Annotated in this window: 54 protein-coding genes, 1 other RNA gene and 1 pseudogene (2 of these 56 only partly in view); 31 read left to right on the plus strand and 25 right to left on the minus strand. The window is 56.4% G+C overall.

Annotated features, from left to right (window positions below; translation table 11 throughout):
• Positions 1–287, minus strand: the start of a protein-coding gene (gene panE / locus CYR55_RS07955) for a 2-dehydropantoate 2-reductase (protein WP_101815623.1). It extends 625 nt beyond the left edge of the window; only the first 287 of its 912 coding nucleotides appear in the window; it begins with the start codon at positions 285–287; its stop codon lies off the left edge, out of view.
• Between the two features lie 213 nt (positions 288–500).
• Between panE and CYR55_RS07960 the strand changes: the two genes are divergently transcribed.
• Positions 501–992 (plus strand): YajQ family cyclic di-GMP-binding protein, encoded by a 492-nt coding sequence (locus tag CYR55_RS07960; RefSeq protein WP_101815624.1) that lies wholly within the window; start codon positions 501–503, stop codon positions 990–992.
• Positions 993–1,053: 61 nt separating this feature from the next.
• On the opposite strand, the gene CYR55_RS07965 is transcribed toward CYR55_RS07960, so the two are convergent.
• The 8 genes from CYR55_RS07965 to CYR55_RS08000 all read right to left on the minus strand — a co-directional run bounded on the left by CYR55_RS07965 (position 1,054) and on the right by CYR55_RS08000 (position 10,139).
• Positions 1,054–2,421 (minus strand): MFS transporter, encoded by a 1,368-nt coding sequence (locus tag CYR55_RS07965; RefSeq protein WP_165699547.1) that lies wholly within the window; start codon positions 2,419–2,421, stop codon positions 1,054–1,056.
• A gap of 218 nt (positions 2,422–2,639) precedes the next feature.
• Positions 2,640–3,527, minus strand: a complete 888-nt coding sequence (cyoE, locus tag CYR55_RS07970) for a heme o synthase (RefSeq protein WP_101815626.1) — start codon at positions 3,525–3,527, stop codon at positions 2,640–2,642.
• 16 nt (positions 3,528–3,543) lie between these two features.
• On the minus strand, positions 3,544–3,876 hold the full coding sequence (locus CYR55_RS07975; RefSeq protein ID WP_101815627.1) for a cytochrome o ubiquinol oxidase subunit IV: 333 nt from the start codon (positions 3,874–3,876) through the stop codon (positions 3,544–3,546).
• A complete protein-coding gene (locus CYR55_RS07980; RefSeq protein WP_101815628.1) occupies positions 3,876–4,490 on the minus strand; it encodes a cytochrome o ubiquinol oxidase subunit III in 615 nt (204 codons plus the stop codon). Before CYR55_RS07980 ends, CYR55_RS07975 begins: the two co-directional genes overlap by 1 nt.
• Entirely contained in the window at positions 4,480–6,471 is a 1,992-nt protein-coding gene (gene cyoB / locus CYR55_RS07985) for a cytochrome o ubiquinol oxidase subunit I (protein ID WP_101815629.1), read from the minus strand. The genes CYR55_RS07980 and cyoB overlap by 11 nt, the downstream gene beginning before the upstream one ends.
• 3 nt (positions 6,472–6,474) lie before the next feature.
• Entirely contained in the window at positions 6,475–7,425 is a 951-nt protein-coding gene (gene cyoA / locus CYR55_RS07990; protein WP_101815630.1) for a cytochrome o ubiquinol oxidase subunit II, read from the minus strand.
• 500 nt (positions 7,426–7,925) lie between these two features.
• Positions 7,926–9,407: a muropeptide MFS transporter AmpG gene (ampG, locus tag CYR55_RS07995; protein ID WP_101815631.1), complete on the minus strand. Its 1,482-nt coding sequence runs from the start codon at positions 9,405–9,407 to the stop codon at positions 7,926–7,928.
• A gap of 153 nt (positions 9,408–9,560) precedes the next feature.
• Complete coding sequence (locus CYR55_RS08000) at positions 9,561–10,139, minus strand: lipoprotein (RefSeq protein WP_101815632.1); 579 nt, start codon at positions 10,137–10,139, stop codon at positions 9,561–9,563.
• A 330-nt stretch (positions 10,140–10,469) separates the two neighbouring features.
• Here CYR55_RS08000 and bolA point away from each other — a divergent pair, with 330 nt between their 5' ends.
• From bolA to CYR55_RS08050, 9 genes and pseudogenes are all read left to right on the plus strand, one after another.
• Complete coding sequence (bolA, locus tag CYR55_RS08005; protein ID WP_101815633.1) at positions 10,470–10,784, plus strand: transcriptional regulator BolA; 315 nt, start codon at positions 10,470–10,472, stop codon at positions 10,782–10,784.
• Positions 10,785–11,220: 436 nt separating this feature from the next.
• Positions 11,221–12,522, plus strand: a complete 1,302-nt coding sequence (gene tig, locus CYR55_RS08015; protein WP_101815634.1) for a trigger factor — start codon at positions 11,221–11,223, stop codon at positions 12,520–12,522.
• Between the two features lie 416 nt (positions 12,523–12,938).
• Positions 12,939–13,562, plus strand: a complete 624-nt coding sequence (clpP, locus tag CYR55_RS08020; RefSeq protein ID WP_101815635.1) for an ATP-dependent Clp endopeptidase proteolytic subunit ClpP — start codon at positions 12,939–12,941, stop codon at positions 13,560–13,562.
• Between the two features lie 153 nt (positions 13,563–13,715).
• Complete coding sequence (clpX, locus tag CYR55_RS08025) at positions 13,716–14,990, plus strand: ATP-dependent protease ATP-binding subunit ClpX (RefSeq protein WP_072926501.1); 1,275 nt, start codon at positions 13,716–13,718, stop codon at positions 14,988–14,990.
• A gap of 192 nt (positions 14,991–15,182) precedes the next feature.
• Positions 15,183–17,537, plus strand: coding sequence for an endopeptidase La (gene lon, locus CYR55_RS08030; RefSeq protein WP_101815636.1), 2,355 nt, complete (start codon positions 15,183–15,185; stop codon positions 17,535–17,537).
• A 209-nt stretch (positions 17,538–17,746) separates the two neighbouring features.
• Complete coding sequence (gene hupB / locus CYR55_RS08035; RefSeq protein ID WP_101815637.1) at positions 17,747–18,019, plus strand: nucleoid-associated protein HU-beta; 273 nt, start codon at positions 17,747–17,749, stop codon at positions 18,017–18,019.
• A 251-nt stretch (positions 18,020–18,270) separates the two neighbouring features.
• Positions 18,271–20,151 (plus strand): peptidylprolyl isomerase, encoded by a 1,881-nt coding sequence (ppiD, locus tag CYR55_RS08040; RefSeq protein WP_101815638.1) that lies wholly within the window; start codon positions 18,271–18,273, stop codon positions 20,149–20,151.
• Positions 20,152–20,288: 137 nt separating this feature from the next.
• A complete protein-coding gene (locus CYR55_RS08045; protein ID WP_101815639.1) occupies positions 20,289–20,663 on the plus strand; it encodes a ComEA family DNA-binding protein in 375 nt (124 codons plus the stop codon).
• 142 nt (positions 20,664–20,805) lie between these two features.
• A pseudogene (locus tag CYR55_RS08050) lies at positions 20,806–21,228 on the plus strand (acyl-CoA thioesterase); the annotation flags it as partial.
• Positions 21,229–21,371: 143 nt separating this feature from the next.
• On the opposite strand, the gene queC reads toward CYR55_RS08050, so the two are convergent.
• Together queC and CYR55_RS08060 are read right to left on the minus strand one after the other, a co-directional pair.
• The gene (queC, locus tag CYR55_RS08055) at positions 21,372–22,070 is read right to left on the minus strand and encodes a 7-cyano-7-deazaguanine synthase QueC (RefSeq protein ID WP_101815641.1); all 699 of its coding nucleotides are present in this window, start codon (positions 22,068–22,070) and stop codon (positions 21,372–21,374) included.
• Positions 22,071–22,180: 110 nt separating this feature from the next.
• Positions 22,181–23,233: a PLP-dependent cysteine synthase family protein gene (locus CYR55_RS08060; RefSeq protein ID WP_101815642.1), complete on the minus strand. Its 1,053-nt coding sequence runs from the start codon at positions 23,231–23,233 to the stop codon at positions 22,181–22,183.
• 124 nt (positions 23,234–23,357) lie between these two features.
• Here CYR55_RS08060 and CYR55_RS08065 point away from each other — a divergent pair, with 124 nt between their 5' ends.
• From CYR55_RS08065 to amtB, 5 genes are all read left to right on the plus strand, one after another.
• Complete coding sequence (locus CYR55_RS08065; RefSeq protein WP_101815643.1) at positions 23,358–23,819, plus strand: Lrp/AsnC family transcriptional regulator; 462 nt, start codon at positions 23,358–23,360, stop codon at positions 23,817–23,819.
• Positions 23,820–23,914: 95 nt separating this feature from the next.
• Positions 23,915–25,693 (plus strand): SmdA family multidrug ABC transporter permease/ATP-binding protein, encoded by a 1,779-nt coding sequence (locus CYR55_RS08070; protein ID WP_101815644.1) that lies wholly within the window; start codon positions 23,915–23,917, stop codon positions 25,691–25,693.
• Positions 25,686–27,488, plus strand: coding sequence for a SmdB family multidrug efflux ABC transporter permease/ATP-binding protein (locus tag CYR55_RS08075; protein WP_101815645.1), 1,803 nt, complete (start codon positions 25,686–25,688; stop codon positions 27,486–27,488). The genes CYR55_RS08070 and CYR55_RS08075 overlap by 8 nt, the downstream gene beginning before the upstream one ends.
• Before the next feature lie 341 nt (positions 27,489–27,829).
• On the plus strand, positions 27,830–28,168 hold the full coding sequence (gene glnK, locus CYR55_RS08080; protein ID WP_002208627.1) for a P-II family nitrogen regulator: 339 nt from the start codon (positions 27,830–27,832) through the stop codon (positions 28,166–28,168).
• Positions 28,169–28,206: 38 nt separating this feature from the next.
• Positions 28,207–29,496 carry an ammonium transporter AmtB gene (gene amtB, locus CYR55_RS08085; RefSeq protein ID WP_101815646.1) on the plus strand — a complete coding sequence of 430 codons (1,290 nt, stop codon included), beginning with the start codon at positions 28,207–28,209 and terminating at the stop codon, positions 29,494–29,496.
• 213 nt (positions 29,497–29,709) lie between these two features.
• On the opposite strand, the gene tesB is transcribed toward amtB, so the two are convergent.
• Entirely contained in the window at positions 29,710–30,570 is an 861-nt protein-coding gene (tesB, locus tag CYR55_RS08090) for an acyl-CoA thioesterase II (protein ID WP_101815647.1), read from the minus strand.
• Between the two features lie 272 nt (positions 30,571–30,842).
• Between tesB and CYR55_RS08095 the strand changes: the two genes are divergently transcribed.
• Positions 30,843–31,403, plus strand: a complete 561-nt coding sequence (locus CYR55_RS08095; RefSeq protein WP_101815648.1) for a YbaY family lipoprotein — start codon at positions 30,843–30,845, stop codon at positions 31,401–31,403.
• Positions 31,404–31,433: 30 nt separating this feature from the next.
• On the opposite strand, the gene CYR55_RS08100 is transcribed toward CYR55_RS08095, so the two are convergent.
• A complete protein-coding gene (locus CYR55_RS08100) occupies positions 31,434–31,745 on the minus strand; it encodes an MGMT family protein (protein ID WP_101815649.1) in 312 nt (103 codons plus the stop codon).
• Positions 31,746–32,003: 258 nt separating this feature from the next.
• On the opposite strand from CYR55_RS08100, the gene ffs reads away from it, so the two are divergent.
• Positions 32,004–32,100, plus strand: an RNA gene (ffs, locus tag CYR55_RS08105) — signal recognition particle sRNA small type.
• 454 nt (positions 32,101–32,554) lie between these two features.
• On the opposite strand, the gene CYR55_RS08110 is transcribed toward ffs, so the two are convergent.
• The 3 genes from CYR55_RS08110 to CYR55_RS23315 form a co-directional block, all read right to left on the minus strand.
• On the minus strand, positions 32,555–32,758 hold the full coding sequence (locus CYR55_RS08110; protein WP_072926899.1) for an HHA domain-containing protein: 204 nt from the start codon (positions 32,756–32,758) through the stop codon (positions 32,555–32,557).
• Positions 32,759–32,809: 51 nt separating this feature from the next.
• A complete protein-coding gene (tomB, locus tag CYR55_RS08115) occupies positions 32,810–33,178 on the minus strand; it encodes an Hha toxicity modulator TomB (protein WP_101815650.1) in 369 nt (122 codons plus the stop codon).
• A 157-nt stretch (positions 33,179–33,335) separates the two neighbouring features.
• On the minus strand, positions 33,336–33,689 hold the full coding sequence (locus CYR55_RS23315; RefSeq protein ID WP_146000966.1) for a hypothetical protein: 354 nt from the start codon (positions 33,687–33,689) through the stop codon (positions 33,336–33,338).
• Positions 33,690–34,017: 328 nt separating this feature from the next.
• Between CYR55_RS23315 and CYR55_RS08120 the strand changes: the two genes are divergently transcribed.
• From CYR55_RS08120 to CYR55_RS08130, 3 genes are read left to right on the plus strand one after another with little or no spacing between them, the layout of a single operon-like run.
• Positions 34,018–34,854, plus strand: coding sequence for a metal ABC transporter ATP-binding protein (locus tag CYR55_RS08120; RefSeq protein ID WP_420912726.1), 837 nt, complete (start codon positions 34,018–34,020; stop codon positions 34,852–34,854).
• Positions 34,851–35,708 (plus strand): metal ABC transporter permease, encoded by an 858-nt coding sequence (locus CYR55_RS08125; protein ID WP_101815651.1) that lies wholly within the window; start codon positions 34,851–34,853, stop codon positions 35,706–35,708. The genes CYR55_RS08120 and CYR55_RS08125 overlap by 4 nt, the downstream gene beginning before the upstream one ends.
• Before the next feature lie 21 nt (positions 35,709–35,729).
• On the plus strand, positions 35,730–36,608 hold the full coding sequence (locus CYR55_RS08130; protein WP_101815652.1) for a metal ABC transporter substrate-binding protein: 879 nt from the start codon (positions 35,730–35,732) through the stop codon (positions 36,606–36,608).
• A gap of 142 nt (positions 36,609–36,750) precedes the next feature.
• Here CYR55_RS08130 and ykgO read toward each other — a convergent pair whose 3' ends face one another.
• The 4 genes from ykgO to CYR55_RS08150 all read right to left on the minus strand — a co-directional run bounded on the left by ykgO (position 36,751) and on the right by CYR55_RS08150 (position 41,703).
• Positions 36,751–36,894, minus strand: a complete 144-nt coding sequence (ykgO, locus tag CYR55_RS08135) for a type B 50S ribosomal protein L36 (protein ID WP_101815653.1) — start codon at positions 36,892–36,894, stop codon at positions 36,751–36,753.
• A gap of 10 nt (positions 36,895–36,904) precedes the next feature.
• Positions 36,905–37,165, minus strand: coding sequence for a type B 50S ribosomal protein L31 (locus CYR55_RS08140; RefSeq protein ID WP_101815654.1), 261 nt, complete (start codon positions 37,163–37,165; stop codon positions 36,905–36,907).
• Between the two features lie 151 nt (positions 37,166–37,316).
• Positions 37,317–40,475 carry a multidrug efflux RND transporter permease subunit AcrB gene (gene acrB / locus CYR55_RS08145; RefSeq protein ID WP_101815655.1) on the minus strand — a complete coding sequence of 1,053 codons (3,159 nt, stop codon included), beginning with the start codon at positions 40,473–40,475 and terminating at the stop codon, positions 37,317–37,319.
• A 16-nt stretch (positions 40,476–40,491) separates the two neighbouring features.
• On the minus strand, positions 40,492–41,703 hold the full coding sequence (locus CYR55_RS08150) for an efflux RND transporter periplasmic adaptor subunit (protein ID WP_101815656.1): 1,212 nt from the start codon (positions 41,701–41,703) through the stop codon (positions 40,492–40,494).
• A gap of 142 nt (positions 41,704–41,845) precedes the next feature.
• Here CYR55_RS08150 and acrR point away from each other — a divergent pair, with 142 nt between their 5' ends.
• Positions 41,846–42,529: a multidrug efflux transporter transcriptional repressor AcrR gene (acrR, locus tag CYR55_RS08155; RefSeq protein WP_101815657.1), complete on the plus strand. Its 684-nt coding sequence runs from the start codon at positions 41,846–41,848 to the stop codon at positions 42,527–42,529.
• Positions 42,530–42,670: 141 nt separating this feature from the next.
• Here acrR and rsmS read toward each other — a convergent pair whose 3' ends face one another.
• The 3 genes from rsmS to priC all read right to left on the minus strand — a co-directional run bounded on the left by rsmS (position 42,671) and on the right by priC (position 43,721).
• Positions 42,671–42,838 carry a pleiotropic regulatory protein RsmS gene (rsmS, locus tag CYR55_RS08160; protein WP_072926458.1) on the minus strand — a complete coding sequence of 56 codons (168 nt, stop codon included), beginning with the start codon at positions 42,836–42,838 and terminating at the stop codon, positions 42,671–42,673.
• Between the two features lie 9 nt (positions 42,839–42,847).
• On the minus strand, positions 42,848–43,096 hold the full coding sequence (locus CYR55_RS08165) for a GlsB/YeaQ/YmgE family stress response membrane protein (protein ID WP_101815658.1): 249 nt from the start codon (positions 43,094–43,096) through the stop codon (positions 42,848–42,850).
• Positions 43,097–43,181: 85 nt separating this feature from the next.
• Positions 43,182–43,721: a primosomal replication protein PriC gene (gene priC, locus CYR55_RS08170; RefSeq protein ID WP_101815659.1), complete on the minus strand. Its 540-nt coding sequence runs from the start codon at positions 43,719–43,721 to the stop codon at positions 43,182–43,184.
• 173 nt (positions 43,722–43,894) lie between these two features.
• On the opposite strand from priC, the gene CYR55_RS08175 reads away from it, so the two are divergent.
• The 9 genes from CYR55_RS08175 to CYR55_RS08215 all read left to right on the plus strand — a co-directional run bounded on the left by CYR55_RS08175 (position 43,895) and on the right by CYR55_RS08215 (position 53,619).
• A complete protein-coding gene (locus tag CYR55_RS08175; protein ID WP_101815788.1) occupies positions 43,895–44,263 on the plus strand; it encodes a DUF454 family protein in 369 nt (122 codons plus the stop codon).
• A gap of 198 nt (positions 44,264–44,461) precedes the next feature.
• Positions 44,462–45,013 (plus strand): adenine phosphoribosyltransferase, encoded by a 552-nt coding sequence (gene apt, locus CYR55_RS08180; protein WP_101815660.1) that lies wholly within the window; start codon positions 44,462–44,464, stop codon positions 45,011–45,013.
• Positions 45,014–45,090: 77 nt separating this feature from the next.
• Positions 45,091–47,136: a DNA polymerase III subunit gamma/tau gene (dnaX, locus tag CYR55_RS08185; RefSeq protein WP_101815661.1), complete on the plus strand. Its 2,046-nt coding sequence runs from the start codon at positions 45,091–45,093 to the stop codon at positions 47,134–47,136.
• A 50-nt stretch (positions 47,137–47,186) separates the two neighbouring features.
• Positions 47,187–47,516: a YbaB/EbfC family nucleoid-associated protein gene (locus CYR55_RS08190; protein ID WP_101815662.1), complete on the plus strand. Its 330-nt coding sequence runs from the start codon at positions 47,187–47,189 to the stop codon at positions 47,514–47,516.
• Entirely contained in the window at positions 47,516–48,121 is a 606-nt protein-coding gene (recR, locus tag CYR55_RS08195; RefSeq protein ID WP_101815663.1) for a recombination mediator RecR, read from the plus strand. Before CYR55_RS08190 ends, recR begins: the two co-directional genes overlap by 1 nt.
• A 176-nt stretch (positions 48,122–48,297) precedes the next feature.
• A complete protein-coding gene (gene htpG, locus CYR55_RS08200; RefSeq protein WP_175580790.1) occupies positions 48,298–50,178 on the plus strand; it encodes a molecular chaperone HtpG in 1,881 nt (626 codons plus the stop codon).
• A gap of 189 nt (positions 50,179–50,367) precedes the next feature.
• Positions 50,368–51,012, plus strand: a complete 645-nt coding sequence (gene adk, locus CYR55_RS08205; protein WP_101815665.1) for an adenylate kinase — start codon at positions 50,368–50,370, stop codon at positions 51,010–51,012.
• Positions 51,013–51,212: 200 nt separating this feature from the next.
• Positions 51,213–52,175, plus strand: a complete 963-nt coding sequence (gene hemH / locus CYR55_RS08210) for a ferrochelatase (RefSeq protein WP_101815666.1) — start codon at positions 51,213–51,215, stop codon at positions 52,173–52,175.
• A 139-nt stretch (positions 52,176–52,314) separates the two neighbouring features.
• Positions 52,315–53,619 (plus strand): inosine/guanosine kinase, encoded by a 1,305-nt coding sequence (locus CYR55_RS08215; protein ID WP_101815667.1) that lies wholly within the window; start codon positions 52,315–52,317, stop codon positions 53,617–53,619.
• 74 nt (positions 53,620–53,693) lie between these two features.
• On the opposite strand, the gene ybaL is transcribed toward CYR55_RS08215, so the two are convergent.
• Positions 53,694–55,385 carry a YbaL family putative K(+) efflux transporter gene (gene ybaL, locus CYR55_RS08220; protein ID WP_101815668.1) on the minus strand — a complete coding sequence of 564 codons (1,692 nt, stop codon included), beginning with the start codon at positions 55,383–55,385 and terminating at the stop codon, positions 53,694–53,696.
• A 208-nt stretch (positions 55,386–55,593) separates the two neighbouring features.
• Entirely contained in the window at positions 55,594–56,808 is a 1,215-nt protein-coding gene (locus CYR55_RS08225) for an MFS transporter (protein WP_101815669.1), read from the minus strand.
• A 252-nt stretch (positions 56,809–57,060) separates the two neighbouring features.
• Here CYR55_RS08225 and ushA point away from each other — a divergent pair, with 252 nt between their 5' ends.
• Positions 57,061–57,085 carry the start of a bifunctional UDP-sugar hydrolase/5'-nucleotidase UshA gene (gene ushA / locus CYR55_RS08230; RefSeq protein WP_101815670.1) on the plus strand. 1,628 nt of this gene lie beyond the right edge of the window, so only the first 25 of its 1,653 coding nucleotides appear in the window; the start codon lies at positions 57,061–57,063; the stop codon falls past the right edge of the window.

Here is a 57,085-nt window from a genome sequence, read left to right on the forward strand (position 1 = left end):
AGCAACAGCAGGGTACAGTCAGGGTGGAGCTGCGGCAGCAGCGGGATCAGCGCGCCGGACACCTGCCATGCCTTGAGCGTGACCAGCAACAGTTCGCTCTGTGCCAGATGCGCCGGGTCATTGGTGGGTAGAGTGTGGTTATAGGCGGTGCCGTTTTCATCGATGACATTGACCGAGCAGAAAGGCTGGGGCACCCGCAGCCAGCCCTGCACCTCATGCCCCTGCCGGTGAAGCGCAGAAAGCCAGACCTGCCCCAGCGCGCCGCAACCAAGCACTGTTATTTTCATGTTTCCTCCCTTGGCCATGAGCGGCAAACCGTGCCCCTCTCCCGGCAGGCCGCCCGTCCCGGATGTGCATATCCGCAGAGTATAGACTTTCCTGCCATTGGCGCGGGCAGTATGCCGCCTGCCGTGCCGCCATGCCAGAGGGCAGGCGCGATTTTGCATCCGGCGGGGAAGCGGTTATCATGCTCGCCATGTCGGGTTAAGGGAGAAATGACAATGCCATCTTTCGATATTGTGTCTGAAATTGATATGCAGGAAGTCCGCAATGCGGTGGAGAATGCCAGCCGTGAGCTGACCAACCGCTGGGATTTCCGTAATGTGCCGGCCAGCTTCGAGCTGAACGAGAAAAATGAGTCCATCAAAGTGGCCAGCGAGTCTGACTTCCAGGTCAACCAGCTGATTGATATTCTGCGTGAAAAGCTGAGCAAACGCGGGATTGAAGGCGGCGCGCTGGAGATCCCGGAGCAGATGGATCACAGCGGCAAAACCTACAGCGTGGAAGCGAAACTCCACTCCGGGATTGAAGCGGCACTGGCGAAAAAGATCGTGAAGCTGATCAAAGACAGCAAGCTGAAAGTCCAGGTGCAGGTGCAGGGTGAAGAAGTGCGGGTCACCGGCAAGGCGCGTGATGATTTGCAGAGCGTGATGCAACTGGTGCGCGGCTCAGATTTGGGCCAGCCGTTCCAGTTTAAGAATTTCCGCGACTGATCGCGGCACGTTAATTAAAAAGAGCCGCATTTGCGGCTCTTTTTTATGGCGGCGGGGTGGGTCAGGCTACCTCGACCAGCTGTTCCAGCGTTTGCCGGTTGGTGATTTTGCTGTCGATTTTAATGTAAGCGCTGCGCTCTTCCGGCACCACCACCACATCGGCCACTCCCGGCTGCGCACGCAACCGCGACGCCAGCGCGGCGTCTTGTACCGCCTGCTCAGACAGGGTGATGCGCAGGCTGCTGACATACGGCGGCTCCTGCATCGTCGCGCTGACCAGGAACCACACCACGGCAATCACCGCACACGCCATAAACACCGCACCGGCTCCGGCCAGGCCGAAGATCCAGCCGCCCAGGCTGCCGCCGATGGCCACCCCGATAAACTGGCTGGTGGAGTAGACGCCCATTGCCGTGCCTTTGTAACCCGCCGGGGATTCCTTGCTGATTAATGAGGGCAGGATCGCTTCCATCAGGTTAAAGGCGAGGAAGAACAGCTGGATACCGGCAATGATCACCCACAGGTGATGGCCGCCGGCAGACCAGAGTACCAGCTCCGCCAGCAGCAGCACTGCCACACAGCTCATAAAGACCTGCTTCATGCGGCGTTTCTTCTCGGCATAAATGATGAACGGGATCACCGCGACAAAGGAGGTCAGCATCGTGACCAGGTAAACCTTCCAGTGCTCGCTGGGCGGGAAACCGGCCTGTTCCATGACCCGCGGCAACACCACAAAGCTGGACATCAGCAAAATATGCAGGCACATGATGCCGAAGTTAAGCTTCAGTAACTTGCTGTTGCCCAGCACCTTAGTGAAGCTGCCTTTGACCATGCTGGATTCGCGGTTAAGCACATGGCGGGAGGCATTCGGGACGACCGCCAGCGTAATGGCAATGCCGCACAGCGCCAGCAGGGCGATCATCCAGAACAGCGCATGCAGGCCCAGCGCATGGGTAATGATTGGCCCGAGCACCATCGCAATCGCAAAGGTAATGCCGAAGCTGATGCCGATAAACGCCATCGCCTTGGTGCGGTTCTGTTCACGCGTCAGGTCAGAGAGCAGCGCCATCACCGCCGCGGCAATCGCCCCGGAGCCCTGCAACGCACGGCCAAGGATGACGCCCCAGATGGAGTCCGTCATGGCGGCAATCACGCTGCCGAAAGCAAAAATGCCTAAGCCAAACACAATCAGCGGCTTGCGGCCGATGCGATCCGAGAGCAGGCCGAACGGGATCTGGAAAATTGCCTGGGCCAGCCCATAAATACCGATCGCGATACCGATCAGCGTTTCACTGGCACCGGAGAGCGCCATGCCGTACGTCGTCAGCACCGGCAGCACCATAAACATGCCGAGCATCCGTAAGGAGAAAACTGTCCCTAATCCCCATGTCGCCCGGCTTTCCTGCGGGGTCATTTGGTTATCTTTCATTACCACCTCAAAATGACAAACTGCGTCATTGTAGTGTTGTTAAGGCATTGCGGTAAATCGCCGGATGTTTAGCAGATATTACCGTCAGGTTGCACCTGTGGCCGCAGCGGCGGGCAGGCAGAAAAAGGCAGAGAAAAAGAAGCGGAGAGGGCAGGGGAGGGGCAAAAAAAAAGTGAAGTGCCGGAGCACTTCACTTGATCAGATGCGCGACGCGCAAGTTACCAGACGTAAGTCAGCAGCGAGCCGGACGCCGGGACATTGAAGTCAACGGACATCATGACGCTCAGTGAGGTAATCGCCACGATAGAGAAGACGAACAGTTTGCGCGCCCACACTTTATCGTTGGAGGTTTTATACCCACGCAGGGCCATACCCAGCCACCAGACACTCACCGCCGCTGCGACCACCAGGTATTTGTACCCGGCATAGCCACCCAGCGAGAGCATCACGGTTGCCACCATAAACGCCAGGATATAGAGCGTAATATGGTTCTTCGCGACCGAGATGCCTTTCACCACCGGCAGAACCGGGATGTTGGCAGCCTGATAATCCTTGAAGCGGAAAATCGCGATCGCATAAGAGTGCGGCATCTGCCAGAGGCTGAAAATCAACAGCAGAATCAGCGCCCCGGCATCAAACTCGTTGCTCACTGCGCAGTAACCAATCACCGGTGGTGCTGCCCCGGAAAGGCTGCCAATCAGCGTGCCGTACACAGAGTTACGCTTCATGTAGAGGCTGTACACCCCGACATAAATAATAAACCCTGCCAGCGCCAGCCACATGGCCAGCGCATTGGCTGCGAAATAGAGCAACGCGCCGCCGGCAATACCCAACAAGGTCGCATACACCAGGGTGCTTTTCGGCTGAATAAGGCCCTTTACCAGAACCCGGTTCTTCGTTCTCTCCATTTTCTTGTCGATGTCGCGGTCAATGTAGTTGTTAAATACACAGCCCGAAGCGACAACCAACGAGACGCCCACCAGGGTAGCGAGGAAGAGGGGGTAATCAATGTTCCCTTTGGAAGCAAGGAGGAACCCCCCGACGACAGAAATTAAATTACCGAAAATAATTCCTGGTTTTGTTACTTGCAGGTATTGCTTAATCATCGTGCAACTCGGCTCGTTAACGGACCATCATATTGAGGTTGAGGTTGTACATAATCCAGAGTGAGCCCACAACGACGATAAGAATGATCATAGCGGTGAACAGGAACGCCACCAGGTTCCAGCGCTCTTCCGACGACGTATTCATGTGCAGGAAGTACACCAGGTGCACCACAATCTGAATCACCGCCATCGCGACAACCGTGCCGAGGATGGTCGCATGAGAGGCAGTGCCGTTCATCACCATCCAGAACGGAATAATCGTCAGGATCACAGAGAGGACGAACCCAATCAGGTAGCTTTTCATGCTGCCGTGGCTGGCGCCGCCATGCCCTGTAGAAGAATGACTCATTACATGGCCCCCATCAGATAGACAACGGTAAATACACAGATCCAGACCACGTCCAGGAAGTGCCAGAACAGGCTCAGGCACATCAGGCGGGTTTTGTTCACGGAGGTCAGGCCACGGTTTTTCACCTGAATCATCATGGTGATAATCCAGATAAGACCGGTGGTCACGTGCAGGCCGTGCGTCCCTACCAGCGTAAAGAAGGCAGAGAGGAAGGCACTGCGACCAGGCCCGAAGCCTTCGGTGATCAGGTGATGGAATTCATAGATTTCCATACAGATGAAGCCGAGGCCGAACAGGAAGGTCAGGAATAACCAGGTATTGACGCCGCTCTTGTTGCCTTTGTTCATGGCCAGCATGGCCATGCCGTAGGTAATACTACTGAACAGCAGGCAGAAGGTTTCTACCAGAACAAACGGCAGTTCAAAGATGTCTTTACCGGAGGGACCGCCGGCGGTCCCATTTACCAGGACTGCGTAAGTTGCGAACAAGCTCGCAAACAGCACGCAGTCGCTCATCAGGTAGATCCAGAAGCCAAAGACTTTGGTCTCACCTGCATCGTGGTGCCCATGCTCCGCATGGGCTACGTTGTGGTTAGTCAGAGTATCAGTTGACATGTTTCACGCCTGCTTTGCTGATTTGTTCAAAATGTTGGTTCTCAATACGCTCGATTTCGGCAACCGGCACATAGTAGTCAACATCGTTGTCGAAGCTTTTCGCGATCCAGGTCACAATCATCACCAGGAAGCCCACAATCGCCAGCCACCAGATGTCCCAGATTGCGGCGAAACCAAAGATCAGGCTTCCCAGGGCGATGATGATACCGGCGCCGGAGTTTCTCGGCATATGGATCTCTTCATACTTCGCCGGCTTCTTATACGCTTCGCCTTTCTCTTTCATGTCCCAGAAGGCGTCACGGTCATGCACTTCAGGTACCACAGCAAAGTTATAGAACGGCGGCGGAGAAGAGGTTGCCCACTCCAGGGTACGCGCACCCCACGGGTCACCGGTCAGGTCGCGGTTCTGGTCACGGTCACGTACAGAGACGAAGATCATGATCAGCTGGCACAGGATGCCGCAGGCAATCAGCGCCGCGCCGACCGCAGCCACCATCAGCATCGGGTGGAATTCCGGGTCGATGTTCTGGCTCAGACGACGGGTCATGCCCATGAAGCCCAGCACGTACAGCGGCATAAAGGCCACGAAGAAACCGATGATCCAGAACCAGAAGGAGCGGACCGCCCATTTCTCATTCAGCATGAAGCCGAAGGATTTCGGGAACCAGTAAGTCAGGCCGGCGAAGCAACCGAACACCACACCACCGATGATAACGTTGTGGAAGTGAGCGATCAGGAACAGGCTGTTGTGCAGCACGAAGTCCGCGCCCGGTACGGCCAGCAGTACGCCGGTCATCCCACCGATGGAGAAGGTGATGATGAAGCCAACGGTCCACAGCATCGCGGAGTTGAACTGAATACGGCCCTGATACATGGTGAACAGCCAGTTGAAGATTTTCACCCCGGTCGGGATGGAAATGATCATGGTGGCGATACCGAAGAAGGCGTTAACGTTCGCGCCGGACCCCATGGTGAAGAAGTGGTGCAGCCAGACGATAAACGACAGAACGGTAATCGCGATGGTTGCCCACACCAGGGAGGTGTAACCGAACAGACGCTTCTTGGAGAAGGTCGCCGTTACTTCCGAGAACACACCAAACACCGGCAAGACCAGGATGTACACTTCCGGGTGGCCCCATGCCCAAATCAGGTTGACATACATCATCATGTTGCCGCCCATATCATTGGTGAAGAAATGGGTGCCCAGATAACGGTCCATCGTCAACAGCGCGATGGTCACAGTCAGGATCGGGAAGGAGACAATGATCAGGATGTTGGTGCAGAGTGCCGCCCAGGTAAAGACCGGCATCTTCATCAGTGGCATACCTGGTGCACGCATCTTCAGGATAGTCGCGAAGAAGTTAACACCGGTCAGCAGGGTACCAATACCGGAAATCTGCAGGCTCCAGATCCAGTAGTCGACACCCACGCCAGGGCTGAATTCCTTACCGGACAATGGCGGATAGGCCAGCCAGCCAGTCTGCGCGAACTCACCCACACCCAGAGAGATGTTGATCAGAACCACAGCAGCGGCGGTGAACCAGAAGCTGACATTGTTCAGGAACGGGAAGGCCACGTCACGTGCACCAATCTGCAACGGTACGACGATGTTCATCAGACCAATAACGAACGGCATTGCCATGAAGAAGATCATGATCACGCCGTGCGCGGTAAAGATTTGGTCAAAGTGATGAGGCGGCAGGAAACCCGCTTCCCCGGCAGAGGAGAGGGCCTGCTGGCCACGCATCATAATGGCATCGGCGAAACCACGCAGCAGCATGACAAATGCCACGATGATGTACATGATGCCCAGTTTCTTGTGGTCAACGGAGGTTAACCATTCAGTCCACAGATACTTCCATTTGCCGAAGTACGTCACGGCACCGACAATGCCGGCCCCGAGTACAGCAACAACGGCAAGGGTAATCATAATGATGGGTTCGTGGTACGGAACCGCATCAAGCGTTAATTTTCCGAACATCTTTTATTCCTCGGCTCCGGCTTTTGCGTGCTCACCCATGTCCATGCCTTTGCTCATGTCCATACCGTCCGGCATGGCATCGATATCTTTGTGCGATTTCATCTCGCCCATAAATTTACCAATGACTTCCTGGAACAGGCCTGATTTCACACTGGAGAAGTACTCAACCGGATGTGCTTCGCTCGGCGCAGCCAGTTTGTTGAACTCATCGGTGCTGTTCAGGGTGTTAGGCGCCTGCTTCACTTTTGCCACCCAGTTATCAAACTCTTGCTGGTTTGGCGTAGCGATAGCATTGAACTTCATCCCGGAGAAACCGCGACCGCTGAAGTTGGAGGAGATCCCTTTATAGGTTCCTGCTTCATTAGCGATCAGATGCAGCTGAGTCTGCATACCGGCCATCGCGTAGATTTGTCCGCCCAGTTGGGGAATAAAGAATGAGTTCATTACCGTGTCAGACGTGACCTTAAACTGCACCGGCACGTTTTTCGGGATAGCGATCTCATTGACGGTGGCGATACCTTGTTCCGGATAGATAAACAGCCATTTCCAGTCCAGGGCGACCACTTCAATTGTCAGCGGTTTTTGGTCGCTGGCGATAGGCTTGAAGGGGTCCAAAGCGTGGGTGGTTTTCCAGGTTATCGTTGCCAGAATGGCAATGATAATGATTGGAACGGTCCAGACCACAGCTTCGATCTTGTTGGAGTGGGACCAGTTTGGACTGTACTTAGCGTCTTTGTTGGAAGCGCGATACTTCCAGGCAAAGGCGAAAGCCATAATGATCACTGGAATAACCACGATCAGCATTAAGCCGATAGCAGTCAGAATCAGTGTTCGTTGCTCGTGTCCAATTGCTCCCTTGGGATCCATTAATGCCGTATTGCAACCACTGAGCATTACCGTGGAAGCAAATAAAGACAACATCCCAATACTTTTATTGTATTTCTTAAGTCTCATCTAACGACCTCAATTACAAGGGCTCTATTGTCGTTTCATGTGTGCGGGCATTTTACGGGAAGGTTGCAGTACTGTAAACACGCTTAAGAGTGTGTCAGCAGCGTGTTGACACTTTATGTTAACATGGTCACACCTGTAACAGTAGGTGATGATTTCCTAATGGCAACAACGCGTTGTGACAACTAAGCTGCGGATTTTTAGCCTATTTGCTGAAAAAATAACTACTAAAGGGCACGATTATTTCGCCAACCAGAAATGTTTAGAAATTCGAAGTTTAAAATATGTAAACAACTTGTGTAATTAAAGTGAAAAATAAAATAAATCTGCTACCGAAAAAAAGGAACAACTGGAAACAGAGTGTTAATTAAAAAGGGACGATACCGGGGGATTTTCTACAATACGCAGCAAAAATAGTGGGCGGCCCTCTCCTTAAGAGGTAGGGTTGTTCATTTTTTAAACAATTTTGTTGTTTGTTTTTTGATTAATCGGGTGCCGCAGGGTTAAATAACCGGCGAAGGACGCCGCTGAGCGGCATAGTCCAGCCCCGCTCCCCACAAAATACCGCCAATCCCCAGTGCCATTCCTGCTTCAAATAAGGGGGTGAGCAGCCCGCCCAACGTTGCGCCGGTCAGCGCGGAAAACGCCAGCCCAACCAGCCACACCAATAACAGAGCACAACCCAGGGTAAACAGGCGGAATGCCCAGCGATAGGCCTGGGGAAAATGGATGCGCGGCAGGGTGTCTTCATGGTGTTGCGCATACTCCAGCGTGCTGCGGCAAGCCACAAGCAGCAGCAACCCCGGCACGGCCGCCACAATCGAGAAGAGATAAAACAGCGGCCAGCCGTGTGCTTCCACAAACCAGCCGGCCACCGGGCCGACATAGACACGGCCCACGGCAGAGAGCGCTGAAAGCAGGGCAAACTGGGTGGCGGAAAAGGACTTGTTACACAACGCCATCAGCAGCGCCACAAAGGCCGCGGTGCCCATGCCGCCGCAAAGGTTCTCAAAGAAAATCGCCACGCCCATGCTGAGCAGGTGCTTATCGGTAATCGCCAGCAGCCAGTAACCGGCATTCGAGACCGCCTGCAACACGCCAAAGATCAGCAGGGCGCGGAACAGCGACAGCCGCTGCATCACCGCGCCGCCATACAGTGCGCCGACGATGGTAGCCGCCAGCCCCAGAGTTTTGTTGACCAGCCCCACTTCGCCAGCCTCAAACCCGACACCGCGGATTAAAAACGTGGTGCTGAGGCTGCCGGCAAAGGCGTCGCCCATCTTGTAGAGCACAATCAGGCAGAGGATCAGCCAGGCATTATTACGCCCGAAGAAATCACGCAGCGGGGCCATGATCGCCTGCTCCAGCGTGCGCGGCACGGCGGCGTGGGTATCCGGCTCTGGTGCAAACAAGGCTGTTATCACGCCCACCAGCATCAGGGCAGCCATCAGCCAGTAGGTGGCCTGCCAGCCGAGATAGCGGTCCGCCAGCCACAGCGCCAGCCCGCCGGAAATCAGCATCGCCAGCCGGTAACCCAGCACCGAAACAGCTGCACCCGCCCCCCGCTGTTCCGCATTGAGCAGATCGGTTTTATAGGCGTCGAATACAATATCCTGGGAGGCCGACAGAAACGCCACCGCGACCGCCAGCGCCGCCAGCCACCAGAGATCCCGCGCCGGCTGCATAAAGCCCATGGCGAAAATGGCCCCGATCAGCAATAGCTGGGTCAGCAGCAGCCAGCCGCGCCGCCGGCCAAGGAAAGGCGGCGTGTAGCGATCCATCAGCGGTGACCAGAGGAACTTAAAGACATAGGCCTGTCCAACCAGCGAAAAGAAACCGATGGTTTTGAGGTCAACATTCTCAACGGTCATCCACGCCTGCAACGTACCAGAGGTTAGCGCCAGCGGCAGCCCGGACGCAAAGCCGAGCAGCAGCATGACCACACTGTTGCGTTGGGTAAAAAGGCTGAGGGTTCGGCTAAGCATGGCAGGGTTCCGCAGGCTGGTGCCAGCACGCTGGCAGATAAAGGAAAGAGGTGACGGTGGGTCATCCGCAGGGACAAGGGGCAGGGTGCATCCTGTTCCCTGGATAACACAGCAACCCGGTGGCCCGCAGAAGGGCCACCGGGCAGAGGGGGATCAGCGGGCGTTCTGTTTGATGAACTCGCTGACGCTGGTGTCCTGTGCCATATCCGAAATCACATCACCCAGCACGGTGTTAACGGCATTGGTGATTTTGTCATTGGTGGCGGTGAAAGCGCCCTGGACGTTATAAGTCGAGCGGTAATTTTTCACCTGCTTGCTGCCGTTTTTCGCTGTGGCGATGATGGAGATGTCCGCTTTGGTAGTGATGTTGTAGCGCAGATTACCTTCCTGGACATCGGCAAACAGGTTGTTGACCACGATCTGCAGGTCGACCGCGCCGTCAGCGCCGATCATATAGCCGCGCGCACCCATCTGTTTCTCCAGCACTTCCTGCAGCAGGAAACGCAGATCGCGGGACGGGGTCAGCGTCACCAGCTGGCCTTCACGGTTAACCTTCGCCAGGGCCTGATCCTGGCGCTGGTCTGCACCGTTGATACTCACGGTCACGCCCATCAGGGTCGGGTCTTGCGTCGGCAAGACCATTTTCGGGGTGACATTCAGGGTATTACTGCTGGTGGCACAGCCGGCCAGCATCAGGGCTGCCAGCAAAGGGAAGATCATCTTTTTTAACATGGTCACATCTCTTTCATTATTGTGAATGGGCAATGCGCAATGGCCGACATCATAACATTGCCGTCCGGCGGGGGAAGATCCCGGTGTGCAGATTTGCACCTCTCCGCGTTTTTTTTACGCATTCCAGTCGCTCAGGCTGCCAATTTATGCCTTTTCAACCGGATAACGGTTTATGCTTTGCCCTGTCCGGCCTGCCGTCGCAGGAGAGACATGGGCTTTTTCAGCGCGCTCGCCGACAAATTTATACAAGCGGCACGCTAACAGTTTAAAAACGACTAATATTGAAACAGATAGGGCGCAGCTCTCTGCGGGTATAATAAGGAGATCTTTATGATTCGCGAGCAAATTGAAGCAAAATTAAGGGCGGCGTTTGAACCTGTGCATCTGGAAGTGGTGGATGAAAGCTATCGCCATAACGTGCCGGCCGGTTCAGAGAGCCATTTCAAAGTGATAATGGTCTCCGATCGGTTTGTGGGCGAACGTTTTCTGACCCGGCATCGCGCGATTTACGGCGTCTTGTCAGAAGAGCTTTCAGATGGGGTACACGCCCTGGCGCTCCATACTTATACGCTGAAAGAGTGGGAAGGATTACAGGATACCGTACCGGCCTCTCCTCCCTGCCGCGGGGCCGGCACGCTGGCCTGACGGCAGAACGCCCGGTTCACCGGTGCGTTGCCATACCCTGATGCGTTGCAGGTGGAACTTTTCACCGCAAATAGGGTATTAATAAAGACGAATCGATAAAACGGCCTGCGGGCCGTTTTTGTTTCATGACTTATTGCGTGGAGAACAGGTCAGCAGCACGGCAAAAGCCAGTTTGGTGAGTAAAACGCCGGAAGTGTGAGATTTAGCGCGTCATGGGCACCGTCACCTCCTCGACTCGCACGGCTTGCGCCGCTATAATGCTGCGTCTTATTTTCCGGAATGGTTTCGGGACGCTTCTGAAAACAGGGAATGGGTTCTGGTAAAGCGGCCGTCCTGGTTCTTAGAAGCCGTTTTCAAAGTAAGCAGTCCCTGGGCTCTCATTTTGAGAACGGCTTCTGGAGTTGACCGAGCACTTTGATTTTTTTGAGGTAACAAGATGCAAGTTTCAGTAGAAACCACTCAAGGCCTTGGGCGCCGTCTCTCTATTACTGTACCGGCTGATGTTATCAATCAGGCAGTAAAAAAAGAGCTGATCAACGCAGCGAAAAACGTCCGTATCGACGGTTTCCGCAAAGGCAAAGTGCCGATGAATATCGTGGAACAGCGCTATGGCGCCTCTGTCCGTCAGGACGTGCTGGGCGATCTGATGCAGCGCAATTTTGTTGACGCGATCATCAAAGAGAAAATTAACCCGGCCGGCGCACCGAACTACGTGCCGGGCGAGTACAAAGAAGGTGAAGATTTCACCTTCGCGGTAGAGTTTGAAGTCTACCCGGAAGTGGAACTGAAAGATCTGGAAGGCATTGAAGTTGAGAAGCCGGTTGTTGAAGTTAACGAAACCGACGTGGATGCCATGCTGGAAACTCTGCGTAAGCAACAGGCTGAGTGGAAAGAGACTGACGCTGCTGCCCAGGCAGAAGACCGCGTCACCGTTGACTTCAACGGTTCTATCGACGGTGAAGAGTTTGATGGCGGCAAAGCCTCTGACTTCGTGCTGGCAATGGGCCAGGGCCGCATGATCCCGGGCTTCGAAGAAGGTCTGGTTGGTCATAAAGCCGGTGAAGAGTTCACCATCGACGTTAACTTCCCGGAAGATTACCACGCTGAAAACCTGAAAGGGAAAGCCGCGCAGTTCGCTATCGTGCTGAAAAAAGTTGAACAGCGTGAACTGCCGGAGCTGACTGAAGATTTCATCAAACGTTTCGGCGTGGCTGATGGCTCTCTGGAAGGCCTGCGTGCTGAAGTGCGTAAAAACATGGAGCGCGAGCTGAAAGGCGCCGTGCGTAACCGTGTGAAAACTCAGGCAATCGACGGCCTGGTTAACGCCAACCCGATCGACGTGCCGGCAGCCCTGATCGACGGCGAAATCGACGTTCTGCGCCGTCAGGCGGCTCAGCGTTTCGGCGGCAACGAGAAGCAAGCGCTGGAACTGCCGCGCGAGCTGTTTGAAGAACAAGCCAAACGCCGTGTGGTTGTTGGCCTGCTGCTGGGCGAAGTGATCAGCAAAAACGAACTTCAGGCTGATGAAGATCGTGTGAAAGCCCTGATCGAAGAGATGGCCTCCGCGTACGAAGATCCGCAGGAAGTGATTGAGTTCTACAGCAAGAATAAAGAACTGATGAACAACATGCGTAACGTCGCACTGGAAGAGCAGGCGGTTGAAACCCTGCTGGCCAAAGCGAAAGTCACTGAAAAAGAGACCTCTTTCACTGACCTGATGAACCAGGCGTCTGCCTGAGTTGATCGCTGAACCGGGTTCTGCCCGGTTCTCTCTGCCAGGCCCACGGGATCCCGTGGGCTTTCTTTTTTACCCAGGCCATTCCGGCTAAAATTCTCATTTCTTTTGCCCTGATTTACACTATATTCAATATGTTGGTCTCTCTGGTTGCGTACATGGCCTGCGCTGACGGCCGGTGAGTGAACAGATTATCACCAACAGGCAGGGGGATGGGCAACGGGCAAATTTCATGGGCGCGCTTGAAAAGCGCAGAGGGCGCCCCCACTGCTTAGGGGTACGGTTTCCATCGATCTGCATGAGGGGACGACCACCGTTTTCGGCAGGGGTGGCCGGGCGCTTGAGCATGGTCTTCAGCGGCCAACTCAAGTAGAATCGGTTTTAATGGCGCCAAAGTGAATTATTTCTAGGAGACGGTGATGTCATACAGTGGCGAACGAGATCAATTAGCACCTAACATGGCTCTGGTACCAATGGTGGTAGAGCAGACTTCCCGCGGTGAGCGTTCATACGATATCTATTCCCGCCTGTTGAAGGAGCGCGTCATCTTCCTGACCGGCCAGGTTGAAGATCACATGGCTAACCTAATTGTGGCGCAGATGCTGTTCCTGGAAGCGGAAAACCCGGAAAAAGACATCTTCCTGTACATCAACTCCCCTGGTGGGGTGATCACGGCCGGCATGTCAATTTATGACACCATGCAGTTTATCAAACCGGACGTGAGTACTATCTGTATGGGCCAGGCATGCTCCATGGGCTCATTCCTGCTGGCAGCGGGTGCCAAGGGCAAACGTTTCTGCCTGCCGAACTCGCGGGTGATGATTCACCAGCCGCTGGGCGGCTTCCAGGGCCAGGCGTCAGACATCGAAATCCATGCCAAAGAGATCCTGAAAGTGAAAGCCCGCATGAACGAGCTGATGGCTAAACATACGGGACAGTCTCTTGAAGTGATAGAGCGTGACACTGAGCGTGACCGTTTCATGTCTGCAGAACAATCTGTAGAGTATGGCCTGGTCGATTCGGTATTAACCCATCGCGTCTGACACTAATGAGTACGGACCGATGCGCTATACTGGGTGAAGCTACTGTGTTTTTCGCAGTTAACGCATCGGCGGCCAGCAGCGGAAAGGTTCGTTAACTGGTCATGCTTCTGCCGTGTGTTGCGGCAGAACAGATACTAGAGAAGAGGTTTACTGATGACAGATAAGCGCAAAGACGGTTCAGGAAAGCTGCTGTACTGCTCTTTTTGCGGCAAAAGCCAGCATGAAGTGCGTAAGCTGATTGCCGGGCCGTCAGTGTATATCTGCGATGAATGTGTTGATCTGTGTAACGACATTATTCGCGAAGAGATTAAAGAAGTTGCGCCCCACCGTGAGCGCAGCGCACTCCCGACCCCGCACGAAATCCGAAACCACCTGGATGACTACGTCATTGGCCAGGAACAGGCGAAGAAAGTGTTGGCGGTGGCGGTATACAACCACTACAAACGCCTGCGCAACGGCGATTCCAGCAATGGGATTGAGCTGGGCAAAAGCAACATTCTGCTGATTGGCCCGACCGGTAGCGGTAAAACCCTGCTGGCTGAAACCCTGGCCCGTTTCCTGGATGTGCCGTTCACCATGGCGGACGCCACCACCCTGACCGAGGCCGGTTATGTGGGTGAGGATGTGGAAAACATCATCCAGAAACTGTTGCAGAAGTGCGATTACGATGTGCAGAAAGCACAGCGCGGCATTGTCTATATCGATGAGATTGACAAGATCTCCCGTAAGTCAGACAACCCGTCGATTACTCGTGACGTGTCCGGTGAAGGCGTCCAGCAGGCGCTGCTGAAACTGATCGAAGGTACCGTGGCTGCGGTTCCGCCACAGGGCGGCCGCAAACATCCGCAGCAGGAATTCCTGCAGGTTGATACCTCGAAAATCCTGTTTATCTGCGGCGGCGCTTTTGCCGGCCTGGATAAGGTGATCGGTCAGCGTATCAATACCGGTACCGGCATTGGCTTCGGTGCGGAAGTGAAGGGTAAATCTGAAAAAGCCACTGAAGGTGAGCTGCTGGCGCAGGCTGAACCAGAAGATTTGATTAAGTTTGGTCTGATCCCTGAGTTTATTGGCCGTCTGCCGGTTGTGGCGACCCTGAGCGAGCTGAGTGAAGACGCGCTGATTCAGATCCTGAAAGAGCCGAAAAACGCCCTGACCAAACAGTATCAGGCGTTGTTCAACCTGGAAGGCGTGGAGCTGGAGTTCCGGGATGAAGCCCTGAACGCGATTGCCAAGAAAGCCATGGCACGTAAAACTGGTGCCCGCGGTCTGCGCTCTATCGTTGAAGGCGCACTGCTGGACACCATGTACGACCTGCCTTCCATGGACAGCGTGGATAAAGTGGTGATTGATGAGTCAGTGATTGCCGGCCAGTCTGAGCCGATGCTGATTTATGGCAAGCATGAGGCCCAACAGGCTTCCGGCGAATAATTAGCCAACCATTCCAGCACGTTAAAGATCAAATGGGGGAAATCATCCCCCATTTTTTTTTCCTCGCATTCTTGTCGTTGAATGTAAGATATTCATCCCCATATACTCAGTATCCTACTTGCTGAAACCCGGAAATCTGGTGTTTCACGAGATTTCTTTAACCTGGCGGAAGCTAAACTAAGAGAGAGCTCTATGAATCCTGAGCGTTCCGAACGCATAGAAATCCCCGTATTGCCTCTGCGCGATGTGGTGGTTTATCCGCACATGGTGATCCCGTTGTTTGTTGGCCGGGAAAAATCAATACGGTGCCTTGAAGCCGCAATGGATCACGATAAAAAGATCATGCTGGTGGCGCAAAAAGAGGCCTCAACGGATGAACCGGGCGTCAACGATCTGTTTTCTGTTGGTACGGTAGCGTCGATTCTGCAGATGCTGAAGCTGCCGGACGGCACGGTAAAAGTCCTGGTTGAAGGGTTACAGCGTGCGCGTATTACCACGTTGTCCGATAACGGCGAGCACTTTGCCGCTGAAGCAGAATACCTGGACTCACCGGCCATTGATGAGCGCGAGCAGGAAGTGCTGGTCCGTACCGCCATCAACCAGTTTGAAGGCTACATCAAGCTCAATAAAAAAATTCCGCCGGAAGTGCTGACTTCCCTGAACAGCATTGACGATGCCGCCCGCCTGGCGGACACCATCGCTGCGCATATGCCGCTGAAGCTGGCTGATAAGCAATCCGTACTGGAGATGTTCGATATTACTGAACGTCTGGAGTACCTGATGGCGATGATGGAGTCTGAAATCGACCTGTTACAGGTTGAAAAACGCATCCGTAACCGCGTCAAAAAGCAGATGGAAAAGAGCCAGCGTGAGTACTACCTGAATGAGCAGATGAAGGCCATTCAGAAAGAGCTTGGCGAGATGGATGACGCGCCGGATGAAAATGAAGCGCTGAAACGTAAAATCGACGCGGCAAAAATGCCGAAAGAGGCCAAGGAAAAAACCGAGGCCGAACTGCAGAAGCTGAAGATGATGTCACCGATGTCTGCCGAAGCCACCGTGGTACGCAGCTACATCGACTGGATGTTGCAGGTGCCGTGGAACAGCCGCAGCAAGGTGAAGAAAGATCTGGTCAAGGCGCAGGAAGTGCTCGATACCGATCACTACGGCCTGGAGCGGGTCAAAGACCGCATTCTTGAGTACCTCGCCGTACAGAGCCGCGTCAGCAAAATCAAAGGCCCGATCCTCTGCCTGGTAGGGCCGCCGGGGGTGGGTAAAACCTCCCTGGGCCAGTCCATTGCGCGGGCGACCGGTCGCCAGTATGTGCGCATGGCGTTGGGTGGCGTGCGGGATGAAGCGGAAATCCGTGGGCACCGCCGTACCTATATCGGCTCCATGCCGGGTAAACTGATCCAGAAAATGGCCAAAGTTGGGGTGCGTAACCCGCTGTTCCTGCTGGATGAGATTGATAAGATGTCGTCGGACATGCGCGGCGATCCGGCCTCTGCCTTGCTGGAAGTGCTGGACCCGGAGCAGAACGTGGCGTTTAACGACCACTATCTGGAAGTCGATTACGACCTGTCCGATGTGATGTTCGTGGCGACCTCGAACTCCATGAACATTCCGGCCCCGCTGCTGGACCGTATGGAAGTGATCCGCCTTTCCGGTTATACCGAAGACGAGAAACTCAATATTGCCAAACAGCACCTGTTGCCGAAGCAAATCGAGCGTAACGCGCTGAAAAAAGGGGAACTCACGGTTGAGGACAGTGCCATCGTCGGCATTATCCGTTACTACACCCGTGAAGCCGGTGTGCGTAGCCTGGAGCGTGAAATCTCCAAACTGTGCCGTAAGGCGGTGAAACAGCTGCTGATGGATAAAACCATTAAGCACATCACCATCTCCGGTGACAACCTGAAAGATTACCTCGGCGTGCAGCGGGTCGATTATGGCCGTGCCGATACTGAAAACCGCATCGGTCAGGTGACCGGTCTGGCCTGGACGGAAGTGGGCGGCGATCTGCTGACCATCGAAACCGCCTGTGTGCCGGGTAAAGGTAAACTGACCTACACCGGCTCCCTGGGTGAGGTGATGCAGGAGTCGATTCAGGCGGCGTTGACGGTGGTACGTGCTCGTGCGGACAAGCTGGGCATTAACCCGGACTTCTACGAAAAACGCGACATCCATGTGCATGTGCCGGAAGGCGCAACACCGAAAGATGGCCCAAGCGCTGGTATCGCGATGTGTACGGCCCTGGTTTCCTGCCTGACCGGTAACCCGGTGCGTGCCGATGTGGCCATGACCGGCGAGATCACGCTGCGTGGTCAGGTACTGCCGATTGGCGGCCTGAAAGAGAAACTGCTGGCGGCGCATCGCGGCGGCATCAAAGTGGTGCTGATTCCGGATGAGAACCGCCGCGATCTGGAAGAGATTCCGGATAACGTGATTGCGGATCTGGAGATCCACCCGGTTAAACGCATCGATGAAGTGCTGAACTTTGCGTTGCAAAACCCGGCCTTTGGTGCTCAGCCGGTCGCCGCTAAATAATCCCTGAACATCAGGTGGTCTAATCAGAAGCTGGCAGGTCAATTGTGACTTGCCAGTTTTTTTTTGTGCCGTTAACGTAGGGCGGCCGGCTATGCCTGGGCTGCCCGGCGGCGGCTTGCATAGGCCCGGCAGGCTTGATATAAAAGCAGCGCAGCCGCGCACCAAGGACTTTTGCCGCGCGGGCAAAGATTTCAAAAGGGGATGACTACGTGAATAAATCACAACTGATCGACAACATTGCCGCAGGGGCTGACATTTCAAAAGCCGCAGCCGGCCGTGTTCTGGACACCATTATTGAGTCAGTCACTGATGCACTGAAACAGGGTGAGGAAGTAGCGCTGGTGGGGTTCGGGACGTTTACCGTCCGTGAGCGCGCTGCCCGTACCGGCCGTAACCCGCAAACCGGCGAAGAAATCGCGATTCCGGCGGCGAAAGTACCGGGTTTCCGCGCAGGTAAGGCTTTGAAAGATTCAGTAAACTAAGCACTGTTGGGCAGTTCGTGTGACAAGCACCCTTTGTCTCAAACTATCACCTGACGTCACTTGCCTGGTAAGGTAAGATACAAGGCGCATCAAAAACGATGCGCTTTTTTTATTTTCAGCACAGGCAGGATGCGGGCGTGATGCCCGGTTTACCTGACCTTTCGCGCTACCGCGCAGCGGCGCAGGACGCGCCGGGCACTAATGCCTGCGCAGGGTTGTTAATCTCTACTACAGCGGAGTGTTGTCACACTATGATGGACAATTTACGCGCGGCCTCTAACCATGTCGTGCTCAAGATCATCCTGGCTCTCATTATCCTCTCTTTCGTTCTGACCGGGGTGGGCAACTACCTGATCGGCGGCTCCGGCGATTATGCCGCTAAGGTGAACGGCCAGGAGATTAACCGCGCCCAGTTCGAACAGGCCTTCCAGAATGAACGCGCCCGGATGCAGCAGCAATTGGGTGAGCAGTTTTCAGTGCTGGCCGGTAATGAGCAATATATGCAGCAGTTACGTCAGCAGGTGCTGAACCAGCTGATCGATGTCACCCTGATTGACCAGTATGCCAAAAAACTGGGTATCGCCATCAGTGACGAGCAGGTCAAGCAAAGCATCCTGAAGACCCCGGCCTTCCAGACCAATAATCAATTCGATAATGATAAGTATCTGGCGATGGTACGCGGCAGCGGTTACTCGCCGGACAGCTATGCGCAAGTGGTTCGCCGCCAGTTGCAGGCACAACAGCTAAACCAGGTCTTTGGCGGCAGCGAGTTTGTCTTGCCGGCCGAAGCTGACAGCCTCGCCGCGCTGGTGCTGCAGGAGCGTGATGTGCGGGTTGCCGCATTCGATACGGATGCGCTGGCAGCCAAACAGACGGCCACCGAAGATGAGCTGAAAGGCTATTACGACCAGCATCAAAACGAATTTATTGCGCCACAGCAGCTGAAAGTCAGCTATCTGGAAATGGACGCCGCCGCCCTGCAGGACAAGATCACCGTCAGTGATGCTGAGGTGGCCGCCTACTACGATCAGCACAAAAACACCTTCGGCCAGCCGGAGCGCAAGAAATTTGCGGTGATTGTGCTGAAGTCGCAGGCAGACGCCGACGCGGTACTGGCTGAACTGAAAAAGGGCGCCGATTTCGCTGAACTGGCCAAAACCAAATCCACCGATACCTTCACCGGCAAACGTGGCGGTGAGCTGGAGTGGATGGAGCCGGAAACCACTTTGGACGATTTCAAAAACGCTAACCTGACTGAAAAAGGGCAGGTCTCCGGCGTGATTAAATCCTCATCGGGTTACCTGGTTCTGCGTCTTAATGATGTGGAGCCGGCAAAGCTGAAGCCGTTAGATGACGTACGTAATGACGTGCTGGCCAAGCTGAAGCAGGAAAAAGCGCTGGACGCCTACTATGCGCTGCAACAGAAAGTCAGCGAAGCGGCAACCAATGATAATGAGTCGCTGGCCTCTGCCGAAGAAGTTTCCGGCATCAAAGCTGTTCACACTGACTGGTTCACCCAGCAGACCCTGCCACAGGCACTGAGCGCCAAGCCGGTAGCCGATGCCCTGTTTGATGGTTCGCTGTTGGGTGAGGGCGGTTCTCCGGGCAGCAACTCTAATGTCATCACTGCCGATGGCGATCGCGCCTTCGTGGTACGTGTGGATGCGCATAAACCGCAGGGCGTGAAGCCGTTTGCCGAGGTGCGGGATGCGGTGCTGGCCCAGGTCAAACACCAGAAAGCGCAGGCGCAGGCACAGGCTGACGCGCAAAAAGTCCTGGCTGCCCTGAAACAAGGGAAAGGGGATGAGGCGCTGAAAACCGCTGGTCTGAGCTTTGGCACCACGCAGAAAGTGCAGCGTTCCCAGCAGCCTTCCGCGTTTGAGCAGAGCGTGTATGCCTTGCCGCAACCGCAGGCCGGTAAACCGAACTATGGCGTCACCCAGGATGAGAAAGGCAATGTGGTTATCGTCGCCCTGGATGCGGTCAACCCAGGCAAACTGCCGGCCGATGAAGTGGCTAATTTCTCCGGCCAGATTAAAGAGGGTGCCACCAATATTACCTTCGATGCATTGATTGCCGGCCTGCGTCAGTCCGGCAAAATCAAACTGGGCAGCGCCGCACAGGTGGAATAACGCTTCCAGTAAAATGTAATCCGTTGCAACACACAAAGGCCGCTTTCGCGGCCTTTTCCACATTTAACATCTGGTCTTTGCGTCTGTTTTTGCTTTTCGGCATGGTGTGCGTGCTGAACAACACAAGGAGAAACAGCATGAAAAAATTAGGCATTACCTCACTCTCACTCGCCCTGGCATTAGGCCTTTCTACCCTGCCGGTGATGCTCCATGCCGCCCCAAATGGTGAAGTGGCAACCGCCAGCGCCGTCCCGGCTAAAAAAGCGGAAAAAGCCCCGTTGACGCCGGAGGCCAAAGCCGGGGTCACCTCACCGTTGGAAAAGGTGAATATCAATACCGCGGATGCGCAGACGCTGTCGGACGGCTTAAACGGCGTGGGGCTTAAAAAAGCGGAGGCGATTATTCGTTACCGCGAAGAGTCGGGGCAGTTCACCGCCGTGGAACAGTTACAGGAGGTGCCCGGCATCGGCCCGTCACTGATTGAACGCAACCGCGACCGGATGGTTTTGTGAGCCGCTTCGCGTTGCCTTACGCTTTTTCTCAGCGCCTCAGGGAATCTGCTACGCTCAGAAAGTGATCCGACCAGTGCGCCTGCGGGCGCACTTCAGCGTGTAGACCTGAACCCTATCCACCTGTTACGAGAGAGAAAGCGCCGCTATGCAGACTTTTATAAACGTCCGGGGATTTCATATTGATGTCTACCAACACGTCAATAACGCCCGTTATCTTGAGTTTCTTGAAGAGGCCCGCTGGGAGTGGTTGTCCGCCCTGGAGGGGTTTCAATGGATGAAGGATCGCCACATCGCCTTTATTGTGGTGAACATTAATATCAACTATCGCACCCCGGCGGTGTTGGGTGACCGGCTGCGGATCGACAGTCGGCTGGAGCGCCTTAATGGGCGCAGCGGGGTCGTCAGCCAGGTGGTAACGCGGGACAGGGACGGCGAAACCGTCGCCGATGCCGCGCTGACCTTTGTTTGTATTGATTTAAAAAGCCAGAAAGCGTTGCCGCTGGAAGGGGAGTTACTGGAGAAATTACGTCAGCTTGAACAGCAGGATAACGTGCTGCCCTCCTGACGCAGGGGGAACCTGCTGCGGGCCGGGGTAGCCGGGCCCGATCTTTCCACGGGTAAAACGAGCGTGGCAGGAGGCGGGTATTGCCGGAAACATCATGCCCCAGCGGGGCATGATCATCAGGATCTTAAGGGAAATACCGGGGATTATTGCAGGCCGCTTTTCTGCTTCAGGCTGGCCATCACACCGGCACGGTCCTGCTGATAGACCGCCAGGCCGTTTGCCCGCAGGTGACAGGCCGCACATTCACCGCACCCGTCGCCCTGAATGCCGTTGTAACAGGTCAACGTATCGCGGCGAACCCGTTCCAGTTGCCCGTAGTAGTCCGCCAGCGCCCAGGTTTCCGCTTTGTTCAGCCACATCAGCGGTGTTTCAAACCGGACATCGCGCGCCAGCCCCAGCGAAACCGCCTGGTTCAGCGCTTTCACAAACTCATCCCGGCAATCAGGGTAGCCGGAGAAGTCAGTTTCACAGACGCCGGTGATCACAGCCTCCGCCTCAATCTGGTAGGCGTAAATCGACGCCAGCGTCAGGAACAGAATATTGCGCCCCGGCACGAAGGTGCTCGGCAACTGGCCGGCCGCTTCACTGCCGTAATTGGGAACCGGAATGTTATCCCGCGTCAGGCTGCTGATGGCCAGTTCGTTCAACAGGCCAACATCCAGCACTTTATGCGCCCGCGCACCCAATTCGGCCGAGAGCTTTTGCGCCACCTCGATCTCTGCCCGGTGCCGTTGACCATAATCAAAGGTGATGCAGTGTACTTCATCATATTGCGCCAGCGCCTGGATCAGGCAGGTGGTTGAATCCTGGCCGCCACTGAACACCACTACTGCTCGTTTCATCTCATGCTTACCTTTTTAACGTGCAAACCCGGCCAGCGCTCAGCCGGGCACAATTACTATAGGGTACTTTCCCCGGCGCAGTTTGAACAGCTGCGCGGCGGCGGGGAAGATTAACTGCCGGAAAACCCGGACATGAGGCGCTGTAAATAGGGCGACGTGTCACCGATATGCCGGCTCACCCACTGCTCGTTATAGTAGGTATCAGGGTAACGCTCACCGCTGTCACACAGCAGTGTCACAATGGACCCTTGCTCACCCCGCGCCCGCATCTCGGCTGCCAGCAGCAGCGCGCCATAAATATTGGTGCCGGTTGACGCACCGGCACGGCGCCCCAGTACCCGCGTCAGCCAGGTCAGCGCGGCGAGGCTGGCGGCGTCCGGCACCTGAATCATCCGGTCAATGACATCGGGAATGAAAGAGGGCTCCACGCGCGGCCTGCCGATGCCTTCAATCCGGCTGCCGCAGGCGGCCGTGAGAAGCGGGTTACGCTGATGGTAGTAGTCGTAAAACACGGAGTGCTCCGGGTCAACTACCACCAGTTGCGTGTCGTGGCCCTGATAGCGGATATAGCGGCCCAGCGTAGCGGAAGTGCCGCCGGTGCCGGCCCCCATCACCACATAACGCGGGATGGGAAACGGTTCCCGCGACATCTGGCGATAAATGCTGTCGGCAATATTGTTATTTCCGCGCCAGTCGGTCGCCCGTTCAGCATAGGTAAACTGATCCATATAGTGCCCGCCCAGATCGTGGGCCAGGTGTTCAGAGGCTGCATAAATTTGCCCGGTTTGCTCCACAAAGTGGCAGCGGCCGCCATAAAACTCAATCTGTTCAATTTTGCGGCGGGCAGTGCTGGCCGGCATCACCGCAATAAACGGCAGGCCCAGCAGGCGGGAAAAGTATGCTTCGGAGATAGCAGTGCTGCCGGATGACGCCTCAATCACAGGGGTGTTTTCTCGCAGCCAGCCATTGCAGAGGGCATAGAGAAACAGCGAACGCGCCAGCCGGTGTTTCAGGCTGCCGCTGGGGTGGGTGCTCTCATCTTTCAGATAGAGAGCGATCCCCGGAAAGTCCGGCAGCGGCAGGCGAATCAAATGAGTATCGGCAGAGCGCTGGAAATCAGCGTCGATTTCATGGATGGCGCGTCTGACCCAGGAGGCAGTCATAACATCTCTCGGCAAGGGCAGTAAAGTCAGGGTAGCTAAGGGTACGCGGTTGGCCGGAAAAAAGGGTTGCTATCTTGCTTTTGAAATGGCGACATAGGAGAAAATTTTTCTCAGGAAAGCCCGTATGCTGGATAAAATCGATCGTACGTTGTTGCGCCTGCTGCAACAGGACTGCACGTTATCGCTTCAGGCGTTGGCTGAGTCGGTAAACCTGACCTCAACGCCCTGTTGGAAACGGCTGAAAAGGCTGGAGGATAACGGGTATATTCGCGGCCGGGTTGCCCTGCTCGACGGGGACAAGCTGGGCCTGGGCCTCACCGCCTTTATGCTGGTCAAAACCCAGCAGCATAACCGCGAATGGTACCAGCATTTCGTCAGCCAGACCGAGCAGATGCCCGAGGTGCTGGCCTTCTACCGGATGGCGGGGGAGTATGATTATCTGCTGCAAATTCAGGTGGCTGACATGAAAAGCTACGACATTTTCTATAAAAAACTGGTAAATGGGGTGCCTGGCCTGATCGAAGTGACCTCCAGTTTTGCGATGGAAAGGATTAAATACACCACGGCCCTGCCGCTGCCGGAATAACCGGCACCTCATCGCTTTTTCTCCGGCTTCTTCTATGCTGCTTGAGCGGAAAGAGTCCGATACAGGGACGCTTCATTTTTTGGGAATAAAATCTTGTGAGATTGTTTGCACAATTAAGCTGGTATTTTCGCCGGGAATGGCGCCGCTATCTCGGCGCCATTGCTTTGCTGATCATTATCGCCATCCTGCAACTGCTGCCGCCAAAACTGGTCGGCGTGATTGTGGACGGCATCACCCAGAAGCGGCTCTCCACCGCAGCGGTGCTCGGGTGGATTGGCGTGATCCTGGCGACGTCTGTAGTGGTTTATCTGCTGCGTTATGTATGGCGCGTGTTGCTGTTTGGGGCGTCTTACCAACTGGCGGTCGAGCTGCGTGAGCGTTTCTATCGCCAGCTCAGCCGCCAGCACCCGGCTTTTTACCTGCGTCACCGCACCGGTGATCTGATTGCGCGCGCCACCAATGACGTGGATCGCGTGGTGTTCGCCGCCGGGGAGGGGGTGTTGACCCTGGTGGACTCGTTGGTGATGGGGTGTGCGGTGCTGGTGGTGATGAGTACGCAGATCAGCTGGCAACTGACGCTGCTGTCACTGGTGCCGATGCCGATCATGGCGATGGTCATCAAACGCTACGGCGATCAGCTGCATCACCGTTTCAAATCCGCCCAGGCGGCCTTCTCCTCGCTGAATGACCAGACCCAGGAGAGCCTGACCAGCATCCGGATGATCAAGGCCTTTGGGCTGGAGGATCATCAGTCCGGGCAGTTCGCGCGCGTCGCCGCCGATGCCGGGGCCAAGAATCTGCGGGTGGCGCGGGTGGATGCGCGGTTTGACCCGACGATTTATATCGCCATCGGTATGGCCAACCTGCTGGCGATCGGCGGCGGCAGCTGGCTGGTAGTGCACGGCACCCTGACGCTTGGGCAACTGACCAGTTTTGTGATGTATCTGGGGCTGATGATCTGGCCGATGCTGGCGCTGGCCTGGATGTTCAACATTGTTGAGCGCGGCAGCGCCGCTTACAGCCGCATCCGCAGTCTGCTGAAAGAGGCGCCTTCCGTCACTGACGGCGACCAGCCATTGCCGGCCGGGCGCGGTGAGTTGCAGGTGCAGATCGGCCGGTTCCACTACCCGGAAAACAGCCACGCGGCCCTGCATGATGTCAGCTTCCGCCTGCAACCCGGGCAGATGCTTGGCCTGTGCGGCCCGACCGGCGCCGGGAAAAGTACCTTGCTGGGACTGGTGCAGCGTCAGTTTGATGTCGGCGAAGGGGAGATCCGTTATCACGGGCTTGCCCTGCAGACGATCAAACTGGATGCATGGCGCGGGCGGCTGGCGGTCGTCAGCCAGACGCCGTTCCTGTTTTCTGACAGCGTGGCGCAAAATATTGCGCTGGGCCGCCCGGAGGCCACCCCGGCGCAGATTGAGCAGGCAGCCCGGCTGGCCAGCGTCCATGAGGACATCCTGCGCCTGCCGCAGGGCTATGAAACGGAGGTGGGCGAACGTGGGGTGATGCTCTCCGGCGGGCAGAAACAGCGTATCGCCATTGCCCGCGCCCTGCTGCTGGAGGCGGAAATCCTGATTCTGGATGACGCGCTCTCCGCGGTGGATGGCCGCACGGAACATGACATCCTCAGCAACCTGCGGCAGTGGGGCAGCAACCGCACGGTCATCATCAGCGCGCACCGTCTCTCGGCCCTGACCGAGGCCAATGAGATTCTGGTGCTCAACCAGGGCACGGTGATGCAGCGCGGCGATCATGAAACCCTGGCCGCCCAGCCGGGTTGGTACCGTGATATGTACCGTTACCAACAACTTGAAGCAGCACTGGATGAGCCGGCGCTGCCGGACGATCACAAGGAGGCCCGTGATGCCTAAGTTCCAGTCAATGTGGCCGACCCTGAAACGCCTGCTGGCGTATGGCTCACCCTACCGCAAGCCGCTGATGCTGGCGGTGCTGATGCTGTGGGTGGCCGCGGCCGCCGAAGTGGGGGGGCCGCTGCTGATCAGCTATTTTATCGACCATGTGGTCGCCCACGGCAGCTTGCCGCTCGGGCTGGTTTCCGGGCTGGCTGCCGGGTACATCCTGCTTAACCTGCTGGCGGCGGCCCTGCACTATTTCCAGGCCATCCTGTTTAACCGCGCGGCAGTCGGCGTGGTGCAGACGCTGCGGATCGATGTCATGGACGCGGCCCTGCGCCAGCCGCTGAGCGAATTTGATATTCAGCCGGTGGGCCAGCTTATCTCGCGTGTCACTAATGATACGGAAGTGATCCGCGATCTCTATGTCACGGTGGTCTCCACGGTGCTGCGCAGTGTGGCCCTGATCAGCGCCATGCTGGTGGCGATGTACAGCCTGGACTGGCGCATGGCGTCGGTGGCGGTCTGCATCTTCCCGGCGGTATTGGTAGTGATGGTGCTCTACCAGCGTTACAGCACACCGATCGCCCGCCGGGTGCGGGGTTATCTGGCGGATATTAATGACGGCTTCAATGAAGTCATTAACGGCATGGGCGTGATCCAGCAGTTCCGGCAACAGGCGCGCTTTGCCGAGCGCCTGAGTGCGGCAAGCTGGGCGCATTACCATGCCCGGATGCAGACGCTGCGTATTGAAGGCTTTTTACTGCGCCCGCTGCTGAGCCTGTTTTCCACCATGGTGCTGTGCGGGTTACTGATGCTGTTTGGGTTCAGCGCCGTCGGCAGCGTAGGCGTGGGCGTGCTGTATGCCTTTATCAACTATCTGGGGCGGCTGAATGAGCCCTTGATTGAACTCACGTCCCAGCAGTCCATCCTGCAACAGGCGGTGGTGGCCGGTGAGCGCATTTTCGAACTGATGGATCGGGTTCAGCAGCAGTATGGCGGCGACGATCGTCCGCTGACCAGTGGCTGTATTGAGATTGATAACGTCAGCTTCGCTTACCGTGATGATAAAAAGGTACTGGAGCATATCTCACTGGTGGTGCCGTCACGCGGGTTTGTGGCGCTGGTCGGCCATACCGGCAGCGGCAAAAGCACGCTGGCGAATTTACTGATGGGCTATTACCCGCTGAGTGATGGGCAGATCCGGCTGGATGGCCGCCCGCTTTCGTCATTATCACACCGGGCGCTGCGCCAGGGGGTGGCGATGGTACAGCAAGACCCGGTGGTGCTGGCCGAATCGGTGTATGCCAACGTCACGCTGGGGCGTGAGATCGATGAGCAGGAGGTGTGGCTCGCACTGGAGACCGTTCAACTGGCGGATCTGATCCGTGATATGCCGGAAGGCATTCACACGCGGTTAGGTGAGCAGGGGAATAACCTCTCCGTTGGGCAGAAACAGCTGCTGGCCATGGCGCGGGTGCTGGTGCAGGCTCCGCAGATCCTGATTCTGGATGAGGCGACCGCCAACATTGACTCCGGGACTGAGCAGGCCATCCAGCGGGCGTTACGGGCAATCCGTGAACGCACCACGCTGGTAGTGATTGCCCACCGGCTTTCTACAGTGGTGGATGCCGACACCATTCTGGTGCTGCATCGCGGGCAGGCGGTCGAGAAGGGCACACATACCCGCTTGCTGGCGCAACAGGGCCGCTACGCCCAGATGTATCAGATGCAACTGGTCGGGGAACAACTGGATGCTGAGGCCGCGCAACCGGCATCTGCGCCCGCCCCGCAGGTGCCTGTCTCCTCCTGATTGTCTCTGGCGATGCCTGCAGCCGCAGGCATCGCCCTTTCCCTTTTTGCTTCCTTCTGATTCCTGAACGGCACGCCTTCGCACCATGATCAGGCAACCCACCAGCCTGAAACGCGGGTGTTGCACTTTCTGGAGGCGCGTTGCACTAAAAGGATGCGGGTCTATTCTTTCCTTGGGGTTCCTTAAGTCAAATTGTCTGGGCCGGGTTTTCGGAAAGTGGCTTGTGACGCGCTAATCCCCTCTATTCATACGCGAAATCATTTATGGCACACCCTTTGCTTTAAACACCCTATCGGGCGCATGTTTAACGCGACAGGGCTCTTACTTCGAGGAGTGGCAATATGAAGCTGGTTACCGTGGTGATCAAACCATTCAAACTGGAAGATGTGCGCGAAGCACTCTCTTCTGTAGGAATTCAGGGGCTGACCGTAACTGAAGTTAAAGGCTTTGGTCGCCAGAAAGGGCATGCAGAGCTTTATCGTGGTGCGGAGTACAGCGTTAACTTCCTGCCGAAGGTCAAAATTGATATTGCCATTGCGGATGACCAGCTGGATGAAGTCATTGATGTGATTAGTAAAGCGGCGTACACCGGCAAAATCGGTGACGGCAAAATTTTCGTTGCGGAGTTGCAGCGTGTGATTCGTATTCGTACCGGCGAAACTGACGAAGCAGCATTGTAATTTCAGGCTCGGGTGAGTGACTTAGGGGTGGATTGATAATGAAAAAACTTTTATCCATGATGGGCCTTGGCGCGGCAGCCATGATGCCTTCACTGGCAATGGCGGCGGCACCGGCGGTCGCCGATAAAGCGGACAACGCCTTTATGATGATCTGCACCGCATTGGTGCTGTTCATGACGGTGCCTGGCGTGGCGCTGTTTTACGGTGGCCTGTTACGCTCCAAGAACGTACTGTCGATGCTGACACAGGTCATGGTGACGTTTGCGCTGGTGTGCGTGCTGTGGATGCTGTACGGCTACAGCCTGGCGTTCAGCGAAGGGAATGCCTTCTTTGGCGGCTTCCAGACGGCATTGCTGAAAGGCATTACGGTAGACAGCCTGAGCGGCACCTTCGCCCAGTTCATTCATGTGGCTTTCCAATGCTCATTCGCCTGTATTACCGTGGCGTTGATTGTGGGCGGCTTCGCGGAACGTGTCCGTTTCTCGGCGGTGTTGATCTTCACCGTGATCTGGCTGACTTTCTCCTACCTGCCGATTGCACATATGGTATGGGGCGGTGGCTTCCTGGCAGCGGATGGCGCGCTGGACTTCGCCGGCGGCACCGTGGTGCACATTAACGCCGCGATTGCCGGCCTGGTAGGGGCTTACCTGTTAGGGAAACGCGCCGGTTTCGGTAAAGAGGCATTCAAACCTCACAACCTGCCGATGGTGTTCACCGGGGCCAGCATCCTTTATGTGGGCTGGTTCGGCTTTAACGCCGGCTCCGCCAGTGCAGCCAACGGCATTGCCGCGCTGGCTTTCCTGAATACCGTGATGGCGACGGCCGGTGCTATTCTCTCCTGGGTATTGGTTGAGTGGATGGTGCGCGGAAAGCCTTCGCTGCTGGGTGCCTGCTCCGGGTGCATCGCCGGGCTGGTGGCCATTACCCCGGCAGCCGGTTATGTGGGCGTCGGCGGTGCCCTGATTATCGGGCTGGTCGGTGGTGTGGCCGGGCTGTGGGGCGTGGTAATGCTCAAACGCTGGCTGCATGCAGATGATACCTGTGACGTGTTCGGCGTTCACGGCGTGTGCGGGATCACAGGGTGCATCCTGACTGGTGTATTCACTTCATCATCTCTGGGTGGTGTAGGGTATGCGGAAGGCGTCACCATGGGGCATCAGGTCTGGGTTCAGCTGTTCAGCGTGGGCCTGACGCTGGTCTGGTCGGGTGTTGTGGCCTTTATCGGCTACAAAATTGCTGATATGGTGGTGGGACTGCGCGTTCCGGAAGAGCAGGAGCGCGAAGGCCTGGACGTCAACAGCCATGGCGAAAATGCCTACAACCAGTAATGGCTGGCGGGATTAAGAAAGCAGTGCGCTAAAAATAAGAAAAACAGGTGTGACCGGTACCGGGTGAGATTCCCACCCTGTGCCGGATAATGCACCGGACAACATGCAAAAACATCACAGATAGTGAAGCATATAATGATGATAGAAGGGCGGTGGCGTAATCCACCGCCCTTTTTTTATTATCACGGACTATCACATCTTATAAATGCGTGATTAGCTGCGGCGACGAATCACGCCTTCCTGTACCGTGGAGGCGACCAGCACACCGTCACGGGTATAGAACTGACCACGCACAAACCCACGCGCGCCGGATGCCGAGGTACTTTCCACTGCATACAGTAACCAGTCATCCAGGCGGAATGGCCGGTGGAACCACATAGAGTGGTCGATGGTCGCGACCTGCATGCCCGGCTCAAGGAAGCCTACGCCATGGGGCTGCAGAGCAGTGGGCAGGAAGTTGAAATCAGAGGCATAACCCAGCAAATATTGATGGGTGCGTAAATCATCCGGCATTTCGCCATTGACACGGAACCAGACATGGCGCTGTGGTTCTGCTACCGCCCCCTGCAGTGGGTTATGAAATGCCACCGGCCGCATTTCAATCGGCCGCTGCCCCAGGAATTTATCCCGCACTTTCTCCGGGATCAGATGGGCAAACTTCTGCGCAATCTCCGATTCTGACATCAGCGCTTCCGGTGGCGGGACTTCCGGCATCGTGTTCTGGTGCTCAAACCCGGTTTCCTGGCACTGGAAAGAGGCCGTCATATAGAAAATGGGTTTGCCGTTCTGTACCGCCTTGACCCGCCGGGCGCTGAAACTGTTGCCGTCGCGCAGGATCTCTACGTCATAAATAATAGGTTTGCTGCTGTCACCGGGGCGTAAAAAGTAGCTGTGGAAAGAGTGGATACCACGCTCCGCCGGGACGGTCTGCTTGGCGGCATACAGTGCCTGGCCGACCACCTGGCCGCCAAAAACCTGGCGCAGGCCAAGATCTTCACTCTGGCCGCGAAACAGCCCCTCTTCGATTTTTTCCAGATCGAGCAGATCCAGCAAATTTTTCAATGCCTGACTCATAGGGGGGATCTCCAGGGTAAACAACGTGAGCAAGGATGCCGGCTTGCTTTAGCCACCACGCTTGCCCTTAACAGACATAGCCCGTCATCAGCCACAGTCCTTCATTAGCATAGTAGTGGATTTGGCAGGGGTGAAGAAAGGGAGCGGGCAGGGGGCGACAGGAATTTTTCAGGGTTATGTGCCACAATTATCAGGTGAAGTGGTTAAAGCCACCATCCCGACGCTGGTGTTAGATACCGGCAAAGAGGTAATCATAACAAGGAGTGCAATTGATGAAACTTTGGCAGATTGTAGGTGGAACCGCGCTGTCTTTGACACTGGCTGGATGTGCGTCCCATTCGGCACCGCCGCCGTCACCGCCGCCGGGCAATGGCGCACCGTCAACTGCGGCGATTCAGCAGCCTTCCGTCAACGGGACAATTAATATCAGCCAGCGTGTTGCGCTGCCGCCTGATGCGGTACTGACCGTGACGCTTTCTGATGCCTCAACATCGGATGCGCCATCGAAAGTGATTGCCCAGAGCGTGGCACGCACAGAAGGTAAGCAGGCACCTTTCCCCTTTGTGCTGCCGTATAACCCGCGCGATATTAAACCTGATGCGCATGTGATCCTGAGCGCAGCCATTACTCATAATAATGGCCAGATGTTGTTTATGACCGACACCATTCAGGAAGTCATCAATAATGGCAAAGCCGATCAGGTTGACCTGAAGCTGGTGCCACTGGCCTCTGTGCCTGTGACGACGAAGCCTTCCACCCTGGGGCCATTGGATACCTCGCCAAATAATCCTGTGCCTTCTACCCTGAATCCGGCACCGTCACCGATGCCATAAGGGCCTGGCCGGCAACGCGGGTTGCCGGCCTTATTCCTTCCAGCCATACCGGTTTAAATCAATCAGGCTACCTGGCCCAAACAAAATGCCCTCTGACAGCAAGGCTTGTCGCTGGCGTTGAAAATCTTCCCCTTGTAACGAAATCCCGCCATGGCGGTTTACTACCCGGTGCCAGGGCAGGCGGCTGCCTTCCGGCAATCGCCGTAACACGCCTCCGACCTGGCGTGCGGCCCGCGGTGACCCCGCTAACCGTGCTACGTTGCCATAGGTCGTTACCTGGCCTTCAGGGATCGCGGCGACAATATGATAAACGCGCTGATTAAAGTTTTCTGGTTCGTTCATTTGCGTCTCTGATGGATTAAAAAAGAAAACAGTGTGGCATCCACTAGTAAAAAACAAAACGTACGGGCAGGAAAGGCAGCGGCTGGGCGAGGCGCCCTGCGTCATCAAGCCCTTACCAGGAGCTGGAGGGTCTGTGTCAGCATAATAAAGAGGGATTGTTTAAGAAAACAACGGTCAGGTGGTAATGGGTTGCTTTTAGCAGGGGGTTCACTGATAATGCTCACCGCTCCGTAACACCGGAGCCGTCAATGGAGGCCCTGTTGGTTCTCCCGCAACACTAACTTGTGAACTCGGTCAGGTCCGGAAGGAAGCAGCCGCAGCAGGCGTCGTGTGTGCCGGGATGTAGCTGGCAGGGCCTCCACCCAATTCTGCCCCTCTCGTATTTATTATTTCTCCGGCACTCGCCACATTTTCCCTTATTACGCTGTGCCTGTACTGCGTGACGCTCTTCTTTTGCTTTTTTACCCGCAATATATACAGCTACCGTTAGAAATAAACTTACATAAAATTAAGCAAACCGGCGGTAAATACAGCTTTTTTGTTGGTTTTATGTGCGAAATTGGTAAATTTCATTAATGAATTGATGCTGAAAATGCCTTACTGCAACTACACTGATAACTATAGCAGAGGAAAACGGGCGCTTTTTCTGATTTAGATTGGAAAAGATCACAAAGAGTGTCATAGCACACAGGGAAAGGCACTATAAACGGGTTGGAGAACGAGGGAGTGAAAGACGCTGAGCTAAGTGATTGAAGCCGATAGAAGTATCGGCTCAACGTTATTTATCTTAACGGAACGCTAAGCTGCAATTAACGAACATACTTCCAGACAGAAGTCGGCACTTTGTCATAAAGTTTATTCATTGTCAGTTCAGCGAGGCGATGATCGGCTGCCGAATAAAACATTTCAAGCTCATCATCGGAAAGCTCATACTTATTCTTTTCAATAACGCGCTCTAATGTGTCTATTGTTGTGCATTTACGTAAACGCATCAGGTAGTCGATCTTTTTCATCATAGTCATAGTGAGTCTAATCTTATTAAGTAGATTGCAGTGAATTATCTATTAAGTTCTAATCAGGGTACAGATATTCTCTTCTGAGAACATTCCGAATAATCGTCTTTTAGTTTTTTGCCAGCGCTTTAAATCAGCGGTGCTGATGCCGTAATTACCAAACAACGTGTAGGTGTCGTCCAGATACTCTTCGACCCGATCGGCAAGCGCAAGTTCATCCTGATATTTTATTTTAAAACTCATGACGAAAGAAGCAATATGTTCAATCAATTCGTTCAATTGCAGATTAACCTCAGACGTCGGGTCATTCACCCAGCCGTGGTGGCTGTCTCCCAGTGTGGCAATGCCTTCATCATACAGGCTCTCACACAGGAACTTCAGTTGGGCAACATCATGCCGCTTCGGCGAATACTCATCCATATCATCTCCTCCGTTAGGTCGTTATTCATATTGATAACACTAAGTGAGTAATTTAATAACCGGACAGATGAGAGATCATTTTAATCTGTGATGGCTGACATCCTTCAAATAAATATAAAGCATTTTTCAGTATCGTGGGAGGAAGAATTACCCAAAATTACAATTCATCAGAGGGTGAGGGGCGGCTGTTATCAATGGTATTGAAACAGATCTGAGATCCTGAATGTGTAAACGTGATTCTCTCTTCCGACTGTTCAGCGGCATCTATATCCAGGCAGCCGTTGAAAATTGTCCAACGATAGCGATAAGTCATTGAATAGAGGTGCTCAGAAAGTTGCTCTACCTGGGTAACTGCCAGGCTTCCTGTCTCGTACCGGGCATTATCTGAATAATAGCTCAAATTCCCGACCAGGGTATCTTCCAGCAGAGGAATATTCGCATCGACGAGTGTTTGGATGTCAGAAACTGAAAGCGCCGCCTTCCCAGAAGGTAAAGAAATACAGAGTTGCATTTATTCATCATGTTTTATTGACGCGTATTTGTAGTATTGCACACTACTGAACCTTTTGTCAGTGCAGCCAACGGACTTTTTTTCCAGTTTTGCACTTCTTATCTTGCTGAAAAGTCATGCTTTTAACCTTGGTACATAAAAAATTACTCTTTAATCACGTATTTTTGCAACATCAGGGATGAATTTTCAGATTCCGGGCGTTGCATCCTTGCATACGTTTGTAGGCAGTGTCCTGCCATCGCACTGTTGAACCCGGCTGGCTTTTGTGATGTTATATTATAACAATTATTGACGGTGAGGCCGCTATGCCTGTTTCCACCTTTTCCCCGTGTCGCCTGAGCTGGCTGATGACATCTGCCCCGGCGCGCTGCATGGCCGCTGCATCAATGCTGGCCCTGCTGTGGGCCGCCATTTACTGGGCGAACCTTTTGCCATGATCACCTTGCATCATCTTACCGCAGGGTATGGGCGGCAACCGGTGACATGCCCCCTGAACGGTGTTTTTCAACCCGGATCCCTGACTGCCATTATTGGTGCGAACGGCAGCGGCAAATCCACGCTGCTTAAAACAGTGGCAGGGCTGCAGCCCCCGGTTTCAGGGGAGGTCAGGCTGGCACGCAGTGAACGCCGTCAACTGGCTTTTCTGCCACAGCAGGCTGACCTGGATCGCCAATTTCCTTTACTGGTAGACGATCTGGTCGCCATGGGGTTATTAGGCAGCCGCGGCGTGTTTGGGCGGCTGACCGCCCACCACCGGCAGCAGGTGGCGGCGGCGCTGAGCCAGGTTGGCATGACAGATTTCGCCCGTGAGCCGATTGGAAAACTCTCCGGCGGGCAATTTCAACGTGTGTTGTTTGCCCGCTTGCTGGTGCAACAGGCACCGTTAATTCTGCTGGATGAACCCTTTACCGGCATTGATGAAGCGACCGTCCGCCTGTTGCTGGAGGTTATCGCCGCGTGGCATGCCGAGCAGCGTACCGTCATTGCCGTGTTGCACGATATAGAAATGGTTGGCGCGTGCTTTCCTCATACTTTATTGCTGCACCCGCAGAGTAACGCGTGGGGCAACACGGCGCATGTGCTGGGCCGGCACACTGACTGCAGCGCGATGGCAGCGGCAGGCGGGATTTTCACCGCCGATGCGGCGGCGGGAACGGCTTTATGATGCTGCATCTGTTAAGCGATCCTTTCGTAACCTTCGGGTTTATGCGCCGCGCACTGGTGGCTTGCCTGGCATTATCACTCAGTGCCGCGCCGCTGGGTGTTTTTTTGCTGTTACGCCGCATGAGCCTGGTCGGGGATGCCCTTTCACATGCGGTTCTGCCCGGCGCGGCAATCGGCTATCTCCTTTCCGGGATGTCACTGGTGGCGATGGGCATCGGCGGCTTTATTGCCGGCCTGGCAGTCGCGGTGCTTTCCGGCTGGGTCAGCCGGCATACGGCATTGAAAGAAGATGCGAGCTTCGCCGGTTTCTACCTTGGATCGCTGGCGCTGGGCGTAACGCTGGTGTCACTGCGCGGCTCCAGTATTGATCTGCTGCATGTGCTGTTTGGTTCTATTTTGGCGGTGGATGCCCATGCCCTGATACTGGTAGGCGGGATTGCCAGCGCGTCATTGTTGCTGCTGGCAGGGCTTTACCGGGTACTGGTGATTGAGTCTTTTGATAAAACTTTTTTGCAGATTAGCGCCGGACGCTGGCTGCCGGTGGCCAATGCGGCCTTTCTGGCGCTGGTCGTGATTAATCTGGTCGCGGGCTTTCAGATTCTCGGCACGCTGATGTCGGTCGGGTTGCTGATGTTACCGGCCGCGGCCGCCCGGCTATGGGCCCGCACGTTGCCGGCCACCCTGTTTACCGCCATCGTATTTGGTATGACTGCCAGCCTGACCGGGTTGCTCTGGTCTTATTACGCGTCAATTCCTGCCGGCCCGGCCATTGTGCTGAGCGCCGCCGTGCTGTTTTTTATGTCTGTTTTATTTGGCCGGTATGGCGGAATTTTTGCCGCTGCGCGGTCGTTATAGTGCGTTAAATAAGGAGAGGTCATGAAATATTTACCGGTGGTGTTGGCGACGGCTGCCCTGTTGTCCGCCCCCTCAGTAATGGCAAAAACCGTGGAGGCCGTGGCCAGTTTTTCTATTCTGGGTGATATGGTGCAGCAAATCGGGGGAGAGCATGTTCATGTAAAAAACCTGGTCGGGCCGGACGGCGATCCCCACAGCTATGAGCCCAGCCCCCAGGACAGCGAGGCGCTGGCGCACGCCGATGTCGTATTTGTCAGCGGGCTGGGGCTGGAAGGGTGGATGGATCGTCTGATTAGCGCGTCAGGGTATCGCGGGCACCCGGTAGTGGCCTCGGAGGGGGTGAATACCCGGCAGATGGAAGAAGAGGGGAAAATGATCACCGACCCCCATGCCTGGAACAGTATGCAAAATGGCGTGTTGTATGCCCGGCATATTATGGCGGCACTGGTCGCATCTGACCCGCAGGACGCGGACTATTTTCGCCGGCGCGGTACAGCCTATATCACGCAGTTACAGCAGCTCGATCAATGGGCTAAACAACAATTTGCCCATGTCCCGGCAGAAAAACGCAAAGTGCTGACCAGCCACGATGCGTTTGGTTATATGGGGCGCGAATACGGTGTCACCTTTATGGCCCCGGTGGGGTTCTCTACCGAGGCAGAAGCCAGCGCCAGTGATGTAGCGGCGTTGATCGGGCAAATCAGGCAGCAGCACGTCAGCGCTTACTTTATCGAAAACCAGACCGATCCGCGGCTGGTTAAACAGATTGCGGGGGCCAGCGGCGCACAGCCTGGTGGGGAGCTCTATCCGGAAGCGTTATCAAAACCCGGTGGCCCGGCACCCACCTATGCGCAGGCATTTCAGCATAATGTGACTGCTCTGGTCAGCAGCATGAAATAAATATCGCCCCGTTACATCAGGTAGCGGGGCACATCTCCTTATCCGTATGTTCTTATCCGCCTGAAAATAAAACGCCCCGCTGGGCAGCAGCGGGGCGTTTACTGATAGTTTTATCCCCCGGAAAAGGGGGGATTACCGGCGACTATTTACGGCGCTTTTTTCTGCCCTGGACGGCATTAAATCGTGGATTGCTTTTACAGATGACATAAACGCGGCCATGGCGACGAACCACTTTGCAATCTTTATGGCGAAGCTTGGCTGAACGCAGCGAACTCAGTACCTGCATGGTGTTCTCCTCAGGCAGATTTAGGCGTCAGGAAGCGGCCAAAACGCTGCTGGAAGCGTGCGGTGCTGCCCTCTTTGGAAAACTCTTTCTGTTTTCCGGTGTAATAAGGGTGTGACGCAGACGAAACTTCAATCGCCACGTAAGGCAGCTCACGGCCTTCCCACTCAATGGTGCGTTCAGTGCGCATAGTTGACCCTACGATGAAATAGGTATCGGCGCTGGTATCGTGAAACACGACGGTGCGGTAGTCAGGATGAATGCCGGTGCGCATAACGATCTCCTTTATTTGATATGTTATAACATAACGAATGATGCAGGCAGTATTGCGCAGAATCTGACGGATAGCAAGCCCTACGGCAGAAAACGGGGAAATAGCAGGCAAAAAAAAGCCGCGCAGTGCGCGGCTTTTAAGCTCTATGGGATCAGTGTTTATCCAGAGAGACGTTTGCTGTGTGGCTATGCTCTACATCGTCCGATTTCTTGCTGAAGCGGCGACGCACCACCACAAAGAATACCGGAACAAAGAAGATGGCGAGGATGGTAGCGGTCACCATCCCGCCCATTACGCCGGTACCTACCGCGTTCTGGGCACCGGAGCCGGCCCCGGTCGAGATAACCAGCGGCAACACGCCCAGGATAAAGGCCAGTGAGGTCATCAGAATCGGGCGCAGACGCATCCGCACTGCTTCCAGTGTTGCCTCAACCAACCCTTTGCCCTCTTTGTCCATCAGGTCTTTGGCGAACTCCACAATCAGAATGGCGTTCTTCGCTGACAACCCAATGGTGGTCAACAGCCCCACCTGGAAGTAGACGTCGTTGCTCAGGCCACGGAAAGTCGCGGCAAGCAGCGCCCCGATAACCCCAAGCGGTACTACCAGCATGACGGAGAACGGGATCGACCAGCTCTCATACAGTGCGGCGAGACAGAGGAACACCACAATCAGCGAGATGGCATACAGGGCAGGGGCCTGATTGCCGGAGAGCCGCTCCTGATAGGACATGCCCGTCCAGTCATAGCCGATACCGGCCGGCAGTTTCGCCGCCAGTGATTCCATCATCGCCATGGCCTCACCACTACTCTTACCCGGTGCCGGCTGGCCCAGCAGCTCCATAGACGGCAAGCCGTTATAGCGCTCCAGACGTGGTGAACCATGCTCCCAATGCGAAGTGGAGAAGGAAGAGAACGGCACCATCTGGCCATTGCTGCCACGCACATACCAGTTGTTGAGATCGCTTGGCAACATGCGGTATTGCGCTTGTGACTGTACGTAAACTTTCTTCACGCGTCCGCGGTCAATAAAGTCATTCACGTAGCTGCCGCCCCAGGCCGAGCCCAGCGTGGTATTGATGTCAGAGATAGAAACGCCCAGCGCCTCGGCTTTCTCCTGATCAATTTCCAGTTTGAACTGCGGGGTATCCTCCAGGCCGTTCGGGCGCACACCCACCAGCAGATCGCTGTGTTGGGCAATCATACCGAGCAGTTGGTTACGCGCTTCCGTGAGTTTCTGGTGACCCAGGTTAGCCTGATCAATCAACTGGAAGTCAAAGCCGGTGGCGGTACCCAGCTCAACAATGGCCGGCAGGTTGAACGGGAACACCATGGCGTCTTTAATCGCTGAGAAAGTGCCCATGGCACGCCCGGCAATCGCCGGAACCTTGTTCTCCGCGCCGCTGCGTTCAGACCAGTCTTTCAGGCTGACGAAGGCGATACCGGTGTTCTGACCCTGACCAGAGAAGCCAAAGCCGTTAACCGCAAACACCGAGTTCACGTTGGCTTTCTCATTTTCCAGGTAGTAGTGGGTCACCTCATCCAACACTTTCTGCGTCCGCTCCTGAGTTGCCCCAGCCGGCAGCTGAACCATGGTCAGGAACACGCCCTGGTCCTCTTCCGGAAGGAAGGAGGTCGGCAGGCGGATGAACAGCAGCGCCATACCCACCACGATCAACAGATAAATCAGCAGATACCGGCCGGTGCTGCGCAGGATATTGCCGACGCTGTCGGTATAGTGGTTGGTGCTGCTTTCAAACATCCGGTTGAACCAGCCGAAGAAGCCTTTCTTGTCATCATGGTGACCTTTCGGCACCGGCTTCAGCAGCGTGGCACAGAGCGCCGGCGTCAGGATCAGGGCCACAATTACCGACAGCACCATGGCTGACACGATGGTAATAGAGAACTGACGGTAGATAACCCCGGTGGAACCACCGAAGAAGGCCATCGGGATAAAGACCGCTGACAGCACCAGCGCAATCCCGACCAGTGCCCCCTGGATCTGCTCCATGGATTTTTTAGTAGCTTCTTTCGGCGGCAGGCCCTCTTCGACCATTACGCGCTCGACGTTCTCCACCACCACAATTGCATCATCCACCAGGAGGCCAATCGCCAGCACCATCCCGAACATCGTCAGGGTGTTGATCGAATAGCCAAAGGCAGCGATAACCGCAAAAGTACCCAGCAACACCACCGGCACCGCGATAGTAGGGATAAGCGTGGCGCGGAAGTTTTGCAGGAACAGGTACATCACCAGGAAGACCAGCACGATCGCTTCGAACAGCGTTTTCACCACTTCATTGATTGAGATCTGAACGAAGGGGGTAGTGTCATACGGGTAGACCACTTGCATCCCGTTCGGGAAGAAGGGTTTCAGTTTGTCCAGAGAGGCTTTTACCGCTTTCGAAGTGTCGAGCGCGTTGGCACCGGTCGCCAGTTTGATGCCGAGACCGGCAGCCGGCTGGCCGTTAAAGCGAGCCACAACGCTGTAGTTCTCACCACCCAGCTCAATGGTCGCCACATCACGCAGGCGAACTTGCGAACCGTCCGGATTCACTTTCAGCAGGATTTTACCGAACTCTTCTGTGGAGGTCAGGCGCGTCTGCGCAATGATAGAAGAGTTAAGCTGTTGCCCTTTTACCGGCGGCGTCCCGCCCAGCTGACCGGCGGCCACCTGGTTGTTCTGCACCGTAATGGCGTTGATGACATCCACCGGGGTCAGGGCAAAGTTGGTGAGCTTGTTCGGATCCATCCAGATGCGCATCGCATACTGGGAACCAAACAGCTGCACGTCACCCACGCCTGTAGTCCGGCTGATCGGGTCCTGGATGTTTGACGCCACATAGTCCGCAATATCTTCCTGCGTCATGGTGCCGTTGTTATTGACGAAGCCGGCCACCATCAGGAAGCTGCTGCTCGACTTCTGTACCTTGATCCCTTGTTGCTGCACTTCCTGCGGCAACAGCGGCATCGCCAGCTGCAGTTTGTTCTGTACCTGCACCTGGGCGATGTCTGCGTCAGTGCCGGAGGCAAAGGTCAGGGTCAGGGTCACGCTGCCGGAGGAGTCACTGGAGGACGCCATGTACATCAGGTTATCGATGCCGTTCATGTTCTGCTCGATAACCTGCGTCACGGTGTCCTGCACTGTCTGCGCATCAGCACCCGGGTAGGTGGCGGATATTTCAATCGCCGGAGGTGCAACCGTCGGATATTGCGCAATCGGAAGCTTCAATATCGACAGGCCGCCCGCCAGCATAATAATGATGGCGATAACCCACGCAAAAATGGGGCGATCTATAAAGAACTTAGCCATGTATTACCGGCTCCTATTAAGACTTCGAGGCCTGATCGGACGATGCCTGCTGCTGTTGGGCGGCGGGTTGCGCCGGCGCATCAGCGCTCACTTCCTGCACTTTCACCTGGGCACCCGGCTTCACTTTCTGCAGCCCGGTCACAATCACGCGGTCGCCCGGCTTCAGCCCGGCCGTGACCAGCCATTTATCACCAATCGCCTGGGAAGTGGTCAGCGTACGGGTCTCAACCTTGTCACCGGCACCCACCACCATGGCAGTAGCTTCGCCACGCGGGTTACGGGTGATGCCCTGTTGCGGCACCAGCAGCGCATTTTCATTGACGCCTTCATCGAGCCGCGCACGGACAAACATCCCCGGCAGCAGAACATGGTCCGGGTTCGGGAACACGGCGCGCAACGTAATAGAGCCGGTGGTCTCATCCACGGTCACGTCGGAGAACTCCAGCGTACCTTCCTGCTTATATTGGCTGCCGTTTTCCATCAACAGGGTGACTTTGGCCTTGCCGTTTTGCTGTTTCAGTGACCCTTCCGCCATCTCCTGCTGCAGACGCAGGAAATCCGTGCTGGATTGGGTGACATCGACATAAATCGGGTCAAGCTGCTGAACCGTTGCCAGCGCCGTGGTCTGGCCGCTGGTGACCAGCGCGCCTTCTGTTACGCTGGATTTGCCGATGCGGCCGCTGATAGGGGAGGTGACTTTGGTGTAAGCCAGGTTAATACGTGCGGTTTCTACGGCGGCTTTGGCGGCGAGTACGGAGGCATCGGCAGAGCTGGCATCGGCCTGCGCCTGATCGTAGTCCTGTTTACTGATGTAGTTAGTCCCGAGCAGGGGTTTATAACGGGTCAGCGTAACACGGGCAATTTGCGCACTGGCTTGTGCCTTGGCCAGATCGCCTTTGGCACTGTCATAGGAAGCCTGATACGTTGCAGGATCGATCTGATAAAGGGACGTCCCGGCTTTAATATCACTGCCTTCAACAAAGTTGCGCTTAAGAATAATGCCGCTGACCTGAGGGCGAACCTCTGCCACGCGGAAAGCCGTGGTACGGCCGGGCAGTTCAGTGGTGATATTCAGCGGCGCTGTTTTCAGCGTCACGATGCCTACTTCCGGCGCTTGCTGTTGCTGGGCCCCCTGTGAGGACTCCTTATCATTACATCCTGTGAGAACTAAGCTGCCTGAAAGCATCAGAACGGCCGCCAGAGGCGTTAACCCTCTGTTTTTGTTCATAGATAAACCTCAAGTGTCCGATTTCAAATTGATCAATGGATCACAAGCCATAAAACCCATTGCTGCATTTTAGATATGTGCGTACCATCGTACATACATACGCGAATGTATGTAAGACATCTCTTTGTGAAAACCAATTGCCATGGCACGAAAAACCAAACAACAAGCACTTGAAACCCGTCAACACATTCTGGATGCCGCAGTGAGGGAATTTTCAGAACGTGGAGTGTCTGCGACGTCACTGACCGACATTGCTACCGCGGCCGGTGTAACGCGGGGTGCTATCTATTGGCACTTCAAAAACAAGGTAGACTTGTTTAATGAAGTCTGGGCAATTTCTGAGTCTAAAATAGACGATCTCGAAATAGAGTATCAGGCAAAGTATCCCAATAATCCACTGCGCATTCTGCGTGAAATCCTTATCTATATTCTCCGTGCCACGGTAGACGATCCACGCCGGCGTGCCTTGATGGAGATCATTTTTCATAAATGTGAATTTGTGGGTGAGCTGATGTCCCTGCAGCAGGCTCATAAAATTTTGTATCTTGAAAGTTATGAGAAAATAGAGGCAGTTTTAAAAAATTGTATTGAGCTCAACTTATTGCCCATCGATCTTGATACCCGGCGGGCGGCGGTGGTGCTGCGCTCTTATATTAGCGGGTTGATGGAGAACTGGCTGTTTATGCCGGAAGGGTTTGATCTCAAAGGGCAGGCAGCGCATTACGCCGATATCTATATTGATATGGTAAAACTTAGCCCGCATTTACGCTTAGGCAGTACGCCTGACAGCGAACAAAGTCAGGGCGCTATCTCTGATGATAAATAACCGGGTCTGATGATAAATAAGCTGCCGTTATGTGGGCGTGCCTATTTTTTCTCAGGTTGCCTTTGTATTTCTGCGGCAGCAATATCTGTTTGCGGGAACCGGCCACCATAGAAAATGAAGGGGGCCGGGCTACACAGAACGTCAGGCGCTGAGCGGGCCGTCACCGCCCAGACGCAACTTTTCCCGGTAGTCACGCGCGACAATCTCCAGCGCCGCCAGGGCGATATCCGGGGCAATTTCATTGCATTCAAGCAGATAGATAAGATCTACTGCCAACTGCAGTTCCGGTGAGGCATTTTCAACTGACATAAGCCCAACTCAATAGGTACGTTTGCGATAAACAAACAGAATCAGGATTGCGCCCGTCAGTGCGATAAGCAAGCTTCTGAAACTGAACCCGGCGACCGAGCCTGACTCCAGATAAGTGCTGATATAGCCCCCGACCAGCGCACCGCTGATAGCCAGCACCACCCATAAAATCACGCTCCCGCCTTCTTTACCCGGCATAACCACTTTTGCCAGCAGCCCGACCGCCAGCCCCAGAATGATCCATGAAATCAGGCCCATAATGTTCTCCAGCTCCGGACATCGTTATAGTATAGATAATTACGGATGCTGTAAGGCCGGGGGGTTAAAAAATTGTGATAAACATTCAAAAACCGTTTTCTTTTCTTTCAACCGCCCGTTCAATCCGCACCAGTGCCTGGCGGCAACGCTGCAGCCGGCCTTCAAGCGCCGCCAGTTCCTGCTGGATTTTTCGCTGCTGAGCCAGGGACTCCTGCCGGCCGAGCAGGCTTTCGCGATCGCGGATCATGGCGATGAGCCGGCGTTCAAAATCCTGATGCTGGGCCAGCCGGTGGTAAATATCCTCTTTACTCTCAGCCTGCGGGCGTGACACAGCCTTGCGCAGCGCCAGAGTTGCCAGCTCACGCTGCAACGCGCCGATCTGCGTCACCAGCCGGTCAGCCACAAAGGCCACCTGTGCCATGCGCTGCTCAGCCACCACCGCTTTCAGCTGTGCCAGGTTTTGCCGCACTTCAGCCAGATAGTCGCGCAGCCGCGTGCCATGGGTATGAAACAACCCGGCATCAAAACGCGCCTGTTGTGCCGGCACATGGCCGACAGGCTCAATTTCAACGGCCAGCGCATTAATCTGCTGTTCCAGCGTCTGTAAAACTTTTTGCGTTGTCACATTTTCTCTCCGGTGGGGCTTCCCGGTAGCTTGCCGCTGAAACGCCGGGCTGACAAGCCGGTTTCATTGTGCCAGGCCGGGATTGAACGTTACTATAACCGTTTGCCGGGGCAGGGGCCGCTTGTCAGGCAGCAACCGGCCAGAGAAAGGAGCAGGGAAGAATGAAAAGAGACGTGTGGCGCTGGGCACTGATTATAACCGGGTGGCTGGCGGTGGTGCTGGGCGCCCTGGGTGCCGTACTGCCGCTGCTGCCGACCACCCCGTTTCTGCTGCTGGCTGCCTGGTGTTTTTCCCGATCCTCACCGCGTTTCCATCATTGGCTGCTCTACCGCTCGTGGTTTGGCAGTTATCTGCGCCACTGGCAGGCACACCGGGCATTACCGCCCAATACCAAGTGGAAAGCGATGGCCTTTACGGCACTCTCTATCAGCATCTCGCTCTTTTTTATCAGGATTTTATGGGTGCGTGTGCTGCTGGCTATGCTGATGCTGGTGTTGCTCGCGATAATATGGCGCCTGCCGGTGGTTGATCAAAAGCAATAAAATACGCATTGCACAGCGGGCTTCGGTTGCATTTTCACTGGAGTTTGCATAAATTTGGGCGTTTTCGTGCGTGGGTCATCTCCTCTTTCCCTTTATCGTCCTTCTCCTTAAGGCATTTGCACGTCACGTTGGTGACGGGGCAGGGATATCAGGCGGCCTGCGTTTAAGTCAGAACACCCGCTTTTTCAGGCACACATTATGATCGCTACTGCACAGCAGCTTCAGTTAATTAAAGACAGTATCAAGACCATCCCCGACTACCCGAAGCCGGGCATACTGTTCCGTGACGTCACCAGCCTGCTGGAAGATCCGAAAGCCTATGCCGCCAGTATTGAAATGCTGGCCGCGCGCTACCGCGATACCGGCGTCACCAAAGTGGTTGGGACTGAAGCCCGTGGTTTCCTGTTTGGTGCACCGGTTGCCCTGGTGCTGGGCGTCGGTTTTGTGCCGGTGCGCAAGCCCGGTAAACTGCCGCGTGCGACCCTCAGCGAAAGCTATGAGCTGGAATACGGCACCGACAAACTTGAAATCCATACCGATGCCATCCAGCCGGGTGACAAAGTGCTGGTGATCGATGACCTGCTGGCCACCGGCGGCACCATTGAAGCCACCGTGAAGCTGATCCGCGCCCTGGGCGGCGACGTCACCGACGCAGCCTTCATCATCGATCTGCCGGAGTTGGGCGGCGAACAGCGCCTGACCCGCCAGGGCATCAACTGCTTCAGCCTGGTCTCTTTCGGCGGCCACTAACCGAAGCATTCAGCCTCGCCGCTCTGGCGAGGCTGTGTTAGCATTACCCTCCAGATTTCCCAACTTCTCCGGTATTAATGAGCTATCAGGTTCTTGCCCGTAAGTGGCGCCCGCAAACCTTCGCTGATGTTGTCGGCCAGGAACATGTCCTGACCGCGCTGGCCAATGGCCTGTCGCTGGGGCGGATTCATCATGCCTACCTGTTTTCCGGTACGCGCGGCGTGGGGAAAACCACCATCGCCCGCCTGCTGGCAAAAGGGCTGAACTGCGAAACCGGGATCACCGCCACCCCGTGCGGCAAGTGCGACAACTGCCGGGAAATTGAGCAGGGGCGCTTTGTCGATCTGATCGAGATTGACGCCGCCTCGCGCACCAAGGTCGAAGACACGCGCGAACTGCTGGACAACGTCCAGTACGCCCCGGCCCGTGGCCGCTTCAAGGTCTACCTGATCGATGAAGTGCACATGCTGTCACGCCACAGTTTCAACGCCCTGCTGAAAACGCTGGAAGAGCCGCCGGCACATGTGAAATTCCTGCTGGCAACGACCGATCCACAGAAATTACCGGTGACGATTTTGTCACGCTGCCTGCAATTCCACTTGAAAGCGCTGGAGCCGGAGCAGATCCGTCAACAGCTGGAGACGGTGCTGCAGGCGGAGCAGATTGCGGCGGAGCCGCGCGCGCTGCAACTGCTGGCCCGCGCGGCGGACGGCAGTATGCGCGATGCGCTGAGCCTGGCCGATCAGGCCATTGCCATGGGGCAGGGGCAGGTCGGCACGGACACCGTCAGCCAGATGCTCGGCACATTAGATGATGAACAGCCGCTGGCGATCATCGAGGCGCTGGTCAGCGCCGACGGCGAGCGGGTGATGGCCCAGGTGGAACAGGCTGCGTCACGTGGCGTGGATTGGGAAGCGCTGCTGGTGGAAACCCTGACGCTGCTGCATCGAATCGCGATGCTGCAACTGCTGCCGGGTGCACTGGACGATCACTACGCGGTGGTGGAACAGCGCCTGCGCGAACTGGCGCGGGCAGTGCCGCCAACCGATATCCAGCTCTATTACCAGACGTTGCTGATCGGGCGGAAAGAACTGGCGTTCGCCCCCGATCGCCGCATGGGCGTGGAGATGACGCTGTTGCGCGCACTGGCGTTTCACCCGAAGGCCGTGATTGCTGAGCCGGTGATGCCGGCACAGCCTGCGGTGCCGCAGGCGCAACCGCAGCCTCAGAGACCGGCGGCCTATGTTCCGCCGGCCTATGTGCCGCCTGCGCCTCAGCCACCTGCCGAGCCGCCGGTACGGCCACCGGCTCCGGCCATGCCGCAGGCACCGGCTCCGGCCATGCCCCAGCCAGCCCCGCCACCGGTACAGGCCCCGGCAGAACCGGCTACCGTGGCGTCCGGCATTTCTGATACGGCTAAACTGTTGCAGGCACGCACCCAGCTATTGCGGCAGCAGGGGAATCACAGCCCAAAAAAAGCTGAGCCGGCGGCGCCTGGTGCGCGGCCGGCCACCTCAGCGCTGGAGCGGCTGGCTTCAGTGACCGAACGCACCCAGCAGCGGCTGGCCTCACGGCCCGCCGTACCGGAAACACCGGCTAAACCGGAAGCCTACCGCTGGAAAGCGCAGGCGCAGCCGGAAGCCGCAGAGGCGCAGCCGCTGGCAACGCCCAAAGCGCTGCGTTCGGCGCTGGAACATGAGAAAACCCCGGAATTGTCAGCTAAGCTGGCAGAAGAGGCACTGGAGCGTGACGACTGGGCAGCCTATGTGCACCAGTTGCCGTTGCCGAAGCTGGTGCAGCAACTGGCACTGAATGCCTTCCGTGAAGTGGTGGGGCCGTCAGAACTGCGGCTGCACCTGCGCCCGGCGCAGCGCCACCTTAATTCACCGTCAGCACAAAAGGCGCTGGCCGAGGCGATTTCCGCCTGCGAAGGGCATCCGGTTGAATTGACAGTGATTGAAGACGATAATCCGGCGGTGCGAACGCCGCTGGAGTGGCGTCAGGCAATTTATGAAGAAAAACTGGCGCAGGCGCGTCAGTCGATTATCGCGGATAATAATATCCAGACCCTGCGCCGCTTCTTCGACGCGGATCTGGATGAAGACAGTATTCGCCCCCTTTAACTGCCGCGGTGCATGTTGCACAACGCGGCCCAGCGCAAAGAGAGATGACTATGTTTGGTAAAGGCGGTCTGGGTAACTTGATGAAACAAGCCCAGCAGATGCAAGAAAAAATGCAGCAGATGCAGGAAGAAGTCGCCAAGATGGAAGTAACCGGCGAGTCCGGCGCTGGCCTGGTTAAAGTCACCATCAACGGCGCACACAACTGCCGTCGTATCGAGATCGATCCGAGCCTGATGGAAGATGACAAAGACATGCTGGAAGATCTGGTGGCGGCGGCCTTCAACGATGCGGCCCGCCGTATTGACGAAGCGTCGAAAGAGAAAATGTCCTCGGTTTCCAGCGGCATGCAACTGCCGCCGGGCTTCAAGATGCCGTTCTGATGCAGACCAGCCCGCTTCTCGAAACCCTGATGGAGGCGCTGCGCTGCCTGCCGGGCGTTGGCCCGAAGTCGGCCCAGCGCATGGCGTTCCAGCTGTTGCAGCGCGATCGCAGCGGCGGGATGCGCCTGGCACAGGCGTTGACGCGTGCCATGTCGGAAATCGGCCACTGTGCCGATTGCCGCACCTTTACCGAGCAGGAAATCTGCACCATCTGCGCGAACCCGCGTCGCCGTCAGAATGGTCAGATCTGCGTGGTGGAAAGCCCGGCGGACATCCATGCCATTGAACAGACCGGGCAGTTCTCCGGCCGTTACTTTGTGCTGATGGGCCACCTCTCGCCACTGGACGGCATCGGGCCGGATGACATCGGCCTGGATCGCCTGGAGGAGCGTATGGCCTCCGAGACGATCCAGGAGCTGATTCTGGCCACCAACCCCACGGTGGAAGGGGAGGCGACCGCCAACTACATCGGCGCAATGTGCGGGCAGTATGGCGTTGCCGCCAGCCGCATCGCTCATGGCGTACCGGTCGGCGGTGAACTGGAGATGGTAGACGGCACCACGCTGTCACACTCTCTGGCGGGCAGGCACCCGATCAAGTTCTGATCCAAAAGGCGCGGGCACTCCGCGCCTTTGTTCGTTTTAACTGCGCATTTTCACACCACTCGTGCATTTTCCCGGTTGAATTTCCCCTGTGCTATCCCCATCTCCTCACCATTGTCGGGTTCATCCCGCCGCATTCAGCCCAAACACTGTTTTTAGGATTGAGGTAGAACATGAGTATGAAAGGTCAAGAAACCCGCGGGTTCCAGTCTGAAGTTAAGCAACTGCTTCACCTGATGATCCACTCGCTCTATTCGAATAAGGAAATTTTCCTGCGTGAGCTGATCTCCAACGCGTCAGATGCCGCCGACAAACTGCGCTTCCGCGCGCTGTCCGCCCCTGATCTGTACGAGGGCGACGGCGAACTGCGTGTGCGCCTCTCCAGCGACAAAGAGAAGCGCACGCTGACCCTCAGCGACAACGGTATCGGTATGCGCCGCGACGAGGTGATTGATAACCTCGGCACCATCGCCAAATCCGGCACCAAATCGTTCCTGGAATCCCTGGGGTCTGACCAGGCCAAAGACAGCCAGCTGATCGGCCAGTTCGGCGTCGGCTTCTACTCGGCGTTCATCGTGGCGGACAAAGTTACGGTACGCACCCGCGCGGCCGGTGCCTCAGCGGACGAAGGCGTGTTCTGGGAGTCCGCCGGGGAAGGTGATTACACCATCGCCGACATCACTAAAGCGGAGCGCGGCACCGAAATCACCCTGCACCTGCGCGAAGGGGAAGATGAGTTCCTCGACGACTGGCGCCTGCGTTCGATTATCGGCAAATATTCCGATCACATCGCGCTGCCGGTGGAGATCCTGAGCCGCACCGAAGGGGAAGGCGACGAAGGCAGCACCGAAAGCTGGGAGAAGATCAACAAGGCGCAGGCCCTGTGGACCCGCAGCAAATCCGACGTCACCGAAGATGAATACAAGGCGTTCTACAAGCACATCGCCCATGACTTCACCGACCCGCTGACCTGGAGCCACAACCGCGTTGAGGGCAAACAGGAGTACACCAGCCTGCTCTACATCCCGGCCCAGGCGCCGTGGGACATGTGGAACCGCGATCACAAACACGGCCTGAAACTCTATGTGCAGCGCGTCTTCATCATGGACGACGCCGAGCAGTTTATGCCGAACTACCTGCGTTTCGTGCGCGGCCTGATCGACTCCAACGACCTGCCGCTGAACGTTTCGCGTGAAATCCTGCAAGACAGCCGCATCACCCAGAACCTGCGCGGCGCGCTGACCAAGCGTGTATTGCAGATGCTGGAGAAACTGGCGAAAGATGACGCCGAGGCTTACCAGACATTCTGGCAGCAATTTGGCCTGGTGCTGAAAGAGGGCCCGGCAGAAGACAGCGCCAATAAAGAGAGCATCGCCAAACTGCTGCGCTTCGCCACCACCCAGAGCGACAGCGCCGCCCAGACGGTCTCGCTGGAGGAGTACGTCAGCCGCATGGTGGAAGGGCAGGAGAAGATCTACTACATCACCGCCGACAGCTACGCCGCCGCGAAGAGCAGCCCGCATCTGGAGCTGTTCCGCAAAAAAGGCATCGAAGTGCTGCTGCTCTCCGATCGCATTGACGAGTGGATGATGAGCTACCTGACCGAGTTTGACGGCAAGCCGCTGCAATCCGTCAGCAAAGCCGATGAGGCGCTGGACAAGCTGGCAGACGAAGAGAATGAACAGCAGAAAGAGGCCGAGAAGGCGCTGGAGCCGTTTGTGGATCGCGTCAAGACCCTGCTGGGTGACCGCGTGAAAGAGGTGCGCCTGACCCATCGCCTCACTGATACCCCGGCGATTGTCACCACCGGCGCAGATGAGATGACCACCCAGATGGCGAAACTGTTCGCCGCTGCCGGCCAGCAAGCCCCGGAAGTGAAATACATTTTCGAGCTGAACCCGGATCACTCCCTGGTCAAACGCGCATCCGCCGTGAGCGAAGACGAACATTTTGCCGAGTGGGTCGAGCTGCTGCTTGATCAGGCACTGCTGGCAGAACGCGGCACCCTGGAAGACCCGAACCAGTTTATCCGCCGCATGAACCAGCTGCTGCTGGCCTGATTGCCGGGATAACCCTGACAGCCTGTATTGCCGGTGCAATACAGGCTTTTTTATGGACGAAACGGCCACAATATTGGCTGGGCAAAAGTCTGCTATTGCCGCCGCTTCCTTGAGCCGCCGGGCCTGCAATGGTATGGTTGAGCGTTTTCGACATTTTTATAAAAACTACATAGCAAGGGGATTTACGCGATGCGTATCATTCTGCTGGGCGCTCCGGGCGCTGGTAAAGGTACTCAGGCTCAATTCATCATGGAGAAGTACGGGATTCCGCAAATTTCCACGGGTGACATGTTGCGCGCAGCTGTGAAAGCAGGATCTGAGCTGGGCAAACAGGCCAAAGAAATTATGGACGCCGGCAAGCTGGTCACCGATGAGCTGGTGATCGCGCTGGTGAAAGAGCGCATTACGCAGGAAGATTGCCGTAACGGTTTCCTGCTGGACGGCTTCCCGCGCACCATCCCGCAGGCCGATGCCATGAAAGAGGCCGGCATTAAAGTGGATTGCGTGCTGGAGTTTGACGTGCCGGACGAACTGATCGTCGAGCGCATCGTTGGCCGCCGCGTACACCCAGGTTCCGGCCGCGTGTACCACATCAAATTCAACCCGCCGCAGCAGGAAGACAAAGACGACGTCACCGGTGAAGCGCTGATCACCCGCAAGGACGATCAGGAAGAGACCGTGCGCAAACGTCTGGTTGAGTACCATACCCTGACTGAGCCGCTGATCGCTTACTATCGTAACGAAGCGGACGCGGGCAACACCCAGTACCACAAAATCGACGGCACCCGCAGCGTCGCGGAAGTGCGTCAGGAGCTGGCTGCCCTGCTCGGGTAAGTATGCTGCCGCTGACCATGCCGGGCCTCTGCCCGGCATTTTTTTATCCCTTATTCTCCCTGCCGGTATGCGTAGCCAGCGCCTGTTGCTGCTATCGGTGCCGGGACGACCCATTTTGGTTACAATACTCAGCAAATTTTTAACCAGTTACCCTGAGGCCATAGCTGCATCACGGGGCGGTTTTACAGAAGGAAAGGCTCATGGGGCAAGAAAAGTTAGGGGTTCTGATGGTGAACCTCGGTACGCCTGAGGCACCGACGCCGCAGGCGGTCAAACGTTATCTGGCAGAATTCCTCGGTGACCGCCGGGTGGTGGATACCGCGCGCTGGTTGTGGTGGCCAATCCTCAACGGCGCGATCCTGCCGTTCCGCTCACCGCGCGTGGCCAAACTCTACCAGTCCGTCTGGATGGAAGAGGGCTCGCCGCTGATGGTCTTCAGCCGCCGCCAGGAAAAAGCGCTGGCGGCCCGCCTGCCGGGCGTGCCGGTAGAGCTGGGCATGAGCTACGGCAAGCCCAGCCTGCCGGAGGCGATTGAGAAGCTGCTGGCGCAGGGCGTGACCCGGCTGGTGCTGCTGCCGCTCTACCCGCAATACTCCTGTTCCACCAGTGCCGCCGTGTTTGACGCGGTGGCCCGCCACCTGACCCAGTACCGTCGCCTGCCGTCGCTGCACTTTATCCGTGACTATGCCGAACACCCGCAATATATTGCGGCCTTGAAAGAGACGGTTGAGCGCTCATTCGCCCGGCACGGTATGCCGGACCGGCTGCTGCTGTCGTTCCACGGCATCCCGCAGCGTTACGCCGATCAGGGCGACGACTACCGCACGCGCTGTGAAGACACCGCCCGCGCGCTGTTTGCCGCGCTGGATCTGCCGCCGGGCGTCGGCATGATGACCTTCCAGTCCCGCTTCGGCCGTGAGCCGTGGCTGACCCCGTACACCGACGAAACCATGAAAGGGTTACCGGCGCAGGGCGTGAAGCATGTGCAGCTGATCTGCCCCGGTTTTGCCGCGGACTGCCTGGAGACGCTAGAAGAGATCAAAGAGCAGAACCGTGAAATCTTTATGGAAGCGGGCGGTGAGAAGTTTGAATACATCGACTGCCTGAATGATGAACCGGCCCATATTGATCTGTTCGAACAACTGATTAAACAGCACGCCTGAGCATGACCCTTTTCCGGCCACCGTGCAGTGGCCGGAGACAAAACCCCGGTTTCAGGCGGCGCGGCGTCACGCAGGCAGTTTTTCAGCGTGAAAGTTGTGCTACTATCGCCCGCCTGTTTCCCAAGCTGTGCCAATCCCGATGAAATTCCCAGGCAAACGTAAATCCAAACACTATTTTCCCGTCAATGCGCGTGACCCGCTGCTGCAACCAGCGCAGGCCGAGAGCGAAACTGCCCGTTCCTACGTGGTGGGCATCGATCAGACGCTGGTGGACATTGAAGCCAAAGTGGATGATGACTTTATCCAGCGCTATGGCCTGAGCGTCGGCCACTCGCTGGTGATTGAGGATGATGTCGCGGATGCGATGTATCAGGAGCTGATGAGCAGCAACCTGATCACCCACCAGTTTGCCGGCGGTACCATCGGCAATACCCTGCATAACTACTCGGTGCTGGCGGATGACCGCTCAGTGCTGCTGGGCGTGATGTGCAACAACGTGCAGATCGGCGGCTACGCCTACCGTTACCTCTGCAATACCTCCAGCCGTACCGATCTCAACTATCTGCAGGGCGTGGATGGCGCGATTGGCCGCTGCTTCACGCTGATTGGTGAGCACGGCGAGCGCACTTTTGCCATCAGCCCGGGCCAGATGAACCAGCTGAAGCCGGAGAGCATCCCGGAAGCGGTGATCGCCGGTGCCTCGGCGCTGGTGCTGACCGCCTATCTGGTGCGCTGCAAACCGGGCGAGCCGATGCCGGAAGCCACCATGCAGGCCATCGCCTATGCCAAAAAGCATGAGGTGCCGGTGGTGCTGACGCTCGGCACCAAATATGTGATTGCGGACAACCCGGAAGGGTGGCGCGAATTCCTGCGTGACCACGTCTCAATTCTGGCGATGAACGAAGAAGAAGCCGAAGCGCTGACCGGCCTGAGCGATCCGTTGCTGGCCTCCGATATGGCCCTGGAGTGGGTGGATCTGGTGCTCTGCACCGCCGGGCCGAACGGCCTCTATATGGCGGGCTACACCGAAGAGTCCAGCCGCCGCCAGACCCAGCACCCGCTGCTGCCGGGGGCAATCGCCGAATTCAACCTGTATGAGTTCAGCCGGGCGATGCGCCGCCAGCACTGCGAGACGCCGTTCCGCATCTACTCTCACATCGCGCCGTACATGGGCGGGCCGGAGAAGATCATGAACACCAACGGCGCGGGGGACGGGGCGCTCTCTGCGGTGCTGCATGACATCGCGGCCAACGGTTACCACCGCAACAACGTGCCGAACTCCAGCAAACATGCGCGCAGTTTCCTGACCTACTCCTCGCTGGCACAGGTGTGCAAATACGCCAACCGCGTCAGCTATCAGGTGCTGAACCAGCACTCACCGCGCCTGACGCGCGGCCTGCCGGAGCGGGAAGACAGCCTGGAAGAGGCGTACTGGGAGCGGTAAACCCCGGTCAGCCATGCAGAAGGGCACCTGTTCAGGTGCCCTTTTTTATGTGCTTTTTTCACCAGACGTTCCGGTCAGCGCAGCATCGCCGGCAGCGGCTCTTCACCGGTGAGCGGTGGAATCTCCAGCATCGTCATCATGCTGTTGGCGATCTCCCGCTCGCCCATTACCACCTGATTGGCCCCGCGATCGAGAATGTAGCTCACTTCGTCATCATAGTGGGCGCGGGCGATGATCAGCATATCCGGGCGGCGCGCGCGGGCAGCGGCCACAATTTCACCGGCTTCATAGCCGTTCGGAATGGTCAGCAACAGCCAGCGGGCGCAGTCCAGCCGCGCCAGATCGAGAATCTCCGGGTTGGCAGCATTGCCCAGAATGGCGCTGATGCCCTGTTCGCGCAACGCTTCCACCCGCGGGCGGGCATTCTCAATCACCACCATCGGCACCCCGGCGGCCTGCAATTTTCCGCCCAGCAAGCTGCCGACCCGGCCATAGCCCACCAGCAGCGCATGGTTGCACATCTCCAGCCGCAGTTGGGACGCCTCCTCCGGTGCCTCTTCCGGGTTCTTCTCTTCCTGAGTCTCCGTGCGGGCGAGGAATTTCTCCAGCAGGCTGAACAGCAGCGGGTTAATCATGATGGAGAGGATCGCTCCGGCCAGCACCAGATTGCGCCCATGTTCTGACAGCAGGTTCAGCGAAATGCCAAGCCCGGCCAGAATAAAGGCAAACTCGCCGATCTGCGCCAGGCTGACCGAGATCGTCAGGGCAGTGCGCGTCGAGTGGCCGAACAGTTTCACCAGCAGGAACGCAGCAATCGACTTGCCGAACAGAATAATCGCCAGCGTCGCCAGAACCGTCAGCGGCTCATTCAGCAGGATCATCGGGTCAAACAGCATCCCCACCGAGACGAAGAACAGCACCGCAAAGGCGTCGCGCAGCGGCAGGGTGTCATGGGCGGCGCGCTGGCTCAGCTCCGACTCGTTCAGCACCATCCCGGCGAAAAACGCCCCCAGCGCAAACGACACATCAAACAGCTTCACCGCGCCGTAGGCAATGCCGAGCGCCAGCGCCAGCACCGCCAGGGTGAACAGCTCCCGTGACCCGGTGCTGGCGGTTTTCGCCAGAATCCACGGCACCAGGCGGCGGCCCACCACAATCATCAGGGTGATAAAGGCGATCACTTTGCCGAGGGTGATCGCCAGCTCCTGCGCCAGTTCCTGAAAACTGGCATGGTGGCTGTCGATCATATTGCTGAACGCCGGCAGCAGCACCAGCGTCAGCACCATCGCCAGATCCTCGACAATCAGCCAGCCGATCGCGATTTGCCCGCGCTGGCTCTCAATCAGTTGCCGCTCCTCCAGCGCGCGCAGCAGCACCACGGTACTGGCGGTGGAGAGGCAGAGGCCGAATACCAGCCCGGCCTGCAAATCCCAGCCCAACAGTTGGGACAGCCCGATGCCGAGCAGCGTCGCCACGGCAATTTGCGCCACTGCGCCGGGAATGGCGATCGACTTGACCGCCAGCAGATCTTTCAGTGAAAAGTGCAGCCCGACGCCAAACATCAGCAGGATCACGCCAATCTCGGCCAGCTCCGGGGCCAGTGAGGTATCGGCCACAAATCCGGGGGTAAACGGCCCGGCCAGTACCCCGGCGGTGAGGTAGCCAACCAGTGGGGAGATGCGCAGGCGGTTGGCCAGCATGCCTAACAGGAAGGCCAACACCAGCCCCCCAACGAGGGTCGTAATCAGCGGCGTAGAATGATGCATCCAGGCTCCTTCTTGTCTGCACAGGGGAAAAGAGGGCACGTATCAGTATGGTCAATGAATCAATAGATTGCATTCAGTAACAAAATAACACGTTTGTGCACAAGATGATCCCTGCTGCGAATTTATTACATAATTTTAAGAAAGTTATTGGTGCAGAAGGAAAAACAGCAGCCGGAATCAGGAGGCCGGCCGCTGGGAAAGGCGGGGTTTAGCGGGATTTAAGATCGGTATTTGGCAAAAACAGCGTCAAAATACCGAGCAACGGCAGGAAGGCGCAGAGTTGGTAAACCAGTTCAATGCTGGTGTGATCCGCCACATAGCCCAGCACCGCTGCGCCCAGCCCTCCCATGCCGAACGCCAGCCCAAAGAACAGGCCGGAGACCATCCCGACTTTGCCGGGGATCAGCTCCTGGGCATACACCAGAATCGCCGAGAATGCCGAGGCCAGAATCAGGCCGATGATCACCGTCAGGATGCCGGTCCATTGCAGGTTGGCGTAAGGCAGCACCAGCGTAAAGGGCGCCACGCCGAGGATCGAAACCCAGATGACCCGCTTCCTGCCAATCCGGTCGCCCACCGGCCCGCCGATAATGGTACCGGCCGCCACCGCCAGCAGAAATGCGAACAGATGGTACTGGGCGTTCTGTACCGACAACCCGAACTTATGCATCAGGTAGAAGGTGTAATAGCTGCTCAGGCTGGTGAGGTAGAAATATTTCGAGAACACCAGCACCATCAGAATCAGCATGGCAAACGCCACGGTGCGCCCCGGCAGGCGGTTCACCGCAACGGCCGGGCGCGCCTTGCTGGCGCGGTGCTGTTGCTGGTACCAGCGGCTGATCTGCAGCAGCATCACGATAGCCAGCAGCGCTGCCAGCGAGAACCAGGCCACATGCCCTTTACCGTAGGGGGCGATCACCAGCGCGGCCAGCAACGGCCCGAGTGAACTGCCGAAATTCCCGCCGACCTGAAACAGCGATTGTGCCAGCCCATGCCGCCCGCCGGAGGCCATGCGCGCCACCCGCGAGGACTCCGGGTGGAACACCGAGGAGCCGGTACCCACCAGCGCCGCCGCCAGCAACACCATGCCGAAGCTGTGCGCTGCCGCCATCAGCAGCAGCCCGCACAGGGTAAAGCCCATGCCGATCGGCAGTGACCACGGCTGCGGGTGTTTGTCGGTATAGAGGCCGATCACCGGCTGTAACAGGGAGGCCGTAAGCTGGTAGGTCAGGGTGATCAGCCCAATCTGGGTGAAACTGAGGGCGAACTCATGTTGCAGCAGCGGGTAAATCGCCAGGATCAGCGACTGGATCATGTCATTCAGCAGGTGCGACACGCTGATCGCTGCCAGAATCGAGAACGCGGTGCGCTTTACGGCGTCGCCACTGGGTGCCTTGCCGGTCACCCCGGTTTGCTCGGTCATGCTGGGTCATCCTTATTCTTGTTACTTCTTCTTGTTATCACGGGCAGTGCAGGGGCCGCCCGGCGGGTGAAAAAATCACCGTTATCTTAATCAGTCGCTTGCGTGAATACCACATCGGACATATTTTGACGTGATTGGCAATTTCCGGACATCAGCAGTGCTACCCTCAGCCCGGTAATGGGGGAGAACAACAGACAGGGCGCGCAACGTGCCGCTGACGCAGTTCCATTGACTTATCATTAGGGAGTGTTCATGCGTTCATTGACGATTACGGCCG

It is taken from the genome of Chimaeribacter californicus, from assembly GCF_002858675.1.
Lineage (GTDB): Bacteria > Pseudomonadota > Gammaproteobacteria > Enterobacterales > Enterobacteriaceae > Chimaeribacter > Chimaeribacter californicus.

What these genes read in the sequence shown, in the direction of transcription:
- CYR55_RS07960 (WP_101815624.1), top strand. Translation starts at nt 501, where the DNA reads ATGCCATCTTTCGATATTGTGTCTGAAATTGATATGCAGGAAGTCCGC.
- CYR55_RS07965 (WP_165699547.1), bottom strand. Translation starts at nt 2,421, where the DNA reads ATGAAAGATAACCAAATGACCCCGCAGGAAAGCCGGGCGACATGGGGA.
- cyoE (WP_101815626.1), bottom strand. Translation starts at nt 3,527, where the DNA reads ATGATTAAGCAATACCTGCAAGTAACAAAACCAGGAATTATTTTCGGT.
- CYR55_RS07975 (WP_101815627.1), bottom strand. Translation starts at nt 3,876, where the DNA reads ATGAGTCATTCTTCTACAGGGCATGGCGGCGCCAGCCACGGCAGCATG.
- CYR55_RS07980 (WP_101815628.1), bottom strand. Translation starts at nt 4,490, where the DNA reads ATGTCAACTGATACTCTGACTAACCACAACGTAGCCCATGCGGAGCAT.
- cyoB (WP_101815629.1), bottom strand. Translation starts at nt 6,471, where the DNA reads ATGTTCGGAAAATTAACGCTTGATGCGGTTCCGTACCACGAACCCATC.
- cyoA (WP_101815630.1), bottom strand. Translation starts at nt 7,425, where the DNA reads ATGAGACTTAAGAAATACAATAAAAGTATTGGGATGTTGTCTTTATTT.
- ampG (WP_101815631.1), bottom strand. Translation starts at nt 9,407, where the DNA reads ATGCTTAGCCGAACCCTCAGCCTTTTTACCCAACGCAACAGTGTGGTC.
- CYR55_RS08000 (WP_101815632.1), bottom strand. Translation starts at nt 10,139, where the DNA reads ATGTTAAAAAAGATGATCTTCCCTTTGCTGGCAGCCCTGATGCTGGCC.
- bolA (WP_101815633.1), top strand. Translation starts at nt 10,470, where the DNA reads ATGATTCGCGAGCAAATTGAAGCAAAATTAAGGGCGGCGTTTGAACCT.
- tig (WP_101815634.1), top strand. Translation starts at nt 11,221, where the DNA reads ATGCAAGTTTCAGTAGAAACCACTCAAGGCCTTGGGCGCCGTCTCTCT.
- clpP (WP_101815635.1), top strand. Translation starts at nt 12,939, where the DNA reads ATGTCATACAGTGGCGAACGAGATCAATTAGCACCTAACATGGCTCTG.
- clpX (WP_072926501.1), top strand. Translation starts at nt 13,716, where the DNA reads ATGACAGATAAGCGCAAAGACGGTTCAGGAAAGCTGCTGTACTGCTCT.
- lon (WP_101815636.1), top strand. Translation starts at nt 15,183, where the DNA reads ATGAATCCTGAGCGTTCCGAACGCATAGAAATCCCCGTATTGCCTCTG.
- ppiD (WP_101815638.1), top strand. Translation starts at nt 18,271, where the DNA reads ATGATGGACAATTTACGCGCGGCCTCTAACCATGTCGTGCTCAAGATC.
- CYR55_RS08045 (WP_101815639.1), top strand. Translation starts at nt 20,289, where the DNA reads ATGAAAAAATTAGGCATTACCTCACTCTCACTCGCCCTGGCATTAGGC.
- queC (WP_101815641.1), bottom strand. Translation starts at nt 22,070, where the DNA reads ATGAAACGAGCAGTAGTGGTGTTCAGTGGCGGCCAGGATTCAACCACC.
- CYR55_RS08060 (WP_101815642.1), bottom strand. Translation starts at nt 23,233, where the DNA reads ATGACTGCCTCCTGGGTCAGACGCGCCATCCATGAAATCGACGCTGAT.
- CYR55_RS08065 (WP_101815643.1), top strand. Translation starts at nt 23,358, where the DNA reads ATGCTGGATAAAATCGATCGTACGTTGTTGCGCCTGCTGCAACAGGAC.
- CYR55_RS08075 (WP_101815645.1), top strand. Translation starts at nt 25,686, where the DNA reads ATGCCTAAGTTCCAGTCAATGTGGCCGACCCTGAAACGCCTGCTGGCG.
- glnK (WP_002208627.1), top strand. Translation starts at nt 27,830, where the DNA reads ATGAAGCTGGTTACCGTGGTGATCAAACCATTCAAACTGGAAGATGTG.
- amtB (WP_101815646.1), top strand. Translation starts at nt 28,207, where the DNA reads ATGAAAAAACTTTTATCCATGATGGGCCTTGGCGCGGCAGCCATGATG.
- tesB (WP_101815647.1), bottom strand. Translation starts at nt 30,570, where the DNA reads ATGAGTCAGGCATTGAAAAATTTGCTGGATCTGCTCGATCTGGAAAAA.
- CYR55_RS08095 (WP_101815648.1), top strand. Translation starts at nt 30,843, where the DNA reads ATGAAACTTTGGCAGATTGTAGGTGGAACCGCGCTGTCTTTGACACTG.
- CYR55_RS08100 (WP_101815649.1), bottom strand. Translation starts at nt 31,745, where the DNA reads ATGAACGAACCAGAAAACTTTAATCAGCGCGTTTATCATATTGTCGCC.
- CYR55_RS08110 (WP_072926899.1), bottom strand. Translation starts at nt 32,758, where the DNA reads ATGAAAAAGATCGACTACCTGATGCGTTTACGTAAATGCACAACAATA.
- tomB (WP_101815650.1), bottom strand. Translation starts at nt 33,178, where the DNA reads ATGGATGAGTATTCGCCGAAGCGGCATGATGTTGCCCAACTGAAGTTC.
- CYR55_RS23315 (WP_146000966.1), bottom strand. Translation starts at nt 33,689, where the DNA reads ATGCAACTCTGTATTTCTTTACCTTCTGGGAAGGCGGCGCTTTCAGTT.
- CYR55_RS08125 (WP_101815651.1), top strand. Translation starts at nt 34,851, where the DNA reads ATGATGCTGCATCTGTTAAGCGATCCTTTCGTAACCTTCGGGTTTATG.
- CYR55_RS08130 (WP_101815652.1), top strand. Translation starts at nt 35,730, where the DNA reads ATGAAATATTTACCGGTGGTGTTGGCGACGGCTGCCCTGTTGTCCGCC.
- ykgO (WP_101815653.1), bottom strand. Translation starts at nt 36,894, where the DNA reads ATGCAGGTACTGAGTTCGCTGCGTTCAGCCAAGCTTCGCCATAAAGAT.
- CYR55_RS08140 (WP_101815654.1), bottom strand. Translation starts at nt 37,165, where the DNA reads ATGCGCACCGGCATTCATCCTGACTACCGCACCGTCGTGTTTCACGAT.
- acrB (WP_101815655.1), bottom strand. Translation starts at nt 40,475, where the DNA reads ATGGCTAAGTTCTTTATAGATCGCCCCATTTTTGCGTGGGTTATCGCC.
- CYR55_RS08150 (WP_101815656.1), bottom strand. Translation starts at nt 41,703, where the DNA reads ATGAACAAAAACAGAGGGTTAACGCCTCTGGCGGCCGTTCTGATGCTT.
- acrR (WP_101815657.1), top strand. Translation starts at nt 41,846, where the DNA reads ATGGCACGAAAAACCAAACAACAAGCACTTGAAACCCGTCAACACATT.
- rsmS (WP_072926458.1), bottom strand. Translation starts at nt 42,838, where the DNA reads ATGTCAGTTGAAAATGCCTCACCGGAACTGCAGTTGGCAGTAGATCTT.
- CYR55_RS08165 (WP_101815658.1), bottom strand. Translation starts at nt 43,096, where the DNA reads ATGGGCCTGATTTCATGGATCATTCTGGGGCTGGCGGTCGGGCTGCTG.
- apt (WP_101815660.1), top strand. Translation starts at nt 44,462, where the DNA reads ATGATCGCTACTGCACAGCAGCTTCAGTTAATTAAAGACAGTATCAAG.
- dnaX (WP_101815661.1), top strand. Translation starts at nt 45,091, where the DNA reads ATGAGCTATCAGGTTCTTGCCCGTAAGTGGCGCCCGCAAACCTTCGCT.
- CYR55_RS08190 (WP_101815662.1), top strand. Translation starts at nt 47,187, where the DNA reads ATGTTTGGTAAAGGCGGTCTGGGTAACTTGATGAAACAAGCCCAGCAG.
- recR (WP_101815663.1), top strand. Translation starts at nt 47,516, where the DNA reads ATGCAGACCAGCCCGCTTCTCGAAACCCTGATGGAGGCGCTGCGCTGC.
- htpG (WP_175580790.1), top strand. Translation starts at nt 48,298, where the DNA reads ATGAAAGGTCAAGAAACCCGCGGGTTCCAGTCTGAAGTTAAGCAACTG.
- adk (WP_101815665.1), top strand. Translation starts at nt 50,368, where the DNA reads ATGCGTATCATTCTGCTGGGCGCTCCGGGCGCTGGTAAAGGTACTCAG.
- hemH (WP_101815666.1), top strand. Translation starts at nt 51,213, where the DNA reads ATGGGGCAAGAAAAGTTAGGGGTTCTGATGGTGAACCTCGGTACGCCT.
- CYR55_RS08215 (WP_101815667.1), top strand. Translation starts at nt 52,315, where the DNA reads ATGAAATTCCCAGGCAAACGTAAATCCAAACACTATTTTCCCGTCAAT.
- ybaL (WP_101815668.1), bottom strand. Translation starts at nt 55,385, where the DNA reads ATGCATCATTCTACGCCGCTGATTACGACCCTCGTTGGGGGGCTGGTG.
- CYR55_RS08225 (WP_101815669.1), bottom strand. Translation starts at nt 56,808, where the DNA reads ATGACCGAGCAAACCGGGGTGACCGGCAAGGCACCCAGTGGCGACGCC.